Annotated in this window: 47 protein-coding genes, 2 pseudogenes and 1 riboswitch (1 of these 50 running past the window's edge); of the genes and pseudogenes, 32 read left to right on the top strand and 17 right to left on the bottom strand. The window is 38.7% G+C overall.

The genetic code is table 11. The features are described 5' to 3' along the window. The 6 genes from IPU53_RS02075 to IPU53_RS02050 form a co-directional block, all read right to left on the bottom strand. On the bottom strand, positions 1-219 hold the 5' portion of the coding sequence (locus IPU53_RS02075) for a DUF6985 domain-containing protein (RefSeq protein WP_207447071.1). It extends 150 nt beyond the left edge of the window; only the first 219 of its 369 coding nucleotides appear in the window; its start codon is at positions 217-219; its stop codon lies off the left edge, out of view. Then, positions 177-338 carry a hypothetical protein gene (locus IPU53_RS02070; RefSeq protein WP_207447070.1) on the bottom strand — a complete coding sequence of 54 codons (162 nt, stop codon included), beginning with the start codon at positions 336-338 and terminating at the stop codon, positions 177-179. The genes IPU53_RS02075 and IPU53_RS02070 overlap by 43 nt, the downstream gene beginning before the upstream one ends. 138 nt (positions 339-476) lie before the next feature. After that, positions 477-1,454 carry a phosphotransferase gene (locus tag IPU53_RS02065; RefSeq protein ID WP_207447068.1) on the bottom strand — a complete coding sequence of 326 codons (978 nt, stop codon included), beginning with the start codon at positions 1,452-1,454 and terminating at the stop codon, positions 477-479. A gap of 146 nt (positions 1,455-1,600) precedes the next feature. Continuing rightward, positions 1,601-2,248 carry a TetR/AcrR family transcriptional regulator gene (locus tag IPU53_RS02060; protein ID WP_207447067.1) on the bottom strand — a complete coding sequence of 216 codons (648 nt, stop codon included), beginning with the start codon at positions 2,246-2,248 and terminating at the stop codon, positions 1,601-1,603. 16 nt (positions 2,249-2,264) lie between these two features. Beyond that, complete coding sequence (locus tag IPU53_RS02055; protein WP_207447066.1) at positions 2,265-3,371, bottom strand: ABC transporter permease; 1,107 nt, start codon at positions 3,369-3,371, stop codon at positions 2,265-2,267. After that, positions 3,368-4,090 (bottom strand): ABC transporter ATP-binding protein, encoded by a 723-nt coding sequence (locus IPU53_RS02050; protein WP_207447064.1) that lies wholly within the window; start codon positions 4,088-4,090, stop codon positions 3,368-3,370. The genes IPU53_RS02055 and IPU53_RS02050 overlap by 4 nt, the downstream gene beginning before the upstream one ends. Before the next feature lie 152 nt (positions 4,091-4,242). Here IPU53_RS02050 and IPU53_RS02045 point away from each other — a divergent pair, with 152 nt between their 5' ends. From IPU53_RS02045 to IPU53_RS01985, 13 genes are all read left to right on the top strand, one after another. Continuing rightward, a complete protein-coding gene (locus tag IPU53_RS02045) occupies positions 4,243-5,007 on the top strand; it encodes a Cof-type HAD-IIB family hydrolase (RefSeq protein ID WP_207447063.1) in 765 nt (254 codons plus the stop codon). A 1,379-nt stretch (positions 5,008-6,386) separates the two neighbouring features. Continuing rightward, positions 6,387-7,784 (top strand): glycoside hydrolase family 76 protein, encoded by a 1,398-nt coding sequence (locus IPU53_RS02040; protein ID WP_207447061.1) that lies wholly within the window; start codon positions 6,387-6,389, stop codon positions 7,782-7,784. A 534-nt stretch (positions 7,785-8,318) separates the two neighbouring features. Next, the gene (locus IPU53_RS02035) at positions 8,319-9,323 is read left to right on the top strand and encodes a LacI family DNA-binding transcriptional regulator (protein WP_207447059.1); all 1,005 of its coding nucleotides are present in this window, start codon (positions 8,319-8,321) and stop codon (positions 9,321-9,323) included. Between the two features lie 168 nt (positions 9,324-9,491). Further along, positions 9,492-10,199, top strand: coding sequence for a DUF1868 domain-containing protein (locus IPU53_RS02030; RefSeq protein ID WP_207447057.1), 708 nt, complete (start codon positions 9,492-9,494; stop codon positions 10,197-10,199). A 300-nt stretch (positions 10,200-10,499) separates the two neighbouring features. After that, positions 10,500-11,759, top strand: coding sequence for a Gfo/Idh/MocA family protein (locus IPU53_RS02025; RefSeq protein ID WP_207447055.1), 1,260 nt, complete (start codon positions 10,500-10,502; stop codon positions 11,757-11,759). Positions 11,760-12,076: 317 nt separating this feature from the next. Further along, positions 12,077-13,063, top strand: coding sequence for a DUF6528 family protein (locus tag IPU53_RS02020; RefSeq protein WP_207447053.1), 987 nt, complete (start codon positions 12,077-12,079; stop codon positions 13,061-13,063). Positions 13,064-13,086: 23 nt separating this feature from the next. Next, positions 13,087-13,908, top strand: a complete 822-nt coding sequence (locus IPU53_RS02015; RefSeq protein ID WP_207447051.1) for a sugar phosphate isomerase/epimerase family protein — start codon at positions 13,087-13,089, stop codon at positions 13,906-13,908. Between the two features lie 125 nt (positions 13,909-14,033). Next, positions 14,034-15,662, top strand: a complete 1,629-nt coding sequence (locus IPU53_RS02010; RefSeq protein WP_207447049.1) for an extracellular solute-binding protein — start codon at positions 14,034-14,036, stop codon at positions 15,660-15,662. Between the two features lie 234 nt (positions 15,663-15,896). Beyond that, positions 15,897-17,513: an extracellular solute-binding protein gene (locus IPU53_RS02005; protein ID WP_207447047.1), complete on the top strand. Its 1,617-nt coding sequence runs from the start codon at positions 15,897-15,899 to the stop codon at positions 17,511-17,513. Between the two features lie 223 nt (positions 17,514-17,736). Beyond that, positions 17,737-20,028 carry a helix-turn-helix domain-containing protein gene (locus IPU53_RS02000; protein ID WP_207447045.1) on the top strand — a complete coding sequence of 764 codons (2,292 nt, stop codon included), beginning with the start codon at positions 17,737-17,739 and terminating at the stop codon, positions 20,026-20,028. Positions 20,029-20,615: 587 nt separating this feature from the next. Beyond that, positions 20,616-22,241: an extracellular solute-binding protein gene (locus IPU53_RS01995; RefSeq protein WP_207447043.1), complete on the top strand. Its 1,626-nt coding sequence runs from the start codon at positions 20,616-20,618 to the stop codon at positions 22,239-22,241. Between the two features lie 195 nt (positions 22,242-22,436). After that, on the top strand, positions 22,437-23,387 hold the full coding sequence (locus tag IPU53_RS01990) for an ABC transporter permease (protein WP_207447471.1): 951 nt from the start codon (positions 22,437-22,439) through the stop codon (positions 23,385-23,387). Positions 23,388-23,402: 15 nt separating this feature from the next. Further along, the gene (locus tag IPU53_RS01985) at positions 23,403-24,296 is read left to right on the top strand and encodes a carbohydrate ABC transporter permease (protein ID WP_207447034.1); all 894 of its coding nucleotides are present in this window, start codon (positions 23,403-23,405) and stop codon (positions 24,294-24,296) included. Between the two features lie 103 nt (positions 24,297-24,399). On the opposite strand, the gene guaC is transcribed toward IPU53_RS01985, so the two are convergent. Then, positions 24,400-25,374, bottom strand: coding sequence for a GMP reductase (gene guaC, locus IPU53_RS01980; protein ID WP_207447032.1), 975 nt, complete (start codon positions 25,372-25,374; stop codon positions 24,400-24,402). 745 nt (positions 25,375-26,119) lie between these two features. Between guaC and IPU53_RS01975 the strand changes: the two genes are divergently transcribed. Both IPU53_RS01975 and IPU53_RS01970 read left to right on the top strand, forming a co-directional pair. Beyond that, positions 26,120-26,473 (top strand): hypothetical protein, encoded by a 354-nt coding sequence (locus IPU53_RS01975; RefSeq protein WP_207447030.1) that lies wholly within the window; start codon positions 26,120-26,122, stop codon positions 26,471-26,473. Between the two features lie 143 nt (positions 26,474-26,616). Beyond that, complete coding sequence (locus IPU53_RS01970; RefSeq protein WP_207447028.1) at positions 26,617-27,183, top strand: hypothetical protein; 567 nt, start codon at positions 26,617-26,619, stop codon at positions 27,181-27,183. Positions 27,184-27,199: 16 nt separating this feature from the next. Here IPU53_RS01970 and IPU53_RS01965 read toward each other — a convergent pair whose 3' ends face one another. Together IPU53_RS01965 and IPU53_RS01960 are read right to left on the bottom strand one after the other, a co-directional pair. After that, positions 27,200-27,328, bottom strand: a complete 129-nt coding sequence (locus IPU53_RS01965) for an anti-repressor SinI family protein (RefSeq protein ID WP_242698008.1) — start codon at positions 27,326-27,328, stop codon at positions 27,200-27,202. Between the two features lie 297 nt (positions 27,329-27,625). Beyond that, positions 27,626-28,318 (bottom strand): response regulator transcription factor, encoded by a 693-nt coding sequence (locus IPU53_RS01960; protein ID WP_207447024.1) that lies wholly within the window; start codon positions 28,316-28,318, stop codon positions 27,626-27,628. Between the two features lie 219 nt (positions 28,319-28,537). Between IPU53_RS01960 and IPU53_RS01955 the strand changes: the two genes are divergently transcribed. Next, positions 28,538-30,718: a sensor histidine kinase gene (locus IPU53_RS01955; protein ID WP_207447022.1), complete on the top strand. Its 2,181-nt coding sequence runs from the start codon at positions 28,538-28,540 to the stop codon at positions 30,716-30,718. 46 nt (positions 30,719-30,764) lie between these two features. Here IPU53_RS01955 and IPU53_RS01950 read toward each other — a convergent pair whose 3' ends face one another. The 3 genes from IPU53_RS01950 to IPU53_RS01945 all read right to left on the bottom strand — a co-directional run bounded on the left by IPU53_RS01950 (position 30,765) and on the right by IPU53_RS01945 (position 35,009). Beyond that, on the bottom strand, positions 30,765-32,246 hold the full coding sequence (locus tag IPU53_RS01950) for a class I SAM-dependent methyltransferase (protein ID WP_242698007.1): 1,482 nt from the start codon (positions 32,244-32,246) through the stop codon (positions 30,765-30,767). Then, complete coding sequence (locus IPU53_RS24775) at positions 32,215-32,853, bottom strand: hypothetical protein (protein ID WP_242698006.1); 639 nt, start codon at positions 32,851-32,853, stop codon at positions 32,215-32,217. The genes IPU53_RS01950 and IPU53_RS24775 overlap by 32 nt, the downstream gene beginning before the upstream one ends. A gap of 170 nt (positions 32,854-33,023) precedes the next feature. After that, positions 33,024-35,009 carry a methyl-accepting chemotaxis protein gene (locus tag IPU53_RS01945; protein WP_207447020.1) on the bottom strand — a complete coding sequence of 662 codons (1,986 nt, stop codon included), beginning with the start codon at positions 35,007-35,009 and terminating at the stop codon, positions 33,024-33,026. Between the two features lie 419 nt (positions 35,010-35,428). Between IPU53_RS01945 and IPU53_RS01940 the strand changes: the two genes are divergently transcribed. The 3 genes from IPU53_RS01940 to IPU53_RS01930 all read left to right on the top strand — a co-directional run bounded on the left by IPU53_RS01940 (position 35,429) and on the right by IPU53_RS01930 (position 38,490). Then, a complete protein-coding gene (locus IPU53_RS01940; RefSeq protein ID WP_242698026.1) occupies positions 35,429-36,628 on the top strand; it encodes an MFS transporter in 1,200 nt (399 codons plus the stop codon). A 345-nt stretch (positions 36,629-36,973) separates the two neighbouring features. Further along, positions 36,974-37,612, top strand: a complete 639-nt coding sequence (gene folE, locus IPU53_RS01935; RefSeq protein WP_207447016.1) for a GTP cyclohydrolase I FolE — start codon at positions 36,974-36,976, stop codon at positions 37,610-37,612. Between the two features lie 116 nt (positions 37,613-37,728). Next, complete coding sequence (locus IPU53_RS01930) at positions 37,729-38,490, top strand: SDR family oxidoreductase (RefSeq protein WP_207447014.1); 762 nt, start codon at positions 37,729-37,731, stop codon at positions 38,488-38,490. 524 nt (positions 38,491-39,014) lie between these two features. Here the strand turns inward: IPU53_RS01930 and IPU53_RS25535 are convergent. The 3 genes and pseudogenes from IPU53_RS25535 to IPU53_RS01915 form a co-directional block, all read right to left on the bottom strand. Beyond that, positions 39,015-39,122: pseudogene (locus tag IPU53_RS25535) on the bottom strand (DNA-binding response regulator); the annotation flags it as partial. Positions 39,123-39,228: 106 nt separating this feature from the next. Next, entirely contained in the window at positions 39,229-39,657 is a 429-nt protein-coding gene (locus IPU53_RS01920; RefSeq protein ID WP_207447010.1) for a GNAT family N-acetyltransferase, read from the bottom strand. A gap of 116 nt (positions 39,658-39,773) precedes the next feature. Then, positions 39,774-41,309, bottom strand: a complete 1,536-nt coding sequence (locus IPU53_RS01915) for a glycoside hydrolase family 10 protein (protein WP_207447008.1) — start codon at positions 41,307-41,309, stop codon at positions 39,774-39,776. Between the two features lie 540 nt (positions 41,310-41,849). On the opposite strand from IPU53_RS01915, the gene IPU53_RS01910 reads away from it, so the two are divergent. From IPU53_RS01910 to hprK, 9 genes and pseudogenes are all read left to right on the top strand, one after another. Further along, entirely contained in the window at positions 41,850-42,821 is a 972-nt protein-coding gene (locus IPU53_RS01910) for a D-alanyl-D-alanine carboxypeptidase family protein (protein WP_207447006.1), read from the top strand. 339 nt (positions 42,822-43,160) lie between these two features. After that, positions 43,161-44,573 (top strand): Na+/H+ antiporter NhaC, encoded by a 1,413-nt coding sequence (gene nhaC / locus IPU53_RS01905; RefSeq protein WP_207447004.1) that lies wholly within the window; start codon positions 43,161-43,163, stop codon positions 44,571-44,573. A 139-nt stretch (positions 44,574-44,712) separates the two neighbouring features. Beyond that, a riboswitch (M-box (ykoK) riboswitch) is annotated at positions 44,713-44,878 on the top strand. A gap of 283 nt (positions 44,879-45,161) precedes the next feature. Then, positions 45,162-46,121, top strand: a pseudogene (gene mgtE, locus IPU53_RS01900) (magnesium transporter); the annotation flags it as partial. Between the two features lie 305 nt (positions 46,122-46,426). Beyond that, on the top strand, positions 46,427-47,269 hold the full coding sequence (locus IPU53_RS01895) for a DUF6688 domain-containing protein (RefSeq protein ID WP_207447001.1): 843 nt from the start codon (positions 46,427-46,429) through the stop codon (positions 47,267-47,269). 131 nt (positions 47,270-47,400) lie between these two features. After that, complete coding sequence (locus tag IPU53_RS25530; protein WP_396019881.1) at positions 47,401-47,502, top strand: DUF6688 family protein; 102 nt, start codon at positions 47,401-47,403, stop codon at positions 47,500-47,502. 15 nt (positions 47,503-47,517) lie between these two features. Next, the gene (locus IPU53_RS01890; protein ID WP_207446999.1) at positions 47,518-48,120 is read left to right on the top strand and encodes a class I SAM-dependent methyltransferase; all 603 of its coding nucleotides are present in this window, start codon (positions 47,518-47,520) and stop codon (positions 48,118-48,120) included. 163 nt (positions 48,121-48,283) lie between these two features. Continuing rightward, positions 48,284-49,015: a sulfite exporter TauE/SafE family protein gene (locus IPU53_RS01885; RefSeq protein WP_278253227.1), complete on the top strand. Its 732-nt coding sequence runs from the start codon at positions 48,284-48,286 to the stop codon at positions 49,013-49,015. A 30-nt stretch (positions 49,016-49,045) separates the two neighbouring features. Then, positions 49,046-50,194, top strand: a complete 1,149-nt coding sequence (locus tag IPU53_RS01880) for a GNAT family N-acetyltransferase (RefSeq protein WP_207446997.1) — start codon at positions 49,046-49,048, stop codon at positions 50,192-50,194. Between the two features lie 185 nt (positions 50,195-50,379). After that, complete coding sequence (hprK, locus tag IPU53_RS01875; protein WP_207447467.1) at positions 50,380-51,309, top strand: HPr(Ser) kinase/phosphatase; 930 nt, start codon at positions 50,380-50,382, stop codon at positions 51,307-51,309. A 304-nt stretch (positions 51,310-51,613) separates the two neighbouring features. Here hprK and IPU53_RS01870 read toward each other — a convergent pair whose 3' ends face one another. Continuing rightward, entirely contained in the window at positions 51,614-52,066 is a 453-nt protein-coding gene (locus IPU53_RS01870; protein ID WP_207446995.1) for a YndM family protein, read from the bottom strand. Between the two features lie 198 nt (positions 52,067-52,264). Between IPU53_RS01870 and IPU53_RS01865 the strand changes: the two genes are divergently transcribed. The 4 genes from IPU53_RS01865 (at position 52,265) to IPU53_RS01850 (ending at position 56,767) form a co-directional block, all read left to right on the top strand. Beyond that, positions 52,265-54,094: a metallophosphoesterase family protein gene (locus tag IPU53_RS01865; protein WP_207446993.1), complete on the top strand. Its 1,830-nt coding sequence runs from the start codon at positions 52,265-52,267 to the stop codon at positions 54,092-54,094. A gap of 130 nt (positions 54,095-54,224) precedes the next feature. Then, complete coding sequence (locus IPU53_RS01860; protein ID WP_207446991.1) at positions 54,225-55,478, top strand: M20/M25/M40 family metallo-hydrolase; 1,254 nt, start codon at positions 54,225-54,227, stop codon at positions 55,476-55,478. A 15-nt stretch (positions 55,479-55,493) separates the two neighbouring features. Beyond that, the gene (locus IPU53_RS01855) at positions 55,494-56,282 is read left to right on the top strand and encodes a DUF3100 domain-containing protein (protein WP_207446989.1); all 789 of its coding nucleotides are present in this window, start codon (positions 55,494-55,496) and stop codon (positions 56,280-56,282) included. Continuing rightward, positions 56,282-56,767 (top strand): hypothetical protein, encoded by a 486-nt coding sequence (locus tag IPU53_RS01850; protein WP_207446987.1) that lies wholly within the window; start codon positions 56,282-56,284, stop codon positions 56,765-56,767. The genes IPU53_RS01855 and IPU53_RS01850 overlap by 1 nt, the downstream gene beginning before the upstream one ends. Before the next feature lie 47 nt (positions 56,768-56,814). Here the strand turns inward: IPU53_RS01850 and IPU53_RS01845 are convergent, their stop codons facing one another. After that, the gene (locus IPU53_RS01845) at positions 56,815-57,597 is read right to left on the bottom strand and encodes a carbon-nitrogen family hydrolase (protein ID WP_207447465.1); all 783 of its coding nucleotides are present in this window, start codon (positions 57,595-57,597) and stop codon (positions 56,815-56,817) included. Positions 57,598-57,671 lie beyond the last annotated feature (74 nt).

The raw sequence follows: 57,671 nt of genomic DNA, 5'->3' as shown, positions 1-57,671 counted from the left end.
ATCTCCTTCTAAATGGATAATGGATATATGGGGGTCTTTTGGTTTATCAATGATGAATCCAGTGGGCTCGATATAATTCAGGATGTCGGTTGTCTTATCAATTTTCGGTGGTTCTAGCCCCACATCATCACAGAAGTCTTCACAATAAGCGATAGCTGCTTGGTAAATCTGATCAATCAATTCATTATGTAATGTAAGTGATTTAAAGCTTCGACGCAAAAATGCCCATATTCGAGATCGACTCCATCTGCTATCCAAACTCGAATCTGTTTATTAAACAAACTGCAATATGTCGTTCCTTCTATTCCATATTCTGTTTCCGTCATATTTCCAATCATTTTTCTCTCCTCTTATTTCCTAAATCTTTGCTTGTAACAGTTATAATCGTGAGTAAATGAGGTATAGATTCTATGGCCGCCAAGATATGATCGGAACAGGGTACTTGGCGCCTTTAACCGTTCCTCCCTTAGACGGGCTTAAAGACCTCCCAAAATTAATTCTAAATCCACATAATGATTGGCCAACCAAACCATTTCTTCAGCAAAACGAACAGGTGGCCCCGTATGCTTGTTCATATTAGCGTTTATCCACCATGTACACTCCATATACCACAGTAACTTTAGAGAGTCTGTTAGAAAGCTTTTTTCAACAGGACAATACTCACCATAGCCTTCAAGAAAAGCTGAAGCAAGGGCAGTATCAAGCACTTCATCGGCTAACGCGGCAGAAATGACAGCTCTTGCAACATCTAGTTGGGGATAATCGAATTTTAGCCGATCAAAATCTAGGATGGCACTTACTTGTCCTTCCTTAAATAATATGTTGTCGACCCAAAGATCACGATGAGCCCATCCAGTATTTTGATTAAATTCCTCGAAATTGACCATTTCAGTCACTTTTATTTGTGTCTCAATAATAGTGGAGAGTGAAGTGTTATGAGTTTGCTTCCAAACATCTCGCCAATGACGTGATCGTTCTTTCGGAGTAGGAATAATGAAGGCAGGGTAATGCCTTTTTGCTAGTGTGCGCTCATTTAATATTTGATGCATATAGCCTGTCATCTTTCCCAAATGGAATATTTGCGAGCTGGTAACTTTACCGGGAGGCATGGTAACACCATCGCAGTATTCCATGATCGTAAAAAGCTCATCTTGATCAGAGTGAAAAAGGTATTCTCCCCCATATGACAGAAGCATGGGACAAGGAAGTCCGCGTTTATGCAATCGATTTTGTTGATGAAAGGCATTGTCCAGTTCCTCACGATTATATAGTTTTAGTCTTTCTTTGTTGTATTGTTTAATCAAATAGATACCAGTATCTGTTGTTATTTTCCATTTTAAATTTAACCATCCCTGCCGAATAGGTTCACTTTCTAATACATGAAAGCCAAATTGCCGGTGACAGGTCTTTAGTAAATCATGTAAGATTGGGTGCTCTAAACATTGATTCTCCATCATACTCTCCTTCGCATATTAGATTTTTTTCTCCAAAATATATTGAACTCCTCTATTAATTTCCAAACAATGGTTAGGGTCCGCCAACTTCATTGAAAGGACTTATACTACAAGTGTATAATGTTTTGATTTGATGGGAGAAACAGTTATTTCGTTGTACCCAACCCATGCAAAATAAATTGAATCGTGCGCTCCGTTTCGACCTCATCATCCCATTCCATTTCTGGGAACAGTACATAGCGAGAGATTAAAAAACCAAGCGCGGAAGTAATGGCCAATCTCGCTACACTGGCAGGTGGCATGTCAATGATTTGCCCCTTTTCCTGGTAGCCTTTAATTAATTCTTCAACACGGTCAAAAGTATCCTTGGCAATATGATTTAGAAACTGTTCCCGCAACTCGGGATGGAAGGGGATTTCCTGAAGTAAAATTTTTATGACTGGGAGCAAACGTTTAACTGCGTTTCTTCGATTTTCCATTGTCGCTCGTAGAAAGTCTTCGACATGATCATATTGTTGATCCAGCACTTTATGAAAATCCTTTACAAGATGAGGAGCAATTAATTTTGTCATAAACGGGCCTATAATCGACATTAATAATTCCTTTTTCGTTTTATAATGCCGAAAGATGGTTCCCTCCGCTACCCCGGCCTTTTTTGCAATCTCACTGGTCGAGGTGGCGGAGTAACCTTTTTCGGAAAAAGATTCGATCGCAGCTAAGATGATCTTCTTTTGTTTATCTGTTAATTTTTCATCTGCGAATATTTGTTCAATAAGTTTTTCTTCTTCAGACATTGTATCTCCCCTATTGTTAAATTTTCCGATATTTTTTTAAAGCGATTATGTTGAGAATAATGAAGAGCAGCGCAAACCCTAAAAGGATCAGTAAATCAGTGCGAATATCGCTTAAGCCCAGACCTTTATACATGACATCAACCAAGGCATTCCCTCCGTAATACATGGGCATAAATTTGGCAATCACCTGGAGCCAATCCGCCATTTGGTCAACTGGAAGAATCCCTGCAAAAAAGACTTGTGGAATAATGGCAATCGGAATAAATTGCATCATTTGAAATTCCGAATTGGCAAAGGAGGATAAGAGAATACCTAATGATAATGCTACTAATGCTAAGCATAAATTGATGAGAATTACATTTCCTAAAGAACCAACAAGCATAATATCTAAAACTTTAACAGCATAAAAAACAACAATTAAGGTTTGAATGATCGCGAAAATGCCATAACCTAAAAGGTAACCAAAGACGAGATCTCTTCTTTGAATCGGGGTAGCCATTAATCGGTCTAGTGTTCCAGTCGTACGTTCTCGTAGCAAGGCAATCCCGGAAATAAGAAAGACAAAGAAGAAAACGAAGAAGCCAACAAGAATCGGGCTTAATTGATCAAAAAAGGTCGTATCTTGATCACCGTAGATATACGAAAAATTCATGTCTGGTTCTTCCATCTGCCCAATATTTTCAGGAGCATTTGGCAACTGAGTTTGGACATTCTTGATGAACTCAGTTAAATTTTCTGCTTGTTTCTCCGCGTTTTCTGCGGCAACAGCTTGAATAACTTTCATTTGGAGTGCTTTTGTTGAGGATGGCTCCGCATTTGTTAAAATTAGATTGATTTTGTCCCCATCAAATTGCAGAATTCCATCCAAGTCATCTTCCAGTATAACCTTTTCCTTGTTTATTGGCTGCTCATATTCTTTGACAATAATATCGTTATCTTCTAGCTGGTTGAAAACAGACGCATCGGCATTTAGAACACCAAGCTTCGGAATCGTGGTGTCGCTAGAAAATAAATAATGCAGGAGAGTAAGAATGAGCAATGGGGCAATCATCATCAGGGCGAGCGCCCGCCTATCACGTAGCATTTGCTGGATAATTCGCTTCACAACAGCAGTTATCCTCATTTTACTTCCCCTCCAGCTTGTAAGAATACGTCCTCTAAATTCACAATCCCATATTGCTGCTTTAACTGTTGTGGAGCTCCGCTTGTAAGGATTTTTCCATCCCTGATCATCGCGAGTTGATCACATTTCTCTGCTTCATCCATCACATGAGTTGTCACTAATATGGTTTTTCCCGTCCTTTTTAGTCGGCTGATCTCTGCCCAAATTGATCGGCGTAATTCCGGATCAATTCCCACAGTGGGTTCATCTAATACAAGCACCTCAGGATCTTGAATCAGAGCTACAGCAAGTGATAAGCGACGTTTCATCCCACCTGAATAATTTTGGACTTTTTTATGCAGATGAGAAGAGAGGTCTACTAAATCAGCCGCATAAGCAATCCGTTTTTTCTTCACATCTTTTTTTAACTTAAAGAGCGAGGCAAAGAAGGAGAGATTTTCTGCTCCCGTTAGGTCTGCATATAAGGCATCTGCTTGCGCCATATAGCCAATTTCTTGTAATACTTTCAAATTAGGGACAGCTGTTCCTAAGACATGGACCTCTCCAGTAGAAGGACGATCCATACCAACAATTAATTTTACCAATGTTGTTTTTCCAGAACCAGAAGGCCCGATCAGACCATAGATTTGCCCGGGCTCCACCGTTAAATCAATTTCGTTTAAAACTACTTTTTTTCCAAACTGTTTGCTAATGCCCTTCATTACAATTGTGCTAGTCATATCTACTCCTCCTTCAAGGGAAAATGAGTGATTACTCACTACCATAAATGAATATTAAATATTAGTCAATAGTTAGACCATTTTGAAAATAATCAATCACCATGGTAAACTCAACTTGTAGAGAATGACGAGGGAGAAGGGGAGTTTCATTAATGGAGACGGCAAAGAAGGACAGGTCATTTAAACTTATTGCACTTGATTTGGATGGAACATTGTTAAATCGGCGTCATGAGATCTCGGATGAAAATCGAAAGGCAATTGCGGAAGCGGTGGAAAAGGGAGTTCAAATCGTGATTAGTACGGGGCGCCACGTAAAATCTTGTAATGATTATGCAGGTTCTTTACAGCTGACTTCCTATTTTGTGGCTGTCAATGGAAGTGAAATCTGGGATCCATCAGGGAATTTGCTTGAACGGACTCCACTTCAGCGAGATTATGTCCAGACAATGTGGGAGCTATGCGATCAACATGGGGCTCATTTTTGGGCAATGACTCCTGAATTAGAATTTCGAGACGGCTTTCCCGATGAAATTGCTGAACGGGAATGGCTCAAATTTGGCTTTCATGTGGATGATCAAGAAGTTAGAGAGAAGATTTTAACAGAGCTAAGAAAGAATAAGCAATTAGAAATTAGCAATTCAAGCCCCTCTAATATTGAGGTGAATGCCCTTGGAATCAACAAAGCAAATGCTTTAAAAAAGGTGTGTGATCGCCTTGGAATTTCGATGGATCAAATGCTGGCTGTTGGTGATAGCCTGAATGATTTAGCGATGATTAAAGCAGCTGGTTGTGGTGTCGCCATGGGAAATGCTCAAGAATTAGTGAAAGAATCAGCCGATTGGATAACAGACACGAATGAAGCAGATGGGGTTGCAAAGGCCATTCGTCATTGGGTTTTGAATGAAGAAAAAGTGTAAGTGTGATTCGCAAATATCTATTTTTAGGAGATGAGGATTTTCATTCACAATAAGAAACGCCATTTTGGCGTTTTTTATCCCGAATTAACTGGCAGTAATACCCCCACTTCAAAAATTTGAGGTAAAAACGAGAATTGTAAGTGGGGGACAACTGCCAGTAAATACCCGATTGGTTCAACTAACATTCAGTGGGGGATGAAAAAACCCCCCACTGAATGAAGTTTCACTTTATTGTGACCAAATACTTGCGGAGTTTGTAAAATTCAAGCCAGTGGATAAATCTATTATGGAAACTCCCCCGATAATTGGAAGAACACAATCTTAAAGTAGAGAACCCCCTAACATGATAAAGGGACCCATATCTAAATAGGGGAACTCATACTTGAAGTGAGAAACCCATAAATTAGTAGAGGACACCATATCTAAGAAGAGAAACCCATATCTAAATAGAGCCCCCCATAATTCCGAGGAGAAACCCATTTTTGAAGTAAGAACCCCATAATTCCGATAAGAACCCCATACTTGATTAAGAGTCCCCATTTTTAAAGTAAGAAGCCCATTCCTTGACTCGAGAACCCCATACCGAAGGTGAAAATCCCAATTATCGAAACTGAAAACCCGTTTTCAGTAATGAAGTTTTTTCTATTTCATGTCCCTTGCGTCTTTCGAACCCATAAATTTTAGGGGGAATTATTGGTATGCATAAGTGATATACCAATTGGATTATTTAAGCTGAAAATGCAAATTATGTCGTACTTTAGAGGATTTTAGTATAAAGTCATATCAAATTCAAATGATATATTGATATTTTAATTTGTGTATTGACTTTGATGTATATATCCTGTTATGGTGAATGTATGCGCTTACCCGCAGCATTCTAAAAAGTACTTTTGGGGACATAACGAGCAGCAATAAGGACATTCGAAGATGTTTGTGTAGGCGTAATCAATAGGACTGAGAGAATACGAGAAACAATAACCTACTTCGCTCAGAAGTTGAAAGGGGGAAAATGAAGTATAGAAAACTGGCAAACTACAACAGTGTAAAACGGAAAAATTCTGAATAACATATCCAACGTGGTAAAGAAAGGCGTACATTAGGAAACGATAACGAATGATGGATCCCGAGAGTATGAAAATAATGGTTGATTCTTGACGTCTAGCTCCAGGCGCTATAGACTCGCAGGAGCGCGTTGTAACCTACAGGATGTCCTAGTGCAGGCGAAGCGCTAGGACGGCACAAACTTAACCGATGTTCTGCATAATAACCTGGAACAATGAAAGGCAAAGAACGCCTCAGAACATTTGCTTGTCGAAGGTAGCGGGAGCCTTGTGTTTTTGTTGATTCTACTCTCAAAAAAATAATGGGAGGATTCCATAGTGAGAAAAAAAGTTTCTTTTAGCGTATTTTTACTATTAATATGTTTGTCTTTGTTATTTCAAGAAACAAGTTTTCGTGTTGTGAAAGCGGAGCAGAATGCTGAGGGGATTTGGGGAGAGAGAGCAGAGAGGTCACAGGATTCTTTGCAGGCTAATTTTTGGAATAAGGACATTAGCATGTTTAATAACAAATATCCGAATGAAAATGATGACGGTTTTAATTATTGGTGGCAGGCACATGCCATTGATGTGCTGGTAGATGCTTATGAGCGAGCAGGGGAGAAAAAATATATTGACCGAGCAGATTCATTGTATTCTGGTGTTGTCGAGCGAAATGGTGGAATAACAAATCATTTTTATGATGATATGTTATGGATGGCATTGGCGATGTTTCGTCTGTATGAACATACGAATGATGAAACGCATAAGAATGCTGTTTTTACATTGTGGGAAGATATTAAAACGGGATGGCGAGATGACTTGGGTGGAGGCATTGCTTGGAATAAAGATTCAGATTTTTTAAATACACCATCTAATGCCCCAGCGATTATACTGGCTGCCCGACTGTATCAAGAGTACGGGGATGAAGGCGATTTAGAATGGGCCCAAAAAATATATGAATGGCAGACGTCCACACTTGTCGATCCTGAAACAGGTATTGTCTATGATGGCATCGAGGGAGATGACTTCCATAGTGAGGAATATACTTACAATCAAGGAACATACGTCGGTGCAAATGTAGAACTCTTTAGGGTCACTAAGGATCAGGAATATTTGCAATCAGCGATCCGGACAGCTGAAACGACAATAGAACGGTTTACCAATGAAAATCAAATTATACATGAACGTGGTGGCGGGGATGGAGGTCTGTTTAATGGGATATTGATCCGCTATCTGTCCGATTTAGCTTTAGAAGACCTGACACAGGAACCGATTGCACAGTTAATTTTGCATAATGCTGAAAGTGCATGGCAATTAGCGGAGTCTGAAGATGAAATTCTTTTCGGTGCTTCATGGCAAAATCCGCCGAATTATCCGGTTGACCTTAGTCAGAATCTAAGTGGTGTCATGTTGATGGAGCAAGCTTTCATACTAGATAGGACTTTTCCGGGACCATCACTAGAAGATCTATTTGATCGTGTGGAACGACTGGCTAATGGAGATGAAATGACAGATCCACAAGCAGTGCGCACATTAAAATTTCATTTGCGATCAATCGAACATTTCGAAAAGAAAAAAGCGTTTGGTAAAATGAAAAAGCATTTAGATGGCTTTAACCTTTTACTAGACCAGCAAAAAGAACTAAAGGTTATTTCAGCAAAAGCGTATAGGGAGCTGCGAACTGCGACAAATAGATTAATTGAACACTTGACAGAGAACGAGGGTACTAAATTTTAGTAAAATTGTAACAAATAATAACCGATGAAAATCTTGTGTTTCGTAGGTTTACTACTTGTTGCCTTATCCTCGTGGTGAATAAAAGACTGCGAATAACGATTGTTAATAAAGTAATATGTATTCGATATACGATAACGATGTTTTTAATGTATTTAGCCCCCTATTAAACGGGTGATATACCATTAACCTTTCCAAAAATTAACTGGAGATAGAAATGGTGTCAATATCCTGATTAGACTTTAGGGGGCTGCTCTTGTTTAGATGCAATTTTCGATGAATGACATCATGTTAGATCAGCTGGATTCAAAGAATACGTCGATTTGCTTGCTCATCCATCGCGCTTATCCTCCCTATTTTCACCTAATCACTCGAAAGGCTAATAACTCCGCAGTATTATAGCTCCCCTAGCAGTATTTCTAGATGGCTGTCCGGTAGAAAATTGTCTCTATTCATACGATCATGTACAATAAAACACAAGTACTCCTATTTGATATACAAGTACTTGTAAAAATATCGTTTCACAGTGAGGTAAAAATGAACAAGAAAAAGAAAGTAACGATTTATGATATCGCTAGAATTTCCGGATTTTCACCTAAAACAGTATCCAGAGTAGTAAATGGTGAGAAAAATGTAAAAAAGTCAACTTATGAAAAAATCAATCAAATTTTACAAGAGTATAATTATGTACCGAATACTTATGCGCGAGGATTGATTAATAAAACCAATCGCAATATTTTAATTTCTGTTCCGAAAACAGAATTTTACCCTTTGGAATGGTTTCATATTTTATTAGAAAAGATTATCCTCGAATGTAGAAAGCATGATATGAATACAATTGTGGAGTACACGGAACCGAATGACAGCATGGAAAATTCTGTCCTGTACTCATCCAGTAGTTTTATTGGGGCAGCGGTGATTTTTTATGAATCTCCGATGGACCAGCGGATTATTTATCTTCAAAAGCTAGGAATTCCTTTTATTGTTTTTGGAAAGAGTGATACAGAAGGCGTTACCTATGTGACGAACAATGACTATGATGCATTAAAGTCATTGATGTACTATTTAGTCAGCAAAGGTTTAGAGAAAGTGTCTCTATTGATTGGAGATCAATCCCTGGTCAATATGGACCGGGTACAAGGAGTAAAGGATGCCTATGGTGAACTAGGATTAGACGCAAGCTTAATTGAAGTGGTTTATCAGATGAAGACAGTCGAAGATGTCTACCTATATACGAAGGCAGGCTTTACAAAGGAGAATATACCTGATGCCATTTTTGTCTCTGGTGATGAAAAAGTGATTGGCTTAATCCGAGCTTTGAATGAATTAAATATAAAAATACCAGCGGATGTCTCTATTGTTGGATTTGACAATATTCCATGGGCTCAATATTTTGATCCTTCCTTAACCACGATTGCCCAAGATTTTACAACTTTATCAAAGGAAATTGTCAATCGTTTAGAAAGCCTAATTAATGGAATGACAGACCTTACTTCAATAGAGGTTCCAACCAAATTAATTATCCGCGAAACAACCAAATAAAAAGTTGAGGTTTAGCTTGAAATGGAATACGTATTCATGTATAGTGTTAATAACCTAAATTTGACATCGGTGTCAAAGAGGCGATGCCGATGTCGAAACTTGAAATAGGTAAAATACTAATCTTGTAAAATTGACATCGATGTCAATAGTAAGAGAGAGGGAGATACAATGAGTACTTTAAAATTTCATCAAAACGGAAAAATCAAATGGTTTCCTGGCAATACGATTGTCAGTAATTTATATCCTGATCCGAATGTGGTAAATACAATTCAAAAAATCCAAAAGGAATATCAAGCATTACCTTTTGCGCAAAAATATTCATTTTTACCAATTGAATCCGTTCACATGACCGTCTTTGAATTATTATGTCATTTTAATCGTTCGCCAGAAAAATGGAGTGAATTTCTAAATTTGGATGAGTCTTTAGAGAAAATAGATGAATTTTTTCATAACAAGTTAGAGTCATTACCCTTTATTCAAAACCTAAAAATGAAACCGCTACAAATACGTTCGACTGTTTTAGAGGTAGATCCTGGTGATGAAGAGACAAACCGGAGAATGAAGGCGTTTCGTGATCAACTGACAGAGGCCACAGGCGTAAGATTTGCCAACCATGATAAGTACCAGTTTCATATATCTTTTGCTTATCTGATTGCTGAGTTAACATCGGAAGAAAAGCAAGTCATCGCACAATTAAATGAACGATTGCGCAGGGAAGTCATCACCAACATGGAGCCAGTGAAGATTGAAAAAATAGATTACACGGTTTTTGAAGATATGTCGGAATTTGTGCCATATAGTAGCGAGGCAAGAGAGAAATTGCGGGTGAAAAAAGGTTACACAACAGAGAGCGAGATGGAGATAGGCAGACCTTGATGAGGAATTGGAGGAGGGAAGCTAAATATGAAGAAACTTTTATCATATCGAAAAATATATAAACGAAATGGAAGACAAATTCATTGCAGGAAGTAAATCTTTTTCAGATTAGGATAAGTATGTAAAAACGATTGAAAAAATGAATGTAGAAGAATAATGGAGATAGAGAATGCGGCATATGAGTGATACAAGAATGTCAATAAATAGAGTGTTCAAAAAGGACGAAGAGAATTGAAGTGTCCTTTTTACCGAACTTTTGAATACCCTCTAATAAGGGAATGTTAATGGGAGGAAGAAAAGATGAAGCAAGTTACAGCCGTACTGATCGGGGCAGGGAGCAGAGGGAACGCCTATGGAAATTATGCAATCGATTTTCCGCACGAGCTAAATTTTGTTGCCATTGCTGATCCAGATATAGAAAGAAGTCAGCTTTTTGCAAAACAGCATGAAATACCGGAAGATTGCGTGTATTCGACATGGACAGACGTGCTTACTCAACCTCAATTAGCAGATGTTATGGTCATCACTACACAGGATCGAATGCATTATGAGCCTACGATGCGCGCTCTGGAAAAAGGGTACCATGTGCTATTGGAAAAACCAATGTCCCCTGACCCTGAGGAATGTATAAAAATGGAAAAGGCTGAAAATCTGTATGATCGGTTGCTAACCATTTGTCATGTTCTTCGTTATACACCGTTCTGGTCTGCTATAAAGCGAACAATTGATGACGGGGAGATTGGAAAAATTGTTTCCATACAGCTGAATGAAAATGTCGGTAATCTCCACATGGCTCATAGCTTTGTGAGAGGAAATTGGAGAAATTCAGATGTTTCAAGTCCAATGATTCTTGCAAAATCATGTCACGATATGGATCTCTTATCTTGGTTGGTTTCTAAACCGTGCACACATGTAAGTTCATTTGGTTCTCTTATGCATTTTCGCAAGGAAAATGCGCCAGAGGGTGCGCCTCTCTATTGCCTTGATGGTTGTCCGGCAGCTGAGCAATGCCAGTACTATGCGCCTAGAGCCTATCTAGAAAAAAACGAGAGATCATTAAGAAAAATTACAAATGATCCTTCTCGTGAAGGGGTTATCAAGGCGCTGGAAAACGGCCCATATGGTAAATGTGTATATCATACAGATAATAATGTAGTCGATCACCAAGTTGTCAATCTTCAATTTCAGGAAGGTGCAACGGCAACCTTCAGTATGTCTGGCTTTACACACGATATTTCTAGAGGAATTCAAATCATGGGAACGAAGGGTGAAATTCGCGGATATATGAAAGAAGATAAGTTTACAGTATATGACTTTTTGACAAAACAAAAAAAGGAGAACTTTATTCATAGACCAAAATCTGGTCATGGTGGAGGGGATACTGGTGTTATGAGTAATTTTTTACATGAGGTACGAAACCACAATGGGAGTAAGGGGCTAACATCCGCTGGTACTTCAGTTGAAAGTCATATGATTGCATTTGCGGCAGAAGAATCAAGGAAAGAACAAGGAAAGTCGATAGATTTAGCCGAATTTAAGGAGAGAGTCAGATTAAGCTAGTTGACTAAGTAAGAAGTTTTATTCCATTTCATTGCAGGTTTTTTCTGCAATAAATCAAGAAACTAGTGGAGAGGAGTAGGAGCTGTAAATAATAAAGCATAGCGTTAAAATCGTTTGCAAATTACCTCATTTGGTTAATGTTATTAAAGAATAGAATTAGGGGAATCCTAGTTTAGGGAGGTGATCTAAGGGGAGCTTCTGTTACCTGAAGTCGAAGATTTTTCATTAATGCTCTACCCTGACTTATGAAGAGATGAGAACAGTCATTAAATCATTATAATGACATCGATGTCAATTTTTTGAAAAGGTGGTTGCGTATGAAAAAGTTTGTTATCTTAACCCTTTTTATAGGTTTACTGACGCTCATGGTATCTTGTCAACGTAAGACTGTTGCAGAGTCCTCAAAAGAGACGGATGATCAGTGGATTGCCGTGACTGATCAAAAGTCTCAGCAGATCCTTGTCTTTGATCCAGCCAAAGAAGGAATGGAAGAAAAGGAGGTATGGGATAAACAGGATGCTGAATGGACTTGGTCACCGACTGATGAAAATGGTTTTGCAGGGTTGCTGGATGGATGGGGACACCCGTCTGATGTCACATTACGTGAAATTGATGGTGAGCAGTATATGGCTGTAACTGACTCTTATGGATTTGTAGGAATTGTCCCTTATCCTGCTGGAGATCAACGAACCTGGGGATTAAATATTGGACTAAGTCCGCATGCGGCGGAAATTTTACCTGATGGGAATATTGCTGTCGCACTTAGTTCATCACCAGGTTCCATACGTATTTACACATCATCAGAAGGGGCTGATTCTGAAGAATTCGCGGAATATCTCCTACCTGGAGCCCATGGGGTCGTATGGGATCCTGAGAAAGAGCTTCTTTGGGCCTTGGGGACAAATTTTCTTGTTGCATTAGAAATAAAGGGAACCAGCAGTGATCCAAGGATTGAAGAAGTTCATAGGGAACAGACCCCAACAAGTGGTGGTCATAATCTATCTGTCGTATACGGTGATACAGATAAACTATGGGTGACGACCGTTACGAATGTCTATCAATATAGTAAATCGAAAAAAGCATGGATAACTGACTATCCAGGAGTAGACGACATAAATAAAGAAAATGTGAAAAGTATTGGCAATCAATTGTCGGGCCAAGTGGTATTAACACAACAAAAAGAGAGTGTTGGCGAAAATAAATTTACAACCGATACGATTGATTTCTATTTACCAACAAATCCGAAGGAAATAAAAGATGCTGAGATGTATAAAGCGAGGATTTGGAGTACTAGCTATCAATAATCAAACAAAAGAGGTGGAGGAGCATGAAAAGAAGTAATCCAGTAGAGTGGAAGGTTGGTACGTCCTATTCGCCAAGTGGCACGCTTACTTTAAGTGAGATTAAAGAAGCAGGCTTAGATAGCATTGAACTTGTTATATCAAGAAATGAGGCTGATTTAAGTTATAAGGGATTAAAGGGGAGGTTCAATTCATACATCCAAAAAGCACATGAATTGGGTCTTGAAGTCTGGTCTGTCCATTTACCTTTTGGGAAAGACTGGGATATTTCTAGCATTAATTTGGAAAAAAGGGATCAGATTCTTAAGTACCATTATGAGTGGCTGAGGTGGGTCAGCGAATGGAATATTAATCAAGTGATCATCCATCCGAGCTATGAACCCATCCCTGACAATGAAAGGCTGGAGCGGATCGAAGCGTGTAAGTCCTCTCTTCATCTATTGGCAGAAAAAGCAAAGCCTTTAGATATTCATATTTGTGTAGAAGATTTACCACGTACGTGTTTGGGGAACACTAGTGACGAAATGAAAACGTTAATTGATGTAAATAAAGATCTACGGGTATGTAGTGATGTTAACCACTTACTACTAGAGACACCTGAACATTTTATTAAAGAGATCGGTGATAAAATAGCAACCGTCCATATTTCTGATTATGATGGAGTGGATGAGAGGCACTGGCTACCAGGGGAGGGCATTATTCAATGGGATCGCGTCATTTCTGCACTTGCTCAGTCTGGTTATGAAGGCACATTTATGTTTGAGGTTAAAATGGATAAACGTTCCCCGAGTCAATTGGTCGATTGTTGGAAAGATTTACTCATTCAGTATAAGAGGGCAGATAAGTAATATATGAAGGAAATCCCTATGCAGTATTTACATGAGAGATTCATAGAATGAACTCGTTTGAGGTTGTGTAGTGCCCACTAAACGTGGATACTTATTATATTTTAACAAACTAGAGGGGGATTAACTTGAAAATCAAAAAGGGTGCTTTGTTACTTATGTTGTCATTCTTTCTAATATTAGCGGCCTGTAGCGGAAAGAAATCCTCTCCACAAACTCCAGAAATCAATGAAGAAGATTTAGAAAACTTGAATGAGTCAGGAATGCCGATTGTCAATAATCCCATTACAATCAAGTTTATGGCTGGGAAACCTTCGACTAATGCTGATGATTATAATGACGTTTTACTCTGGCAAACATATGAAGAAATGACGAATATTCATATCGATTGGGATTTAGTAGACTCTGAGGCTAGAGATGAAAAGCGTAATTTAACGTTGTCCGGTGATACATTGCCAGATGTGTTTTATACAATGTATATGCCTAATCATGATTTACTTAAATATGGACAACAAGGTATTTTTGTAAAGCTCAATGATCTGATCGAGGAGTATATGCCAAATCTCTCGGAGTTATTAGAACAGTATCCTGCCATTCGTAAAGGAATTACTTTTCCAGATGGTAATATTTATGGATTACCAACAATTTATGATCCAGAGTTTACCTCACTTATTTTAGGTTCAAAAGCTTGGATACGTCAGGACTGGCTTGATCAATTGGATATGGAGATGCCTGAAACAATTGATGATTTTTATGATTACTTAAAAGCGGTGAAGGAAACGGACCTTAATGGTAATGGAGAACAGGATGAAATCCCATATGGAGCCACTAGTATTGAGGGATTGAGGGATATTTTAAGAGGGGCATTTGGAATCGGGAATCGAGGGGTAAAGCATGCTTATCTTGATGAAGACCCCGATACCCAAGAGTTGCGCTTCTATCCTACCTCTGATGGGTACAAAGCGGAATTAGAATATTTACACAAACTTTATTCAGAAAAATTAATTGGCCAAAATATTTATACGATTGAAACAAGTCAAAGTAATGCTGAAGGTGCTGAGGGGCTTTATGGAAGTACGGTTTTAACAAGTCCAGAGGCTGCTTATGGTGAAGAAATGGGAAAAGAGTTTGTTGGGCTTTCTGCACTTGAAGGGCCGGCCGGAAAATCCTATCATCGCGCAACACCTCCATTAGCCCACATGGGTGGATTTGTTGTAACGAATGAGAACGAACATATTCCAGCTACCTTAAGATGGATGGATTATTTCTATAGTGAAGAAGGGGCAAAGTTATTCTTCATGGGAGTTGAAGGGGAGACTTATGAAGAAGATGAAGATGGAGAATTACAATATGTAGATAAAATTGCAAACAGTGCTGACGGTCTGTCGCTAAATCAAGAGCTATCTAAATATATGACTTGGCTTGGCGGTGGCTATCCAGGTATTGTCCGCTCAGAAACATTTAAAGGATCGGAAAACATGCCATCCTCTAATGAAGCTGCTGACAGATTAGAACCCTATATGCTGGACACAGAGGATATTTGGCCGAGTTTTACCTATTCAATAGAAGAAAATAATCAACTGTCTGGCTTAGAAGTCGATATTCATAAATACGTTGATGAAATGCAAGATAAATTTATTACAGGTTCAGAACCATTCTCAAAATGGGATGAATATATTGAAAGACTGGAAAAGATGGGCCTAGAAGAATATATGGATATTCAAGAAAAAGCGTATGAGCGCTATAAAAATAATTAATGTTTCTCGTAGTCTAGGAGGTTGCGATCGGTGGGGGGATCTCATCCCCCACTATTAAAGGCTAAATTCACAACATTCTAACGCAACCCCGCTCATCATTTAAGATAAGTACTTTCATATTTGTTCAACTATCAATGACTCTAACAACTTGAAGACTAAATTTATTCAACTGTTGATATAAACAAGTCTCTAGTTAGATTTCATATAATCTGACTACTGAAAACGAGGAGGATCATGATGAGAAAATCATTCATGTTCATTGTTGGAGTTTTAATCCTGTTTCTTGTCGCCGCGTGTAGCAGTAGTAAAGAAACCGAATCGGCTGATACAAAGGCTGAACGAACGGAAAATTTGAATAAAACTGGGATGCCGATCGTAGAAGATAAAATCAGTTTAGACTTTTTTGCTGGGCAGGCTCCTCAAAGTGCGCCCAATTGGAATGATGTCATGCTATTTAATGAATATGAAAAAATGACCAATATCGATATCGAATGGGAGATGGTTCCAAGCACTGGACTTGCAGAAAAAAGAAATTTAAGACTTGCAAGTGATAATTTACCAGATGCTTTTCATAGTGCTTCAGTACCCGAAAATGATATTTTAAAGTATGGACAACAGGGTGTTTTTATTCCTTTAAATGATTTGATTGATGAGTATGCGCCAAATTTAAAAAAGATATTTGAAGAGTATCCAGAAATTGAAAAAGGGATTACCTTTCCGGATGGAAATATATATTCTTTTCCATTGTTAACTGAGCCTGACTTTCTTTCAAGTCGACTTGGCTCTGTACCGTGGATTAATCAAGAGTGGCTTGAGGAGCTAGATATGGATATGCCGAAAACAACGGAAGAATTCTACCAATATTTGAAGGCGGTTCAGGAAAAAGACCCGGGCGGCAATAATGGGATCCCCTATGGATCTGGTAATATTGGAGAGATGGTGAATTGGCTCAAGGGAGCATTTGGGATAGAAAATATGGGATCCGCTAATCCGAATATTGATGTAGACCCGGAAGATGGGGAAGCGTTACGCTTTTATCCTATTTCCGAAGGGTACAAGGAATTATTGCAATATATCAATAAACTATACGAGGAGAAATTAATTGAACAAAATATCTTTTCGATTGATACAAATCAATTTCTCGCAAATGGAAGTGATGGGCTATATGGAAGTACAAATTGGTATGGTCCGATTGAAACATTTGGTGAAGAAGGGGGCAAACCTTTCGTGGGGATTCCGGCTTTGGAAGGACCGCATGGAAACAAAATGATTACGAAGATGAATCCGTCTGTCAATACAGTTGGTGCTTTTCTTATTACACGAGAGAATCAATACCCGGAAGCTACGGTGAGATGGATTGACCATTTTTACGGGAAAGAGGGAATAGAATTATTTTATTTAGGTATAGAGGGAGTAACGTTTGAGGAAAAAGCAGATGGCACAATCGACTTTATTGATGAAATTAATAACCATCCAGACGGATTATCTTTCGAAGAAGCCGTTACAGAGTATTTAACTTTTCCTGGTGGCGGTTCTCCAACTATGACGATTCAAGAATTTTATAGAGGTGGAGGGAGTTCTGAAAAACGATTGACTACTGCGGAATTACTTAAGCCTGATGTTGTAAAAGATCCATGGTCAAGTTTTATTTATACAGAAGAAGAAACAAAGATCTTAGATTCAACTGGAAATGATATTGAAAAATATGTGGACGAAATGCGTGATAAATTCCTTTCAGGGCAGGTTTCTTTTGATGAATGGGATCAATATGTTCAGACAATCGAAGGGCTTGGCTTAGAGGAATACATGCAGGTCAAAGAAGAAGCATATAAAAGGCAAAAAAGTCAATGATCTTGAAGGGGTTGCGAAGGTCCACACAGGAATGAAGCACCCCTCGTAAATGGTCAAACCATTCACTTGTAGGGAGGTATCGTAGAATCTATCAGATTGGCAGTAAATGGATATGTATTGAAATATTAGTGTAAATTATATATATTTAGTGGAAAGAGCTTAGTTAGAAAATACAAGGTTGGTAATTGATTTATTTAAAATAGAACGGTAGGGGAGGAGAAAAATGTTTAATTGGTCTAATAAAAAATCAAGGTTATTATATAAATATCTCTTTTCCTACTTGTTTGTGTTTATGTTGCCTTTTGTTACGATTAGTATCATTTTATATCATATATCAGTAGGAAATTTAGAGAGAGAAATTATTCAATCAAATACGGATAAAATAAACCAAATCCGGGATATCACGGATTCAAGATTGCTTGAGCTCAATCATTTAGCCACTAGAATCTCCTATGATGATCGCTTAACGCCATATATGTTCACGCAAGCTTATCATGATAAACAAGCGATGGAGGAAATTGTAAGATATACAATGAATAACACTTTTATTGATGAATTATTTTTAAATTTCCATGAGTCTGAAGAACTCGTGTATTCCTCTAAAGGGGCAAGTACTTTTCAAAATTTTGCTCGCAGTACCTATCAGGTACAACCCAACAGCATAGAGGATCTAGCCAATGGATTGCATGCTCAATCTGAACCTATGTTGCAAATGATTGATATCGCTTCCAACAGCGGTGAGAATAAACGAGTGATGGCATATTCTTACCCTCTACCCATTCATAGTTCTAGTCCAATCGGTACTGTTACGTTTTTAATTAAGGAAACAGCTTTTTCCAACTTGATTAAAAATACGCTAGATGAATTTGATGGTACGACCTTTATCTTCGATGATTCATTTAATTTGCTTGCTACTAATAAAAACGGGATGCCAATAGATCTGGATTTTGTGAAAAATATTGTTTCAACAGAAACGGGAATTGTCAATAAAAAGTTTGAAAACGAACAATACTCATTTTCTATTGTTCGTTCGGAAACAAGTAATTGGACCTTTGCTACCGTAATACCTACAAAACAATTTTATGGAAAAATGACTTCACTGAAACAGTCTATTTTTGTAATATTATTTATTCTTGCAGCTGTTGGGATGATCGTTGTTTGTTATCTATCTATGAAACACTATAAGCCAATTAAAAATTTGGCTCATTTCCTTAGAAATAAAGAACAGCTTGAAAACAATCGAGTAGAAAATAATGAAATTGAGTTAATTAGAACAAAAATCGAATCTATATATGAAGATAGTCAACATTTAAAGAGAAAAATAATTACACATACCCCCCTTGTAAAGGCTCAATTTCTATCAAAGTTACTAAAAGGTGAGATGAGGGATGAGCAAGAAATAGGCGCTCTAGCAAATGATCTGAATATAACTTTACAAGGAGATAGTTTTTTCGTCATAGCAGTTTCGTATAAAGGGAAAATACAAAAACAAGAAGCCTTTCGTTATTGGGAAAAAATTGTAGAAATCATTGATCAGATCTCCTATCAGGATTGCTATGGATATGGAGTCGAATTAGTCCATGATTATACTGCTGCTCTTATTGTGAATACTAGAGAAGGCTTCGGTAACCTGAATGATAATCGTCAAGTATTTGCCCACCATTTAATTGAGATTTTGAAAGAGCAATGCTTGATTATGCCCGTGGTTGGGGTTGGAAGAATATACAAAGGGGCACATAAGATCAATCGTTCTTTTATTGAAGCGACTGCTTCTATAGAAAACGGCCTCTTAAATCATCAAGATAAAGGGATCTTTTTTGAGAATCTTTATATTGAAAGCAAAGAAACAATTTGGTTTCCGGAAGAGAGCCGATTAAAACTGATTCAAAGCTTAAAACAAGGAGACCATGTTGTAGCCAAAGAAACCTTAGACGAAATCCTATCTAGTCTTGTTCAAAAGGATATCTCTAATCATATGCTGAAATGCACTTGTTTTGATATTATCAACACTATTTTGAAAACCATTTCTGAATTAGATATTCGTCATCAGACAGAAGATGTCAAGGAGCTGACTGAATTCCAATCATTGGATCATTTGAAGGTGAGTGCCAATCTACTGATTGATCAGATTTGTTTAGAGGTTGAAAAAAGAAAGGAAAGTCATAATCATACCTTGCGTGATAACATCATGGAGTATATTCAAAAGCAGTACAAATGCCATGATTTCAGCCTCGATAGCATTGCTGATCATTGTCAAATATCAAGCTCTTATGTGAGCAGATTTATCAGGGAACAAACGGGGGTGACGTTTACTCAGTTTGTTTGGGAATTGCGGATGCAGGAATGTAAAGATCAGTTAATCAATACGCAGCGCACGATTAAAGAGATTGTGATGAATATTGGCTATATGGATGTATCCAATTTTACGCGGAAGTTTAGAAAGGAGGAAGGAATCACCCCTAGTCAATACCGAAAACACCATCAACATCTTACGGAAGAACAAAAGGCGTTATAAGAAACTTAACAATAAAAACTTTGTCCGTTTGGTTGGATTACCAAACAGACAAAGTTTTTTGTTGTATGTAAAAAGATCTGGTATTCCGCTTGCCTGATGGAAAAGGCAGTTATAGCAGATATATGTGGATTTTTTGCTGAATATGTCGATTTGTACATCAACTGCCTATTTGTATAGAACCAATCAATCTATCTAAGGAAAATAGTCCTTGCAAAACTTACATAGTCGGTTCGAAAATCACCTATTTTATTCATTTTTCCTTGATGATACACTATGCGTTAGAAAGCAAAAGATGATGGCGAATCTTAGTAGCAGCATCATGATTATGAAAGAAGGGGGGAATCTTTATCCTTCGTTATCCTTGTTGAGCAGATCTGAATGACTATCATCAATTACTTCTTTTTCGTAATCTCACAATCTAGATATTTGGTTAGGGTTTTATCATCTAATCTATTAAAAACACACCTGAGGTGAGGATGTTTTGGGGATGTATGTAAACGTTTTATTGTGAGTGAAGTTTTATGTGGGAGATGAATCATCAAAGCATTAGCTGGTACGCCTTAACTGATTAATTTGGAGGGTCAACGATGAAAAACAGAAAAGTTATATTCTTTTTAATGCTGTCATTAATGTTAGTTCTAGCCGCTTGTAGTGGCAAGAAGTCTTCTGGTCCTGAAACACCTGAAATAAGTGAGGAGGAGCTGGAAAATGTAAATGATTCAGGCATGCCGATTGTGAATGAGCCGATTACATTGAAATTTATGGCAGGAAAGCCGCCAACCACGGCTGATGATTATAATGAGGTGCTGATTTGGAAGGAATATGAGGAAATGACGAATGTTCATATTGATTGGGAACTCGTCCCATTTGAAGCTAGAGAAGAAAAGCGAAACCTAGCTCTTGCTGGTGGAAAACTGCCTGATGTTTTCTATACGATGGCACTCCCTAACTCTGACCTTTTGAAATACGGAGAACAAGGAACTTTTGTGAAATTAAATGATTTAATTGAGGAATACATGCCCAACCTGACTGCGATATTGGAGGAGTATCCGGAAATAAGGAAGGGGGCAACTTTTCCCGACGGAAATATCTATGGGATTCCAACTATATATGATCCAGAATTTACTTCTGTTATTTTAGGGGCTAAGCCTTGGATTCGCAAAGATTGGCTTGAGCAGTTAAACATGGATATGCCAGAAACCATCGATGATTTCTATGACTATTTAAAAGCAGTGAAGGAAACGGATTTAAACGGAAATGGAAAGCAGGATGAAATTCCATATGGTGGTACGAATATATCGGATTTAAGACAGGCGTTAAATGGTGCCTTTGGAGTTGGGAATAAAGGCAATAAACATGCTTATTTGGATGAGGATCCGAAAACAGGCGACTTACGCTTTTTCCCAATTTCCGATAGCTACAAAGAGCTTTTGGAATATTTAAACAAGCTGTATTCAGAAGGGCTTATTGCTAAAAACATTTATACAATTGATAATAACCAAAGCTATAGTGAAGGAACAGAAGGACTATACGGAAGTACAACTATCACAAGCACCGAAACAATTTATGGGAAGGAAATGGGGAGCAACTTTGTCGGGATGCCAGCGCTAGAAGGGCCCGGTGGGAAAACATATAATAAAGCCACCTCTTCATTAAACCATATGGGGGCATTTGTAGTGACAAGCGAAAATGAGAATATTCCTGCAACCCTGAGATGGCTGGATCATTTCTATAGTGAAGAAGGCGCGGAATTATTCTTTATGGGAATTGAAGGCGAGACCTTTGAACGCGATGAAGACGGAAATGCTCAATACCTAGATAAAATTACGGATAGCCCTGATGGTTTATCAATGGAGCAAGAGTTGTCTAATTATGTCACTTGGCTTGGAGGCGGCTATCCGGGAATTGTAAAGCAAGAAACATTCCAAGGTGCAGAAAGTTTGACATCTTCTATTGAAGCCGCGGAAAAATTAGAGCCGAATATGTTGGATGAAATCTGGCCAAGTTTCACCTATACAGTAGAAGAAAATAATAAATTATCTGGCTTGGAAGCGGATATCCATAAATATGTTAACGAAATGCAAGATAAATTCATTACAGGAACCGAGCCTTTTTCAAAATGGGACGACTATATTAAAGAGATTGAGAAAATGGGCTTAGATCAATATATGGAGATCCAAGAGGAAGCATATAAGCGATATAAAAGCAATTAATGATTTGAATTTAGCGGGGGAGGGCTGTCTTCAGCAGTTTGCACAACCTTATCCCTTTTATCTCGAATCAACTGGCAGTACTCCCCCCACTTCAAGAACTCGAGGAGAAATGAGAACGGTAAGTGGGGGATGGTTGCTAGTAGAAACTAACAATCCGTTTTACTTTAATGATACAAAGGAGGTTCCTTTATGCATATGAAGAACGCAGAGGTTGAGCATAAAATCGTCATGCCTGGAAGCCGCTTTTCGCGAATCCGCAAAAACTTTCTTAAAAGCTGGCAATTGTATACCTTTCTATTACCCGCCCTGACTTTTTTTATCATATTCCACTATATCCCGATGTATGGGGTACAAATTGCCTTTAAGGACTTTTTTGCGACGATGGGGATTAACGGAAGTCCATGGGTAGGCTTTGAGCATTTTGAACGTTTTTTCAATTCCTATTACTTTTGGCGGTTATTGAAAAATACCTTAATTATCAGCCTCTATCAATTATGTCTATTTCCACTGCCCGTCATTTTCGCTTTAATGCTAAATGAGCTCCGGAATGGGGCCTTTAAGAAATGGACGCAAACGTTAACCTATGCCCCCCACTTTATTTCTGTCGTCGTAGTGGTTGGGATGATTATTGCCTTTTTAGATCCGACGACCGGGATTGTCAATCATTTGATTGAGACGCTAGGTGGTAGCTCTGTTCAATTCCTGACAAGTCCAGATTGGTTTAGGCATATCTATGTGTGGTCTGGTGAGTGGCAAGGACTTGGCTGGGGATCGATTATTTATTTGGCGGCGCTTGCAGGGGTGAATCCGGAACTGTTAGAAGCAGCGAAGGTGGATGGAGCAACAAGACTCCAACGGATTATCCACATCAATATTCCAGCGATTTTACCGACCATTGTGATTCTCTTTATTTTGAATATCGGGAAATTTATGTCGGTTGGATTTGAGAAAGTGTTGCTTTTGCAAAACTCCTTGAACTCGGAAACATCCGATATTATTCAAACATTTGTCTATGAAACAGGTTTATTGGAAGGGCAATATAGTTTCGCTGCGGCTGTTGGTTTATTCGACTCGGTCATTAATATCATTCTACTTGTGACAGTCAATCAAATTGCGAAAAAAGTCAGCGATAACAGCTTATGGTAAAGGAGGGGAGCAACAATGAAGAATATGAGTGTATCGGATAAAACCTTTGATTTGATTAATAAAATTCTAGTCGGATTTCTGACGTTAGTCATTGTGTATCCGCTTATTTTTGTGATCAGTGCCTCAATTAGTGATCCGGCAGCGGTAAGTACAGGGAAAATGTGGCTGTGGCCGGTCGATATCACCTTTGCGGGCTATCAACGGGTCTTTCAAAATGACGCAATTTGGCTGGGATATCGGAACACGATTTTTTATACGATTATCGGGACAATTATTCACTTAATTGTGTTATTGCCTTGTGCATATGCTTTATCGAGAAAAGAAGTGATGGGGAAGAAATACATTCTCTGGATCATCCTGTTTACGATGATGTTTAATGGGGGATTAATCCCAACTTACCTCGTCATTAAAACATTGGGGATGGTCGATACGATTTGGGCGATTGTCATTCCGGGTGTAGTTGGAGCGTGGTCGATTCTTGTAGCACGAACATTCTTTCAACAAACCATTCCCGATCAGTTAGTAGAAGCCGCTAAAATTGATGGGGCTTCGGACTACTATATCTTCGGAAAAGTAGTGATTCCCCTCTCAATGCCAATTATTGCGGTTATGGCTTTATTCCATGCGGTCAGCTTGTGGAATCAATATTTTACCGCTTTGATCTATCTTTCAGATGAAAAGTTGTATCCATTGCAGCTGATTCTACGGCAGATATTGGTGGTCGCGCAAATTAGCCAAGAAGGTGGCGGTGGGCCGGGAGAAATCGAATCCTTGGTCGAACAGGTGAAAACAGCCAGCTTAGTGAAATATGCGGTCATTATGGTCTCTTCCTTACCGCTGTTAATCGTCTACCCATTCCTTCAACGCTTCTTTGTGCAGGGGGTATTGATTGGATCAGTGAAAGAGTAAGGAAGCATTTATTCTATAACACATTAGAAGAGCCATTGGTAGCTGGCAGGATGTCAGCTATCGATGGCTCTTCTTTAATTCTAAAAACGAATATATTTTGCCTTCAATCCCCATTAAAAATTGAATTTTTCACGATCACATGCTCGACTTCACGAATGGATTCTAAATTAGTTCCACCCGCATAGGAAATGGCAGACTGGAGATCTTGCTCCATTTCTGTTAGTGTATCTTGCAATTGTCCTTTATGTTCCACTAACATCTTTTTCCCTTCCACATTTTTCTTTTCCCCTTTTTGGAATTCAGAAGCAGAACCGAAATATTCTTTATAAAGCTTGCCATTTTGCATAATCGTTCTACCAGGAGATTCTTCATGTCCGGCAAAAAGTGAACCAACCATAATCATAGAAGCACCGAAATGAATTGATTTAGCAATATCTCCATGTGTGCGAATTCCACCATCTGCAATAATCGGCTTACTTGCAGCTTCCGCACACCATTTCAGCGCTGCTAATTGCCAGCCAGCTGTCCCAAATCCAGTCTTAATTTTTGTAATGCAAACCTTCCCTGGCCCAACGCCCATTTTTGTGGCGTCTGCCCCTGCAGTTTCTAAATCACGGACCGCTTCAGGTGTCGCGACATTTCCAGCAATCACAAAGGTTTGAGGCAGTAGCTGTTTAATATGCTGAATCATTTGAATGACCGCGTTTGAATGGCCATGAGCGATATCAATTGTAATAAATTCAGGAATGATCTGTATATCTGCTAATTGTTGAATAAAAGGATATTCTTCTTCTTTCACTCCCACACTGATCGAGGCAATCAATCCTCGCTCATGCATCCCTTTAATAAAGTCAATACGTTTTTCCGGCTGAAAACGATGCATGATATAAAAGTAACCGTTTTCTGCAAGGTAATACGCAATCTCCTCATCAATAATTGTCTGCATATTTGCAGGCACAACAGGTAATTTAAATTTATGGTTACCTAACATGACAGTTGTATCACATTCTGAACGACTCTGAACAACACATTTTCTTGGAATTAATTGAATATCTTCATAGTCAAAAATAGTTTCCAACAAGTAACACTCCTAAACACGAATGATATTTTAGTATTATTTAATAATGTTCGTACATATCATAATGTACCTTATTTTCCCTTGATTGTCAAAGGGAGCATGTTCTAGTTGAGGAGTGATAGTCACAAATACCAAATTGAATAAATATTTCTAAACCAATCGCATGGTAGCAATCAAAATATACTAGCTCTAGACTTCGAGTCAGGTGTCTGGAACGATGTTTAAGTTTATCCCGCATTAACGGGCAGTAATACCCCCACCTAAAGGCTTTAGAGAATACGGAGAAGCAGAGGTGGGGGATGCACTGCCCTAATCTAGCTTCAGCGACTAGCGACTAGCAAATTTACGATTTCTGTTTGCGTAAGTCAACATCGATTCGCCCTTTGAGCTCATCGTGTTTCCTTTATCTCGTCAGAACCCTTTAAATTTGTACGTCGCTGGACAGGCACTTCCGCCTTTTTGAGTAAAATCCCGATTGGTTCAGGCCAACAAGATGTTGGTCACAAAGGCGTAGCGACGTACAGGACGTACTAGTGCAGGTGAAACGACAGGATGTCGTGCTTTGAACCTGCCGACAGGATGTCGCGATTTAGCCTTTGATCCTCTTCAATCAGTGGGGGATGAAAGAAAACCCCCACTGATTGAAGGTTCACTTTATTTCTCATTAAACTCTCATTTTCACCACAGCAGTTTTTCAGTTGATATATGTAAGATTAATAGTAGACAGAAAAGGAGAGGAAAGACGATGAAAACATTCATTTTATCTTTAGTAGGAGTACTAATGCTAGCAGGTGGTACTATAGGGGCAAAAGCTTTTCACACCCAACATAATAAGGAGCAAAAAGAGGAGAGTATGGCGACAGATGAATCGAGTGAAAATTCGACAATAAACTTCCCGGAAATTACTAGTCTAGAAGACAAAATTGATTTGGAGAAGTATCAAATAAAAATTGTTGAAGATCATGCAAATAAGCGGGTTTTATTGCTAGAGAATGAAGAGGGTCTTCCTATGTATAAAAGTATTTTAATAAAAAAGACAAAAAGGCATAAGGTTATTGATCTAAATGGAAGGGAACAAAACCGCATATCAATCTCCTAACAAGAAAACTCTGACACCTTTATCGGAAATAACGAAAGGTGTCAGAGTTTTTTTAATGAAGTATGGACAAGATTTATTTTTTTGTTTTCGGGTAATGGATGATAGAACCAAAATTGATTATATAGAGAAAGGGTCTTTCCGCCATGTTTGGATTTAAAGATTTAATTGGTGTAGTAATTTCTGCATTTATCATCTTACCTGTCGTTATTTTTCTTAGAGAAGCCGGGTATTTAATCGTAAGTGTAATATTTGGCGTGAGAAAGCCAAGATTAACGGTTGGTTCTGGACCCCGTATTTTTAAGGTAGGTATTTTTGATGTACGAAAATACTATCATCTATATAGCTGGTTTTCCTTTGATTCTGTAAAAAAGGAGAATAAATTTGTCTATGTTTGTATATATGCGGGTCCTATATTAATGAATCTCCTTATCGCAATGGTTATTAATGCTTTATTAGTGAACGGCATCTTATCCTCTCATCAAGATTTTTGGCAGAGATTTATTTTTTATGCTGTTTACTATATACTTTTCGACTCTGTCCCTATGATTACAATAAATGAGCGGCCTAATAACGGAATGATTATTTATGAAATGATTCGTTATGGCAAGCGTATCGATCATCATAAAGAACCATTTCTCCCGATGACTTCTAAAATAGAAGAACAATATCAACAACAACTGGAGCAGGCCAACAAGAAACGGGAAACATAAGGTTTTGGACAGGTGCTTACGCTTTCAAAGTTGTTTCTACTTCTGTTGATTCTGCTTTCTTGTAAATATAATCTTTTACTTCTTCCAAGGTTAGACCGATTTCTTTCGCTTGAACCATCAGACTGACCCACTCAGGATCCAACATTACCCTCACTCCCCACATGCACTTCTAGATAATGTAAAATCTTTTTTCTCTAAATTGTTCGCTGTTAAGGGACCAGAATGGGCGTGAAATGAGTTGGAAGATGCGACTCATTGATCACGGCTTTATCCGCATCGCCTTCAATAAGACATTTCGGCAGGCTAAATCATCTTCTGTCTTTTCTTATTCATAATTATAAACAAGGTAGGTTAAAGGGAAGTTAAAAGTCAGAAAAAAAAAGGGGATTTTAAAAAGAAAAAGACGCAAACAGGAATTGAGACCATGTTCACAGCCTTTTGTTCATTTCGGAGAGGAGAGTGAAAGTTTATAGCCAAACCCTCTGACAGTTTGAATATGTATTGGCTTTCTAGGATCACTTTCAATTTTTTTCCTTAGAGTGCTTAAATACACGAGTACAATTTTTAATTCTGCTTCTGATTCTATTCCCCAAATGGCATTAAATATTTGTTCAGCACTTATGACTTGGTTAGGGTGCTTGGCTAGGTAGAAAAGTAGCATTCTTTCCTTCGCAAATAACTCGATTTCACGTCCATTTTTGTAGACCGCTTTATTCTCTAAATTTAACGTCAGATCTCCGGTTTTAATCGTCGATTGGTAATAATGGAGGGAGCTTCTCCTAATATTCGCTTTTATTCTGGCAATAAGTTCGGATGGATCAAATGGCTTTATTATATAATCATCACACCCCAATTCAAATCCTTTCATAATCGTATCTCTTGTTTTTTCACCTGTGATAAAAATAAGGACTCCATCTGAAATTTCGCGATACCGGCGAGCGAGCTCGAATCCATTGTGGTCATGGAGGTGAATATCCAATAAAAGAACATCGGGGATATGTTTTTCCATCAAATATTGGCCATCTATTGCATTTAATGCGGAAAACACTGTGAATCCTTCCTTTTCCAAATATAAGCGCAAAATTTGGATGAGTGCTTCATCATCCTCAATCGTTAAGATTTTGACAGGATCCATACCTTGTTCTCCCCTTTTATATCATTCTATTCTCTTTAGTAGGTGTATATGTTCAAAGGATAAGTAAATTGCCCTATATTTCAACTATATCACATAAGCAACCGCTTTCTACACGATACTTATTAATGATTTCGTACTCCTTTTATAAAAAAACTTTGTCACATTAATAAATAAAAGTGTTATGATAGGACAAAAGGCGGATCATGTTGAGGGGAGAGAATGATGAGAAAGCAAGGTGTTTTATGTAAGCGCCTTTGTTGCGCCGATAAGAAATTAGCATGGTCTCCACTAGTTCGGAAGACTTACTCTCAGAGAGAGAAGATTCAACCATCGACTTACTCAACCCTTGTGTATTTTGCTATATGGGTACTATCATTCCTTTTTATCGTATCGATTTTTCCTTTAGCAACTGTAAAAGCCGATACAAAGGATGAAGTGAAGCAGGGTGTTCTGTTTATTCCTCAATCATTGGATGAGGAGATCCTAGATTTAAACGGAGAATGGGAATTTTATTGGGATAAGCTTTATACTCCTGAGGATTTACAAGACTTTTCCGTTCAACAAGAGGCTCAATTCGAGAAGGTGCCACTTACATGGAGTCATTACAGGCAAGGGAACGGGACATTACCGATTAAAGGATATGCTACCTATCGTTTACAACTTCAATTTACAGATAACGAGATTGGCAAGACAAAGGCATTGTATATTCCGAGTATTTCGTCAGCTTATACATTATGGATTGATGGTGAAGAAAGAGTATCCAAGGGACAGGTCGGAAAAAACAGATCAGATATGAAACCGAGTAGTGATACGGAAATTGTCTCATTTAAGGTTTCTTCTAATTCTGTAGAATTGGTTATGCAAATCTCTAACTACCATCAGCGAAAGTCTGGTATCACGGAGCCTATTCTAATCGGAGAACCGGAGCAGATTTACTCTTCCCAAGAAAAAAGACTGGTTTTTCGAACGCTTACGGTCGTTAGCTTGGTTATTATTGGCTTGTATCATGTTTCTTTATTTGCATTCCGAAGAAAGGAACCTTCGCTTATTTACTTCGGAATCGTCTGTATTGTGATAGCCATTCGGGCGATCCTACTTGAGCAAGGACTTGCTGCCTATATGTTGCCATTTTTGAACTGGGAAATAGCTCTTAAATTGGAGTATCTTGGTGCATCACTTGGGCCATTATTTATTTCCCTATTTACCTATACTCAGTTTTCAGAAGATATGAATCGGAACGTTCGTAATATCATTTTTACTGTCATGTCCTTATGGAGTGTTTTTATTATTGTTTCACCAGGCATTTGGTTTACAAAAATGATGTTACCATTGCAAATAATAATTATGCTCAATCTTATTTATTTGGCTTTTGTGTATATAAAAGCTGCCTGGAGAAGGCGCGAAGGATCATTCCTAAATACTTTTGCTATATCCATGCTTTCCCTTACCACCATCCATGATATTTTACTATTTAATAATCTTATTCAAACGATTGAGTTAGCTTCCGTCGGTCTACTTTGTTTTTTGTTTACCCAGTCTATTATTCTTTCCAAAAGATATTCCACCTCTGTGATGCGGACGGAAAAACTCACACAAGATTTGGTGATGCTGAACTCTTCATTGGAACAGCAAGTATATAAAAGAACACTTGAACTAGAGCAAACCAACAAAGAATTACAAAACGTTAATCAAAAATTAAATGAGATCCATCAATCAAGAAGTAAATGGATTCGAAATATTTCCCACGAAATATCGACACCTTTAACAAACATTCGAGCTTATACAAAAGGAATGTTAGATGGTGTGATTTCTAATGATCCAGAATATATTCAACATATCTATGATCAAAGTATATATTTATCGAAAATGTTACATGATCTTCACGATATGACGGATGTGGAGAATGGACAAATTCATTTTGATCTCAAAAAGGTGGATATCTTAGAGTATATGCGCAAGATTTTTCACAAGTATAAGCTGGATATTGAAAAGCAAGGGATCCAATTTCACTTTAAGCATTCTCTTCTTAATCAAAAGCCTTTATTTGTTCAAATGGACTCATTGAGAATGGAACAAGTGATGGTCAATTTAGTAAACAATGCTCGGCGTTTTGTAGGAGAAGATGGGGAAATTATCATTGAAATGGAACAAGAGGAAGAGGATTTAGTTAAGATTAAGGTGATCGATAATGGAGTAGGGTTAAAAGAGGGGATGTCTCACCTTGTATTTAATCGCTTTTATAAAGGAGGCCATCATGGGAAACCCCATAATGGCTCAGGGTTAGGGTTAGCCATCTCAAAAGAAATTGTAGAATACCACGGAGGTCAAATGGGGGTTCATAGTATAGAAGGAAAAGGGAGTTGTTTTTATTTTACACTACCATTATATAAAAATAGCTAAAAATGAACGAAAACAAAGTTATAGAAATCCCCTAAGTAAATGAAACTCAGGGGGATTTCCTTTGAACGGTTCCCTTTTCAATGACAATAAAGCATGTGCTATCAGGTAAGCGTACTGGCTGTTGTGAATCATCCGTTAAAAAGACTTTATCCAATAAATGTTCTTCATATCCTGCCTGCAAATAATGTTCAAAAAGAGTGATCTGTGCCCCCGCTCCAAGTGACTGTTGAATACATTCTTTGAATTCACTGGGGGTAAAATAACCGAATTGTTCTTGTACCTCATGTGGGTAGGATTCCTCTCCCCAGGTAAAAGTATATAAAAATTCCATACTATCATTCACAGGTAAAGAAACTGTTTGCTCATCCACCCATTTGTATTCGATCTTTCTCCCTTTGAAATCATGCACATAGCGATTGAAAAAGGCGATATCTATCTTATTTTTAAAATGGATGCAACGAAGTAGATTTTTTGGCTCCGTCATGATCCCATCCCGGATAATTATTCTGCCGTTCGGTCGTAACGCAAGAAATGCGCTTTGTAATGCTTGGCTAATGACGGCGGGATTAAACTTCTTTCCCTCATGAGGAATATAGGAAAACATTTCATGAAGTATAGACGAAAAGATAATGGTATCTACCTTGGCTTCACCGACATATTGTTGTAAATCGAGAGCATCACCTTGGAGAATTTCCCATCTTTTATGTTCACGTTGTTTTTTTCTTTCTAATTCGGCTACCACATTAGAGGAAATATCAATCCCTATCACTTTAGCTTCTGAAAAACGTGTTGAAAGCAAATCTAAAAGAAAACCTCCACCAGGTCCAATATCAAGCATCGTCTCTCCAACAGCATAATCCACCAGCTTTTTCTTGAAATCCTGGGCATGATTCATATCTGCAAGATAGCTTTCTTCATTTTGCAGACGGTCAAAAGCGTCTCTGCGAAATCCGAAGAAATCATAGAGCAAAATAATCGCCCGTTCATATAAAGGGTCTTTTTCTGCCTCTTGACAAAATTCAATGAGCTTTTCACCGGCTTTCGAGAAAGAAAAAGATACACCGATGAACTGGATATGGTCATCCGGGTCTATTTTTAGTGAAACATGCTGATTGATTGGGATGTCATGATCTAACAGCTCCTCAACCGATAATTCACTTAAATAGGCCTCAATAATTCGCTTTTTATAAAGGTTAACAGTTTTCTTCCCCTTATAATCATAATGGAGATCGCGCATTAAAGGTTCAAATGTAATATGACTGACAGTAAAGGAAGGAGAAGTGCGCATGAGTAAAAGGAAAATTTTTACAAATTCCTCAAGGGTAAAGGCAGATAAAGCCGATTCTACATACCATAGATCAACTTTATGAAAAAATAAGGATAGCCGTTCTTCTACTTTTTCATAATTAGAGATTCGCTGGATGTCCTTGTCAAAAGCTTCCCCGTTTAATATGGTATGCTGGCGCAGTTGTTTGAGCCGCTCTATAAATGACATCTCATGATCTTCTTCTCCAGCGATTAACCTCATTAACTTTTTTTCTTACGTTTTCCCATAAAGTTGGAGAAACAGCCTCGATTATACAGTGGTTTAAAGCAGTTAATAAAGCCTTCATTGTCGAAGGAGGAATGATTTGTAGGCGGATGAGTTGAACAAGCGGCTGCATCCGCTGAAAGCGGACTTCCCCGCGAATATATTGCCCAACCAATCCATGTGTTTGAATCAATGTATAGATCCATTCTTCTTCTATAAAATTTCTCTCCGAAATCGGTTTTTCCATTTGCTGAGCAGCATAAATTTTAGCAGAAGCTAAATTATGGATTGCTAATGGGTATCCCGCTTCTATCCAATTTTTTCGCGTCGACTTGGAGCCGCATTTTGCTACTTCACACCATTTTAGAACTTCCTCAAGAATTTGGTTGTTCTCCTGGGGCAAGCTTAGTTGATTCAAAATTTGCAAGGTACGCTCCGTGTAGTGTAAGACAGGGTGGTCCCCAATTTCTGCTAGAGAAGCCACTTGTTCTAAGTTGACACTTTTTTGCTCGGTTTGATAAAGAAACGCTAGCCAATTTTGATGGCGAAGCACGCTTTTATCTCCATATTTCAGCTGTTGAATGGCTTGCAATGACTCCAGCATGTTTTTATGTCCTTTCTCAAAACAGTTTTTTTAACTGTATCAAACCTTCCAGCGATTAAAAAATAGGGAGGAGGTCCTAATTGTGTGATAGGCCATATATAGAGGAATATCATGAAAAAAAAAGTGCCTGGCTCCCGTTCGACAAAGTTCGGGGAGTGCCAGGCACTATACTATAATTTAAATTGCTGGACTAGCTCGTGCAGCTCTTCTGCCATTTGTGCTAAAGCGGTTGATGAGCCTCGAATTTCTTCCATGGATGCTAGTTGTTCTTCTGTAGAGGCCGACATGTTTTGGGCTTCAGCAGAAGTAGTGTCTGCTACGCTTGCTACTTCCTTAAATGTATGTGTGAATTGTTCTGTGCCCGTAGCTACTTGTTGTATATTTGTTGTGATTTGTGCCATTTGAGCTGTCATTTTTTGCACATACTGAGTGATCGTATTAAAAGATGAGTGAGCATTTTCCACTACATGAATCCCTTTATCTACTTCATTTGTTCCTGATTCCATCATGCTGACAGTTTGCTGAACTTCCTGTTGGATCGTGCTTATGAGTTTTCGAATTTCCTCAGTTGAGCTTGCAGATTGTTCCGCTAGCTTTTTAACCTCGGAAGCGACAACCGCAAAGCCTTTTCCGTGTTCCCCAGCTCTAGCCGCTTCGATGGCTGCATTCAATGCTAATAAATTCGTTTGCTCTGCAATATCTGTAATTACATTAACAATCTGGCTAATTTGTTGGGAACGGTTATTAAGTAGTTTCACACTCGTTGATAATTCACTCACTGTATTTTGAATATAGCTCATTTGTCCAATGGATGTCTCAATATCTTGTTTCCCCGCTTCAATAATTGGTTGTGTTTGGGTGACAGAATGGGCGACTTCATCTGAAGCCTTCGCGATATGGGAAATAGACTGGGATACACTTCCTGCCATTTGTGAGCTTTGATCAATTCGACTGGTTTGACTTTCAATTTCGGCCGCCACTTCTTGGATAGAGGCAGAAATCTGCTCGGTTGCCAATGTGTTTTGCTCTGTACTGGCATTTAATTGTTCAGAGGCGGCAGCAAGATTACTAGATTGCTCACGAACTTGGGAAATAACTTGATGGAGATGGGTACGCATTTTATTGAATGCCTCCGCTAATTGTCCTAATTCATCGCCGCTTTTTAAAACAACATTTTCACTAAGATTTCCGCGGCTAATCTCTGTAGCTGCTGTCACAAGCGTGTTGATCGGTTTGTTGATCGAACGAATGATAAAGACAATTGCAATGGCAGAGAGAATGATTGAAATAAGAATCACAAAGACCGTTGTTCTAAAAATTGACTGAACAGCTTGATCTACTTCATTTTGGTACATTGTACCATTAATTTTCCATCCTGTTACTTCACTTGTTGTAAAGGCTAGCTGTTTCTTATCCCCTTCCAGTGCATAAGAAAAATGACCAGATTGGCTCTTATAAATCTTTTTAAAAAAGTCCTCTGTCGCTTCCGAACCAGCCTCGCTTGTTGGATGACTAATAAAATGGCTTGCTGTATCTAACAGGAAAACATAACCTTCACTTCCGATACTAACTTGGTTAATCATTTCTGTCAGACTTTCAAGCTTTAAATTGACGGCTGCAACTCCCTTGCCATCAGCGGTTGACTTAGCTAATGTTACAACCATTTGATTAGATGACTGGGAAACATATGGTTCTGTAATGATCACTTCTGTTGGGTGATCTATGGCTTGTTGATACCAAGGCCGTTCCCGTGGATCATAGTCTGGAGGATTTTCGAAAGTCGTTGGAGCATTCATAAATTCTCCAGTTTCTGTTCCTACATAGGTTTGTTCAACATCCTCTGTTGAGGCTTGAAACTTATCCAGTACTTGCCTAGTTTGGGCGTGATCGCCAGAAATTATTTCTCCTGCAACAAACGTGTTGGCTAAATAATTGACGTTTTCCATTTGTTTCTCTATAAACTGATCAACAGAATGGCTAACAGTATCCACATTGTCTTGAGCCGTGCCAAGGATCTGCTTTTCAATATTACTTTTAGAACTTTCATAGGCTGTAATGGCAATAGTGAGACTGGGGATGATTAAAACCAGTGCAAAGGCTATTGCTAATTTGTCCCGTATTTTAAACGTCATGCGTGTATTTTTCTTCTTGCTCATAAAACTCCTCCTTTTTTGCTATTAGGATTTTACTAGTAATCAATCCGGACAATGTAGTATATCGACACGTTTTTAACTTTTTAAAATGGATTTATCAATGGAATGGTTTACAAATACTAAAGATTATTAATTAAAAATAATTTCCATTTTCCTTATCCGGATGATTGGATTATAATAGAGATATTGAGGCCAACAGGATGTTGGTCAGAACGGTGTTGCGCCAGGATGGCGCGAATTTAGCCGTTCATCCTTATATAAAAATTTGTACGTCGCTAAACGGGCGTTTGCGCTTTTCTAAAAGAGTCATGGGAACAAAACTTCTTTCATCTGGGCAGAAGTTTTTTTCGTGGTTTAGGAAAAGTAAACACCAGATAAAGCTGGTGATTTTTCTTTTAGAAAGAAGGATTTATTTGGAGACAATGAAGGAAAAGTTATGGACCAAGCAATATATATTAGTGATCAGCATGACAATCCTCTTTTTTCTTAGTATGCAATCGCTATTAGGTGGATTCCCCATTTATGTAGCAAACATGACGCAAGATCCAGCGAGCGGAGGATTAATGACAACAGCCTTTATGCTTGCAGCGGTTTTATCCCGCCCCTTTATTGGCGTGATCATACCTAAAATTAATATGAAGCAATGGTTAATCAGATCGATTCTGTTTACGGTTGCGATGGTTGTGTTAAGTTATTTTACGACGTCGCTTGGATTACTAATTCTATTACGTGTGATGCAAGGGATCGGATTTGGTTTTATTACAACACTGTTTGCTACTTTGGCTACAAATTTAATTCCCTCGCCACGACTGGGAGAGGGGATTGGTTACTTTGGTATGTCGACAAGTATTGGCTCTACATTAGGACCGATGATGGCCATTTTGATGATCCACTCATTCTCATTTAAGACTGTTTTAGTATTCTCATTTCTTATGCTTGTACTCGTTTGGCTTGCAAGCTATTGGGTTAAAAGTCCACCGATTCTTGTGAAAGCGAATGATGAGCCAAAAGCCTCTATTATGCAAGCGGCTTTTGATCGAAAAGCCTTTTTACCGTGCTTTCTCGTTATGTTGTTTTATATTACGTTTGCCGGTGTCGTCAATTTTCTTGATGGTCTTGGAGAAGTATCAGGTTTAGGTGGGCAAACTTCGATTTTCTTCTTGTTCATTGCCATTATGCTTGTAGCAACCCGGCCATTCTCAGGCATTATCTTTGATCGCTTTGGGCATAAGTATCTTATATATCCTGCTAGCTTTGCAGCGATAATTGGGTTGGTTCTCCTTGCAAAAACGGGAAGTATGTATACTCTAGTCTTCGCAGGAATCTTTTATGGATTTGCTTATGGTGTAATGCAACCAACCTTCCAGGCTTGGGCTGTGAGTCAAGTTTCTCCAGAAAAGAAAGCGACAGCTAACGCCATGTCTTTAAGCTTTATGGATTTAGGGCAAGCGATTGGAGCCTTTGCTTTAGGGCGTACTGCAGGGATTATTGGTTATCATTCGATGTATGGCGTAGCCGCTATCACAATTGCGGTATTATTAGTGATTTATCTCTCCATTCACCTAGTGATCAATAAGAAGCGTAGGCAGATATTAAACCAAGAACAGGCCGATGTTGTCTAGTTTATTTTGTAAATGAGAATTTAGTTTCAAGCTGTGAAAAAAAACAGCCTTACTAGGGCAGGGATGATTGTGTACGATTGCTGTTTTTATTCTGAAAAATGTTTTCCCTACCTATATTAATATGAGATATTATTGCTTTTTGGGAAATGATACAGTATTAAGGAAGAGAAAGAAAATTGACTTTTCGATTATAGATTAATATGCTAAGATATGTACGTAAAATCAATATTAAATAATATTTATTATAAAACAAGACTGCCACCAGCAGGGGTCATACGAACGATTACACCGGGTTAAAATATCCATAACATTTCGTTATGTGTCATAGAAACGAGGTATAACACGATGTCTACAACGGATAAAAAAAGAGTCATTGTTCAAGAATTAATCGATCGCTTTGGTGATGAACTAGGGATTGAGAAACAAGTACAGAAATCTGAGAATTATATGGAAGCGATGCGCGACCTCATTGAGCTTTGCGGAGATGATCCAGATCGGGAAGGCTTAGAAGAGACACCATTTCGAGTGTTGAAGGCCTTTCTTGAGTATACAGAGGGGAATCGAGAAGATCCGAAACACCATTTGGAAAAAGTCTTTGATGTGGAGCATGATGGATTAATCATGGTCAAGGATATTGAATTCCATTCTATGTGTGAACATCATTTTGCTCCTTTTTTTGGAGTTGCTCATATTGCCTATATTCCAAGTGAAAAAATTACGGGATTATCTAAGATTGCTCGTATGGTAGATGGTTATGCCAAACGTTTCCAAGTGCAGGAGCGATTATCCAACCAAATTGTGGATGCGATGCAGGAAGTCCTTCAACCACAAGGAGCGATGGTTGTGATTGAAGCGAAACATATGTGTATGTGTGGACGTGGTGTTAAGAAGTCAGATGCCATGACGGTGACCACAGCCACAAGGGGAGTCTTTGCTGAGAATCCTGATTTGCGGAAGGAATTCATGTCTCTACTTGATAAGTAATTTATCCCGCATGAAGGACAGTAATACCCTATGAAGTTTCACTTTAAAGATTTTGGAATAAAGCCTTACTGGGGGAGCATAAGAATTCAGTAAAATGTGAGTTTGGGGTGGATTCGTTGAAGCATGCAATGATTACAGCAGGCTCTAAAGGGATTGGAAGAAAGGTCACAGAACACTTTCTAAAAAAAGGTTGCTCTGTGACAATAAATTACCGGAGTGATATAGCAAGAGTCGAACAATTGCAGGAAGAATGGAAAGAGTATAAAGACCGAATTCAATTTCTTCAAGGGGATGTCACAAAAAAATCCGATATTACCCGAATGGTGGAAGAAACAATGAATCAGTTTGGGCGCATCGACTATCTTATTCACAATGCGGGGCCCTATATCTTTGAACGGAAAAAATTAATTGATTATGAAGACCATGAATGGTATGAAATGATTGAGGGGAATTTAAGTTCAGTGTTCCATTTTTCCAAACTTGTGCTCCCAATTATGAGGCAGCAGCAATTTGGCAGAATGGTGACGTATGGCTTCCAAGATGCTGAGCAAAGTCCTGGCTGGATTTACCGATCTGCCTATAGTGCGGCGAAAGTCGGGCTTGTTTCATTAACCAAGTCGATTGCCATTGAAGAAGCAGGAACCGGAATTACAGCGAATATGATTTGTCCTGGAGACATTACCGGGGAAATGAAGGAAGCGACTATTGAAAGTGCAAGACAAATAAAAGATCAAGAGACACCTGTGGGTCGTTCAGGCACAGGCGAGGACATCGCCAGATTAATTGGATTTATTTGTGAAGACGACTCCGATATGATTACGGGAAGTGTCTTTTCTGCTACTGGTGGAATAGAAGTGATACATCGTCATCGAAATTAGACCAATTTTCGACTTGGTTTACAGGAGAAATATAAAGCAGTTTGGAAGAAAAGGCTGCCCAATAAGTCTTCAACAACGAAAAAAGAAAAAGGGCGGGACAAAAGTGTTCTCATTCAAGAATTCCCGCTCCGGAAACATACTTTGCTAAGATAATGCGTTGTTCGCCTTGGGAGCGTAACGTTTTAATTATGTCCCAGACTGTTTTTTTATTTGTAAATAAACGCTAAGAAAATCGCCAAAACGGCGACATGCCTGCAGGAATAGCATCAGCTGAAGATCCCAGACCTGCGGCAAGGGAGCCTTTTTTGGCGATTTTGATCTTTAAGACAGCCCCATTTCTTTATCAAGATGTCCTTATCTATCCGTTGTTGCTATTTTTCTTCCTAAAGAGTGGGTTAGTCTGGATAAGTCATTACAATGACACCATCCATGTTATTCCTTGAAATTTATCAAAATCAGAGGTTTTAGCACTTAAAAGGATAATCGGCATTGTTACTCTGCGCAGATTTGATCAGCTGCTCAAGTCCATCTGATGCCTTTTTGGTCAGATAACCTTCTTTTTGTAAATGGCTCTCAATTAAATTGGGAATTTCTCGTTCATCATCTGCGATTAAAATAGCAGGCTTCATCATGATACCAATCTCCTGTATTTCACTCACCTTCATATTGACCATTTCTATAGAGATAGACAACAGAAAAACACTTGACCCGGAATGAATCAAGTGTGAAAGAGAAAAATTAATCGATCGCTTTTAAAAAAACAACTTCATCTTGTGTGATATAGTTGGATTTGGTATATGTTCGGATAGCTCCAACATTCTTCGCACCTGTTAAAATTTTTATTTCCTTCACTCCATGGGCACACAACCTCTTCTCTAAAAATTCTAGCAGAGAAGTGGCAATCCCTTTGTGTCTAGCTATTTCCTTTACATACATTTCGGTTATTTCTCCAAATAGATCTTCATAACAAAAGGAGGTGGATATTTGCGCACAGGCAAATCCTACTAACCTGTTATTCCTGACTGCTACAGCCACTAACTCACTATTTTTCATAAGGCTTTCTGAAATTTTTAAAATGGGCCTTCTAGCGCCACCATTAAATTCCTGATTGAGAATGGAAAGTTCTTCAGCATCATTTGCAGTGGCTAATCTTATCTCTACTGTCATTGGCTACACCTTCCATTTTAGAATCTATCATATCCGAGGATATAGCTCCGCTTATAAAGCGTTACCTTGAAAAAAATTGGAATTGTCTATGATATGTTGGTTGTGTAGCGGTCCAATTATTTCTTCGTCTTTTTTTCTTTGGCATCTTTACTTTCTACACCTGTATGGGAAATCGATGTAACGCCATAGGTATATCGTTTGTCAGGATTAATATCCTGATCAATGAAAGTTGCTGTACCTTCTTGATCATAGATAATTCCCACGATATTTTTGGGATTATGATAATCTCCCGTCTTATTGCCTTCAAATCGATAGATAACATATTTTTTAGCATCTGTCCGCTTTTTATTATTGATCATTATTTTAACAGAGTTTCCTTGCTTGTCCACATCAACATTTATCGGCTTTTTCGGTTGATTGCTTCCATTCCAAGGGGTAGCAGGTGTCAAAGCTTTTGCTGTATAGATCTTTTCCTCCACAATATCAAAATAGCCAAGTGGATTTTTTAAAATGTCTCTTAATGTAAAATGCATTTGTCCCTTTGCTCTCCCATTCGCACGATTATCAAGAATTTGCTCTGGAAGTTCGCGTGGATTATCCCAAGCAGTATCAAAATTATTATTGACTTTATAATCAGCCATTCCAATATAGAGATGCACAGGATGGACTTTGGCTTGTGTTTCTACCTGTTTACTCCACCAATCTAATAGAACTGAATAACTGGCAACAGCTAACTGTCGGGACCAGTAGATTTGCGGAGTGATATAATCAATCGAACCATCTTGGATCCATTGTCGGGAATCAGCAAATAATTGATCGTAATGGGCATTGCCGTTGGTCGCGCTACCTGTCGGGTCATCGGCTTGATTCCGCCAAATCCCAGTTGGAGAAATACCAAACTGAACCCAAGGCTTGATCGCTTTAATATTTTGATTGATGTCCTCTACAAGCCGACTCACATTATGTCTACGCCAATCTCCAATATCGGCAAAATCACTCCCGTATTCCTCATACGTTTCTTGATCGGGAAAATCTACTCCTGGATAAAAGTAATCATCCATATGCACAGCATCCACATCATAGCTTGTCACTAATTCCTTTACCGTATCGATTAAATAAGCTTGAACATCAGGGAGGCCAGGATCTAAATAATATTGCCCGCCATGTTTCACAACCCAGTCAGGATTCTGGCTCGCGATATTATCAGTGGCCAAATCTTCCAAACCTTGACTTGCCATTGTTACACGATAAGGATTGATCCATGCGTGTAACTCCATCCCATGTTCATGAGCAATATCTAGCATAATCTGTAAGGGGTCATACCCTGGGTCTGTTCCCTGCTTATTTCCAGTAATATAGCTAGACCAGGGTGCTAGTTTTGAAGGATATAAAGCATCTGAGGTCGGCTTTACTTGAAAAATAACAGTATTAAAATTTTTCTGTTCTAGCGTTTGGATCGTTGATTTTGCCCATGCCGTATACTCTGCCTTTGACATTCCTGGCTTCATATCAATATTGGTTACGGTTGAAATCCAGGAGGCCCGCATTTCTTGCTTTGGAGTCTGATTGGCGGCCTGAACAACAGGATTAAAACTAGTGAACAATAAAACACCTAAAGGAATTCCTACTAACATAAATCTTAAGTACGTCATTTTCTCCCTACCCTTCTGAAATGTTTGCTCATCATAATAGAATGCTTGTCCTATCGAGCCTCTTCTATATCTATGACTCTTGTAAAACAAATAGTAGTATGAATATGATTTTTATTTGGCGTTTCACAAAAGTAGAGAGTCGCTTTGTTTAAGAATGGCTTATTGTGGAGAAAAGAATTCCTGAAAAGATTCTATGCACCCAAAATTAAATTAAAAGGTAGAAAAAGTGTGCGTAGAGGGTTCTATGCACCTAGAATTAAGTCAAAAATCGGAAAAATGGTTCATAGGAGGTTCTATGCACCTAAAATCAAGCCAAAAAGCAGAAAATCGGTTCATAGGGGGTTCTACGCACCAAAATTAAGTCGAAAAACAGAAAAGGTGTGCATAGGAAGGTGTGTAATGAACTGTTCATCCTATACTATCCGCTAAACAGGCGCTAGTGCTTTTTTTCTGCGAACAGAGATGGTAATATAAAGGGATGTTCGAATAAGGCTTCTTTTCTATTAAAATAGGATTCACCCTACAGCAAGGAGAATATAGATGAAACGATTTATGATAATGATAGGTGTATTGATTATTGGGGGAACTGGGTTTTTCTTCTTTCAGCAGAATAGCTCAGCAGAAGGCAGAATCTCAACCCCATTTTCAATCGTAGAAAGAAGTGATTTAAGTAAAACACTACCGGAAGGAATCACACTACCAGAGTTAGCGATCCAAGCAAAGGCCGCGATGTTGCTTGATGTGGATACAGGGCATGTATTATATGAAAAAAATAAGGATCTTGCCTTACCTCCAGCAAGCATGTCGAAAATCATGACAGAACTCCTTGTACTCGAAGCAATTGAGCGTCAGGAAATAAGCTGGGATCAATTTGTTACCCCAAGTGAGTATGTATGGATGATTTCGACGTCACCAGGACTGGCTTCGGTTTCTTTACAACAAGGGCAAACCTATTCAGTTCGTGAATTATTTGATGCCATGGCCATTCATTCCGCCAATGATGCAGCAATTGCTTTGGCTGAAACGGTAGCGGGAAGTGAAGGGGCATTTGTGAAACTTATGAACGAAAGGGCTGAGCAACTAGGATTGGAACAAAGCCATTTTGTAAATAGTTCAGGCTTAAACAACCGTGACTTAGGGAAATACCGGTCAACAGGAGAAGCGAATGAGGACAATCAGATGTCTGCTCAAGATCTTGCCCGTTTGGCTCAGCGCTTGCTTATTAACTATCCTGAAATCCTACAAACAGCAGAGAAGCCTACATTGACCTTTGGTTCAGATTCTTATGGAAATACCAATCTGATGCTCCCTGGAGGAGGATCTAGTCTTGAGTATGCTGGAGTGGATGGATTAAAAACAGGCTTTACTGATGAAGCGGGTTATTGTTTTATTGGCACAGTGGAACGAGATGGAACAAGACTTATTTCTGTTGTGATGGGAACGGACTCATTAAATGCACGTTTTATTGAAACCACGAAACTGTATGATGCAGCATTTTCAAAGATGCAATAATTCTTTTATTTAAAGCAAAAGAAAATCATTTTCAAAAGACTACACTCCATTGTTGGTTGTTAACAATGGGGGGAGTCTTTATTTTTTAAAGATTCTTTATTATTTAGCAGGAGCAATTGCAGCCCATTTCTTAGCATTATGGAGGATAACAGAGCATTTACAGCTCAATTGTATGTATCTGTATGGTTGTTTCTTCTGAGCTTGTAAAATCAACTCTAATCTATATTTGTGGTAATTTACCGAATTTTACGGTTAATTTATTTGTCGATATACTTTTAAGTAAGCAAGAGATTGATTGGAGTTTCATCGAGAAAGGCAAATTCTTAAGGAGTTGTTTCGATGAATCAAAAAATAAAAGAACCGTCTTTAGGCTATTCTCTGATGATCTTAATCATGGTCATAGGGATTATTGCAGTGGGAATGCTCGCTTTTGGTGCAGCCATTCAGTTTATGGTCTTTTCTACTATGCTAATTCTTATCCCTTTTATCATGAAATTAGGGTATTCTTATAAAGAGGTAGAACAGCAAATATTTACATCCATGTTAAAAGCGCTACAGCCCTGTATGATCTTACTTGCGGTTGGTGTTTTAATTGGATCATGGATTGCTTCAGGTACTGTCCCTGCTTTAATCTATTATGGTATCCATGCTGTATCCCCACAGTTCTTCTTAGTAACCACCCTTTTACTTTGTTCTATAGTTTCGATTGCAACAGGTTCCTCTTGGACTACATTAGGAACAGCAGGTGTTGCGATGATGGGAGTCGGTCATAGTTTAGGAATTCCAGTTGGAATAACGGCCGGAGCGATAATCAGTGGTGCTTATTTTGGTGATAAAATGTCGCCTTTATCTGATAGCACAAACCTATCTCCTGCTGTGGTAGGTGCAGAGTTAATCACACATATCAAGCATATGATGTGGACGACTGTTCCTGCTTATATCATCACGGCGGTTATTTTCACAATCGTGGGATTGAAATACGATGCTCAGACGATTAACTCAGCGGATGTAAATAGCCTCACAATCTATTTGTCAGAACATTTCCAACTTGGTATTTGGCCATTTGTCCCTGTAGCGATTGTATTTACTTTATTGGTGACAAAACAACCGGCTATTTCCTCTATTTTTATTGGAGCAATTGCTGGTGGAGTGGTTGCGGTCTTCGTCCAGGGAGTGAGCATAAGGGAGATTCTAGATATATTTTACAGTGGTTTTTATGTGGAGTCAGGTATTGAAACGGTCGATTCCTTACTACAAAGAGGCGGTCTTGAAAGTATGCTTAGTTTAATTGCTTTATTCCTATTCGCTCTCGGTTTGGGAGGACTCTTACAATCATCCGGCATACTAAAAACGATTCTCCAATCCTTTGTAAGTAAAATTAAGAGTCGTGGCATGTTAGTATTTGTCACTATTATAGTAGCCTACTTTACATTAGGTTTAGGTGGGGCCTTCTCTTTCTCCGCTGTTATAACGGGAACCTTGATGAAGCCGCTTTATGATAAGTTTAATTTACGGCCAGAAAATTTATCCAGAATTATTGAGGATACGGCAACTCAAAGCTGTGCTTTGCCACCGTGGACAGCAAGTGGTTTATTTACAGCTACAGCCCTGGGGGTGTCGCCGCTCGTGTACATCCCTTTCTGTTTCTTAGCGATGATTACTCCAATCGTGTCACTGTTTTATGGGATTACTGGTTATACAATGACGGAGAAGGAGCAACCGGCAGCATCCTCAAGAGCTGCTGAAGTGTAATCAGTATATTTTAGAGAATGACATTTAATAGCAAGAGAGATGGGGTTGCCTCTCTCTTGCCTTTTTTATGTAATGATGTTTATTAAGAGATTTGACAATCTGACCTATGGCTATTAGACTAGATAAAGATAATCATATACGAATTCCTCGCTAGGTGAGGCTCCTATGTGGAGAAACGCTGCTGCCCAGAAATGTCGAAAGACTCCAATGGGTCAACAGGAACCATCGACTTAAGGTGGTTCTTAATGTAGCTGGATTATAATCCTATGCCACATAGTGCTAAAGCTCTGCGAAGGAGGTTTATTCACTATAAGTGAACTCAAGCGAAATTCGCTTTTTTGCGGTGCTTGAGTAACCTGCATTGTGCAGGTCTGAATGTTGAACATCCTTCTTTGTAGAGGGGTGTTTTTTCGTTTTTTAGGGTAAAAAGCGCTTGTGAGGATTTCGTTTCTAAGATGAATGGAGGTGGTGGGAATGGCTGAACCCCCCGGGAGTATATGCGTAATAAATAAAAACAACATCCCCTCACCTTGGGGAGATCATCTTTAGAAGGAGGTTCTCAACATGAATCACAGCATTTATGAACACGAAACAACGGGAATATTAATGAAACAAGGATACGTTGCTTTACAAGAATCCTGTACAGTAGAGCAAGCTATTCTTCATTTAAGAGAACAAGTACAAGGAAAAAGAAATATTCATTATGTCTATATGATTGATGCCGATCAACAGTTAACAGGGGTATTATCGGTACGTGAATTATTAGCCGCAAACAATACAGAGGGACTTGCGGATATTATGAAAAAGAATCTTGTTTATTTTCCAGCAGATTTGGACCAAGAAGAAGCAGCCAAAGTTTTCCGAGATAAAGATCTTGTTTCGATTCCCGTTGTTAATAAATGGAAACAATTGATGGGGATTATTCATGTAGAAGATATCATTGATGTTATTCATCAGGAGGCAGATGAAGATATTGGGAAGCTTACAGCATCTGGCAAGGAAATTGATTTTCAAACCCGTCCGATCGTAGCAGCTGGTAAAAGGTTACCGTGGCTCATCTTATTATTATTCATTGGACTAATTTCTGGGGGAATCATTGAAAGTTTTGAAGAAACATTAGAAAAAGTGGTCGCCCTTGCCTTTTTCATGCCAATGATTGCGGGAATGACCGGAAATACTGGCACACAATCACTTGCTGTTGTCGTTCGTGGACTTGTATCAGAAAAACTCGATTTGAAAAAGGCTACTAAGCTTTTATGGAGAGAATTACTGGTCGGAATTATTATTGGACTTACTTGCGCGATTATCATTGCGATTGTCGCCTATGTATGGAGAGGAAGCTTGATGCTTGGATTTGTTGTTGGTATCTCGCTCTTGGCTACGCTGATTATCGGGACACTTGCTGGAACGATTATCCCGCTTATTCTTTATAAGTGTAAAGCAGATCCAGCTGTTGCCTCTGGGCCGCTAATTACGACGATTAATGACATTCTATCCTTGCTTATTTACTTTGGCATTGCCACGATGTTTATCACAAGGATTATGTGAAATGTCTATTCATTTTAGAAGTTTTTCTGCAATTTAAATCTAAAAAAGACATTGGGGTTGGTATTTATTCTTATCTGGATTTTCATTTTAGGTGTTATCGCCATACCGGTCTATGCATGTACCAAAATGGTTTATAGTTTTTTCCCGAGATCATTCGCTAAGATGAGTGAAAACAAGAAGGTTAGAGCCAGAAGATTAGAAGGATTAAGTTTTCTGGGCATCTTTTGCATTTTGGCCTTAGGTCTTTTCTTCGATAGTCACGGTATGCAGGTGGAGAACCCTTAAAGGTATATGAATAAAATGGCATGTCCTTGAACGGATATGCCTCCCTTTCTGGGCATCATGTCTTTACCTTATTTATCTTCCTATGTTTGAGCATGATCGCTTATTGGTTGTTAAATACTAAGAAGGTTAATCTTTCTCCTATTTTATATACGATTCAATGTGTCTTGTTACTTATATTGATCTTATTTACGATTGTATATTTGCTGCATACTGGATTTTTATATACAAATCTAATTGAATCACTAGGGATTATTTTGCTGCAAATTGGCTTGGGATCATTAAGTTTCCTCTACATTGCAAAACTGAATGAGTCAATGCAATCTTTCATAATAGTTCAAGAAGAACAAGGGATTGAACATCCCAATGCTTTTATAGCTTTTCTTTTTCGTATTACTAATCATTACCAAAAGATCCCTCGATTATGGGCTCTTTTTCTCTTTCCGGTATTTTTGGTGATTCAACTTGTTTTAGTGCTATTGGGACAACGTCCAGATAGTTCTATCCAAGCCTTTTTGGAGACAAGCAGTTTTCGACTTTCTCAGATTCCTGCTCCCCCTCCGGAAATGGTACCGGGAGATGGCCATTATTTATGTACGGTTTCCGTGACGGGGCATGCAAGCTTGGTGAAGCCCATTCGCGTGGGGATTCGTCATGGATCGAGAATAGTAGTGAACCGCCAATTGTTAATTGCGAATGCATTTGAACATTTGCTAGAGGAATATATGCCGAAAGTTCATAAGCCTATTCGCCGTATGTATGATCATTATGGCTATCCTATTAGTAAGCATATTCGGACAAAATGGTCGGCTGATCTCGTTTATCCCGCATTAACGGGCAGTAATACCCCCACCTCAAGGCTTTAAAGAATACGGAGGAGCATAGGTGGAGGATACACTGCCCGTAAAAGCCCGATTGGTTCAACTAACAATTAGTGGGGATGAAAGAACCCCCCACTGATTGAAGGTTCACTTTATTTGCTGATGAAGCCGCTTGAATGGTTTTTTTAATCATTCTCTATATAGTGGATATTAAGCCTGAAAATCGCATTCATGTCCAATATAGTGGAGTGCGGGAGCGTATATTTCCTAAAAAATAATGAGGAGTTTTTTGTGTGAATGAACATGAATATGATCATCTGCTTGGTATTGAGACGACTGGTACACAGGATTGGCCGCTTCATTTGGCGCAATATCATCCCTATGAAGCTACCCCTTATCAGGCGCTAGATACGCTTTTTCGTGAATATGAATCAAGCAGGATGATTTATCTTGTTGATTATGGTTGTGGGAAGGGTCGCCTTTTATTTTATCTCCATCATCGTTTTGGGCTGTCGGGGACGGGGATAGAGGTGAGTAAGAAGCGTTGTGATGAAGCAGAGGCTAATCTAGGCCGTTATCGGGAGAGAACTAAAGGGGCACTTGATCATATTCAATTTACATGTTGCCCTGCGGAAAAGTATCAGGTGCACTCCCGGGATCATTGCTTTTACTTTTTTAATCCATTTGCTGTTCATATTTTTAAAAAAGTTGTTGGTCAGATCCTAACGTCGGTGAAACAACATCCGCGTTCTGTTGATCTCATTCTATATTATCCGTCCTTAGATTATCTTGAATTTTTGGAGACTCATACTCCCTTTGAAATGTTGAAAGAAATACAAGTGGTAGATTGGTATGAACAGAATAAGAACGAGCGATTTCTAATTTATCGGGTCTAGTATTAGCAGAAGAGAAGGGTCTTATCCAGTAAGATTAGGACCTTTTTCTTTTGCTTTTTTAAGAGGAAACTTGGTTGCTTCTACGTATCTGATTTTCCTTTTAAAAATTCTGGACCTTTACATTTAACCCCCTTTCCCACTATGCTAAAATAGGAAGGATCAGATGAAGAAAATAGGTGTTTTTTTGGATATATTTCTCTTTGTAATCATTATTTTATTTGCTTCTATTTTGCAAACAAGTACGGGTTTTGGATTTTCCGTTTTGGCTACACCATTCTTACTCTTGCTCTATTCTCCTATGGAAGCTATCCAAATTAATTTAATTTTATCGCTTATCATTTCTTGTGCATTAATTAGAAAGATTCGAAAGGATATCGATTTTCAAATTGTAAAAAGATTTGTAATCGGCAGTATTGTAGGGCTCCCTGTAGGATTACTTATCTTTTTATTTGTGGATATTCCCCGGTTAAAGTTGGGAGTAAGTGTCATTATTTTACTTTTAACTTTGCTTTTGGTTATGAATCTTCGCATTGCACGGACAAAACCGAGAGATTTTATAGCAGGCGGTTTATCGGGGGTGTTAACAACGAGTATTGGCATGCCTGGTCCGCCTCTTTTACTCTATTTCTCGGGAACGGATACAGAGAAAGAAAAATTAAGGGGGACAACCTTAGCTTTTTATCTCTTTATCTATCTCATTAGTTTACTAATTCAGGTGATATTTGTTGGCACAAATCAAACAGTCTGGATTTCAAGTGTTGGAGCTTTACCGCTTGTATTTATAGGCCTGTTTTTTGGGCAAATTTTATACCGTTGGATCAACCAACGCTATTTTCGGATTTTTACCTATATTATTTTGTTATTTACAGGGGTTTATTTGCTTATTGCTCGTTAAGGCTTATTACAAAGTTAGGGGAGATTATAAATGAATATTGTAAATTTAACATCTGAGCATTATGATGAAGTCGCCCATTTATCCATGTATGCTTTTCAATATGAACTTTCGGCTGAAGAAATGGAGAAGAAAAATGAAAAAATGGCGAATCAGCATATTCTCGGTATTTTTGATGAAGGGAAATTAGCGTCTAAATTGCAAATTCTTCCGTTTGAGGTGTATCAGCAAGGCAAGCAGATTCCGATGGGAGGGATTGCAGGTGTAGCTTCCTATCCTGAATATCGCAGAAAAGGGCATATTCGAGGATTGATGACAGCCGCTTTGGAAGTGATGAAGGAAAAGGGGCAGTTATTATCCTATCTCCATCCTTTTTCGATTGATTTTTACCGGAAATTTGGTTGGGAGATTTTCTCGGATGTGCGTAATCTGACCATAGAAACAGCAGATTTATCTATCCCTGAAAGTCAAGGGAAGATCGTTCGTCTCCAAAAAAAGGCCTATCATCCTGATCTGCAGAATGTTTATGAAGCGTATAGCGAACGTTATTCTGGGATGCTTGTTCGTGAGCAAACTTGGTGGTTCGATCACTTACAATCTTGGACTCCTGCTATCCATTATTCATCAAATGGAAAACCGGAAGGATATCTTCTTTATTCTGTCAAGGAAAGTAAAATGAAGGTGGCTGAATTTATTGCTCTTAGCCATGAAGCTAGAAAGGGGTTATGGGCGTTTATTGGCCAACATGATTCTATGATAGAAAAGGTGGAAATCTCGACCTCCCTTTCTGAGCCATTACCTTATATTATGAAAAATCCGCGTGTGAAGATGGAGGTATCTCCTTATTTTATGGCGAGGATTGTTGATGTCGAGCAGTATTTACAGCAGTTCACTTGGTCATCTAAAAATCATACATCACTAACATTGAGGGTAAAGGACCCTGTTGCCCCGTGGAATGACGGTGTCTTTGCGCTGTCTGAATCTGGAGTAAGGAAGATAGGTGGAAGGGATAAGGAAAAGGCGATCGAATTGACAATTAATCAATTATCCGCCCTTATGCTGGGGTATAAAACAGTCACAGAGCTGGTTGAAGTGGAGGCTATACAAGGTAGTCAGACTCAACTTGCACAGCTAGAAACCATGATTCCAAACCAAAGCACTTATTTCCCAGACTTTTTCTAATGGGGCTGTCAACAGGTAAATAGAGCGGCGCTTCGCCGCCGTACCTGTAGTCCTACAATGTACAGTAGGAGTTCATTCTAATTGACACAGCATAGTCACATTATATAGAACGGTTTCATGTTAATATGGATAATAATATTCACCTCATATAGGTGAAAGTAAAAGGACGGAGAGTGTCATTTAAGGTGGAATCAATCACAGTTGAACATTTGGTACAAAAGTTTTCGTTAGCTGTTTTAGCGGGAGCGAGTCAACTGCAGCGGCCAGTTACAAAGCCTAAAACGCATTGTCCCGGCCTAGAGTTTATCGGTTTTTTTGACTTTTTCCCAATGGAACAAGTACAAATATTAAGTGAAAAAGAAGTAACCTATCTACATAGTCTGACCCAAGAGGAAAGAAAGCTGCGGATTGGCAATGTGGTGAAATATCATCCACCTTGTTTTATCGTGACAGATCAATTGGATGGTTTAAAATATTTAAAGCGCTTTTGTGATCAGGAAGGTATTCCTTTGTTGCGAACCTCTGAGAGCGCACCAGAGTTTGTCGCCAAAATAGATAGTTTCTTAACCAAAACGCTTGCGGAGGAAATTGCAATCCATGGTGTTTGCCTTAATGTTTCGGGTATGGGGATTTTATTGCGCGGGAAATCTGGAGTTGGAAAAAGCGAAACGGCTCATACGTTGATTGGCAGAGGTCATCGCTTGATTGCAGATGATATAGTTGTGTTGAAAAAGCTAAGCCCGCAGACTTTATTAGGTACTCATAATGAAACGAACCGGGAATTTCTGGCGCTACGCAGTATTGGTTTATTAAATGTTGTGCGCTTATATGGGAGAAGAGCTTTTCAAGATGAAACAAGAATTTCCTTGGACATTGAATTAACGAAGTGGGAAGGTAGTGCCTTAAACAATGAACTAGAGGTCGATCAGAAGTTTAAGGAATATATGGGTGTTCGTGTACCACATGTAGAAATCCAACTTCAGCCTGGTCGAGATGTAGCAGGGTTAATTGAAGCGGCTGCGAATAATTGGTATTTAATGCAACAAGGGTATAGTGCAGCAGAAGAATTCATTCAAAGAATTGATCCAGAAACACAAGACACGAGAAAACAATAATTATGTAATGAAGGCTGTCCAAAAGGAGAGCTTGAAAAAGTGTCTACCATCGTCAACAAGGAGTAAATACTTAAATCCAATGAGACTGAGAGATAACTAAAGGCTCCCATTACCTTAGTAGAGGAAATATACATAGACCCTGCGGAAATTGAGAGCTCGGCAAGAACCTGGAAGGCGAAGCCTGAGGAGACTTGCCACCCGCCTGTGGAAAGCGAAGTATATTTCCATAGCGGGTATATGTACCCTAGTAGTTCGCTTTTTCTTTGATGAAAACACTTTTTGTCCCAGCCTTATTGGATCTCCATTACTCTTTTTTACTATTTTGTTCATCATCCTCTACATCGTTGAGCTCTTCAGAGGCCTCTGTTTGGTATTGCATATTTCTCGAAGGGGTGTTTAGACGGTTTTCATCTTCCCCTATTACTTCAGAGTCCATAAGTCTATGAAAAAAATATTCAAAGATGGTTATGCCTACAGCAGCTACAAGGGACATCATAAATAAATTTGCTCCAGTAGTTAAGGCTATACTCATCATCCAGATGACAAACAAGGAAAGACCGAAATCTGCCGCTGTCGCGATACTGTTATTGGTTCTGGGTAAAATGAGCAAATCACCAATTAAATAAGAAACAACCCCTAGTGTTAAGGTAATGAGAAATACATTGGCAAATGACATTCCATAAAACATCCCTAAAATCATATATAAAAGGGCGAGGCTTGCTAAAAATTTAATGGTAATCGCCTTTAAATGGTCCATACAGTGTCAACTCCTTCAGCTTTATTTTTACAAGGGAGTTCCTTTTTTATTCACCCAAATGAAAAAGCTAACACTCATATAGTTGCAGGTATAATCTCTCTTTTTAAAAAACAAGTGGAAAATAGATTAGATTAAGGCTTAAAATAGTCTGGAGGTTTCGTTTTTCGATATCTTGAGCAAGGTAAAGGGGGTGAATTGTTGTTGGATGAAAAGTCAAAAATACTGGATGATTTTGATCATGGGGATAGAACCCGTTATTTAACAAACCACCAATTTGTTTCAAGTTATAACCTATCCTTAAGTAGGGAGCAGGTTAAATTTGGACAATATAGTTTAAAGCTTGCTTACCATTTTGGCGGCTGGCAATCTGGAAATGGTGCAATGTATATTCGCTTTAAAGAAACCCTTATAACGGAAAGAAAACCTGAAAAACTTAGTGTATGGGTTTATGGAGATGGTCATTCACCATGGATACGAGCGACACTGCTAGATGGGAATGGTGAGCGAAAATGGCTGAATTTAACGAATGGGAATATCGATTGGATGGGATGGAAATATGTTGATGCGGGGATTGACCCTCAATGGGCTTTCCCTTTGCGGCTTGAACAAATTTATGCTGTAGAGCTGAATAAGGAACTTCAAGGCCAAAAAGAATATACAGGTTATCTTTATTTGGATCATATTCGTTTTGTTTATGACGATTTAGAAGATCTAGTAGGTCCCGAATTCTATGATATTCATCCAAGTTCACCAGTGATTTACAAAGACCATTTTACCTTTTCAACTAAAGTAGTGGATTTGCAAACGGGGGTAGATCCGAATTCGATCCGAATGAACGTGAATGGCGAACGAGTAGATGCTATTTATGATCGGAATAACCAATACATTGAATGCTCGTTTCAAGAAGTCGAGAAGGGCGATTACCATATTCATGTAGAAGCAATGGACTATGCAGGAAATCGTTCTTTACCATGTGTGGACCAAACTTATAAAATCGATTTAAGTCCTGATTTAGATCCCCCGATTCTTTCACAAGTTACACCCGTGAGTACAGTGGTGGAAAGAACTGAAACACCACGTATCACTTTTCATTTAAGCGATCAAAAGTCAGGAGTGGATCCAGACTCCATTGAAGTATTGGTCGATGAGGAAAGACTAGAGGTTTATTTTGATATGGAGACAGGTTGGGGGTACGGCTTGCCTGTAAATAGATTGGTGAATGGTAAGCATATGCTGAAGATAACGGCAAAAGACTGTGCAGGAAATCAAGCTGAATCACTGTTGCGGAAGTTTCACATTCAAACATTACCAGAGCCAAAAGGGAAGCAAGAAGTAGTGGTTATTCCTGATACTCATTCATTTGATTGTGGGATGAAGGCTTTTCAGTTGGCTGCAAGTAGAGAGCCTGCCTTTATTATTCACATGGGCGATATCGTGGACCAGGCATCAGAAGCTGAATATCAAAACCTGCAACTCATTTTCGCAAACATGGAGAAGAAGATCCCAGTTTCCATGACACCTGGTAATCATGAAGCATTTCAGGGAAATTTAGATTTATATAGGGAAAAGTTTGGTTCACCTACTTATCATATGGAATATGGAAAAACTCTATTTGTGTTTTTACATTCTGCCTTTGATCAAAGTATCACGGTATCGGATTCTACTCAATTTCATTATTTACAAAAATTATTAAATAATAATCAGAAGCCGAATCTGATTATTGTGACTCATGTTCCAACAAGAGATGATTTTGGCACAGCCCATCAAATGGATTCACAAGACGCTAGGAAGCTAGAGCGAATGTTAAGTCAATATAAGGAAAAACAGCCATCAGTTTCTATTCTAGTTTTATTCGGACATCTTCATGTGCTTCGGCAATGGACACTTAATGGTGTGGAGTATATGATTACTGGAAACGGCGCTTCAAAGGGATATGTTGGACCTGAACAAGGCAATATTTTAGGGCAGGGGCTTTTAACACTTCATAAGGATACAATGAATTATCGGTTTATTCCCTATGAAGATTAATCGAACGTTAGAGAAGAGAAAGCCTTATTTTCGTGATATACAACTATATATGCGAATAATATTTTATATTTTAATTTGTTCATTCGTGTTTTTGGTGTATAATGAAAAAGTCATCAAGGAGGTCATCTAGATGTTTAATACACAGTATGAGGAAATTAAGCAAATAGCTGAGAAAATTTTCGATAATCCTGAATTGGGTTATAAAGAATTCAAAACAAAAGAAACAATCGTAAGCTTTTTAAAAAAGATTAATCCTGAGCTAACTTTAGACGAATTTAGTACAACAGGATTCCGCACTAGTCTAGGGGAAGGCAAGGATCTAAAAATTGCTTTTATAGCGGAATTAGATGCCGTCTATGCGCCGACTCACCGAAACGCAGATCCTGATACAGGTGCTGCTCATAATTGTGGTCATTATACGCAAGTAGCAATAGCATTAGCCCTTTATAAGTATTTATATCAGTCAAAGGTCTTTGAGGACTTTGATTATCAGCTTGTGTTTGTTTTTGTGCCGGCAGAGGAATATTTGGATCTTCGTTATCGGGACGAGCTTTTGAAAAATGGAACTATCTCTTATTATGGCGGGAAACCGGAAGCGATGCGACTTGGTGTGTTTGATGATATTGATTGTGCGGTTTGTGTTCATGCTATCGGGGGAGAGTTTGATAAAAGAACGATTGATATTAATACGGCTTTAGCAGGTTTCCTTTATAAATATTATGAATTTAAAGGAAAGGCAACCCATGCAGGCTTTGATCCATTCTCTTCGAAAAATGCTTATAGCATGTCAACCCTGTTTAATGTGGCGGTTGGCTTAGCGAGACAGCAAATGAATGAACGAGAAATGGTGCGGATTAATCCGATCGTGATGGAATCGGATATGTCGACAAATGTGATTCCTAATCAAATCGTCGTCGGGACCGATTTGCGAGCGCAATCTGTTAATTATATCAAAGAAGCGGCTATAAAATTAGACGATGCAGCAAAGGGAAGTGCGATCGCCCTTCAGGGGGAAGTTGATATCCAAACGCAAATGGGTTATCTCCCTTTCAAACAGCATCGCTATCTCTCAGAGTTTGTAAGAGAAACGTTTGAACAAAATGAGAAAATTGATGTTCTCCTTGACAATAATGCGATTAGTGCAGGGGGAGATATTGGCGATTTATCCTTTATGATTCCTTGTATTCAAATCGGTCATAGCGGTTTTACGGGTACGATTCATGGGGATGACTTTATCGATATTGATCAAGAGTTTCTATTTGAAATTTTTCCTGAATTTTTATCCGAAGTTTTTAAGTATATGAATGGGAAAGTAGACAAAAATCAGTTATATAAGCGTTCATTTACTGAATATGAAGCACTAATTCAGACAATTGTAGACTAACAGGGGAGTGGCATCATGAAAAAGAATTTTCTGTTCTTACTGATTTTTGTAATGGTCGTAATTGCGATTGCGGAAGGGATTGGCTTTCAATCTATTCCAATTGGTAAGTTTACTATCGGCTTTTTGCCACTTGTTTTTGCTATTATTATCACCATGATTTTGGGGATTCAAATTTTCAGAAAAGGCATTCTAAAGAAAATATATAGTAAAGAAAATGTGAACTTTGCGAGTAAGTATTTAATTTTTATTATGTTGCCTTTGATGGCAAGGTATGGCGCAGATGTTGCACCAAAATTAAAAGAAATTTTGAGTATCGGCTGGGTATTCCTGATTCAGGAAGTAGGAAATCTGGGTACTGTTGTTTTAGGTCTTCCGATTGCCCTTTTAATTGGTTTGAGAAGAGAGGCGATTGGTGCAACACTTGGAATCGGACGAGAAGGCGAGCTTGCTTATATCTCTGAAAAATATACATTGGAATCACCTGAAGGAAGAGGGGTGCTTTCTCTCTATATTATTGGTACATTATTTGGAGCGATCTTCTTTAGTATATTTGCGCCTGTGCTTTTAGATATCGGCTTCCGGGTCGAAGCGCTCGCTATGGCGTCAGGGGTTGGCTCGGGAAGTATGATGACGGCCGCTTCCTCAACATTAGTAGCGCGCATGCCGGAACTAGGGGAGACCATTCGAGCCTATGCCTCCGCTAGTCAACTATTAACAAGTTTCTTAGGAACCTTCACAATGGTGTTTCTAGCTGCCCCACTGCAAAAGTTCATGTATGGACTCTTTATCAGGGGGGATAAATAATGGAGAAATTATCAAATAAATATATAAAGCTTAGTCTTGTACTTCTGCTTAGTGTCGCTTTGATTCTGTTTACTCAAGAAATTAAGCTCCTGAAAGATCCAGAATCGACCCCAATCACGATGATGACCATTACCGGTTTGGTTGTGCTTTGGGCCTTTTCGATGATTGGTATTCTGATCTCAGACATTATGCAAAAAGTACCAGTAAAAGTCATTCGTGACTTCCCAATTCTTGGTTGGGTATCAATCGTTTCCTTAGTTCTATGTATGGTTTCAGACTTCTTTGTACAAGCAATCGCTGCTGTCGACTTTCTATCCATCACCACACCGATCTTAACCTTTGCAGGGATTTCGGTTGCCGATCGCCTAGTCGACTTGCGAAAAACCTCCTGGAAAGTTGCGATTGTCGCCGTATTTGTTTTCACCGGAACCTACATAGGAAGCGCCCTGCTTGCTCAGTTCGGCTTATTTATATCGGGAAAATAAACCCGGGGCCTGTCCCTCACCGCGTTAATGCTTTATCACAGCGGGGGTCAGGCCCTATATAGTTCTGGTCGTCTATCTTCGTACACAGGGATTCGTTCTCTGATTTCATCTACAATTGAAAAATCGACATCAATTACCGCTAGCTCCTCATCTTCTGCTCCTGTCCAAAGTACATTACCCCATGGTTCAATAATCATTGAATGGCCGCTAAATTCATTATTGGGGTCATTTCCACGGCGGTTGACGGCAATCACAAAACATTGATTTTCGATCGCCCGTGCTTGTAGTAACACTTTCCAATGATCGACACGTTGTTTTGGCCATTGAGCGGGGACAAATAAGACCCTGGCGCCAGCAAGAGCGTGGGCTCGTAGCCATTCGGGGAAACGAATGTCATAGCAAATCACGCCGCCTGCTTCGATTTCATCTAAGGAAAATCGATTCATGCTATCTCCAGCCTGCAAATATAAATGTTCATCCATTAATTGGAAAAGGTGAGCTTTATCATATTCACTGACTAATTTACCCTGATTGGAGTAGACATACATCGTATTATAAAAATGCTCATTTTTCTTCGTAGCGACCGATCCGCCAATAATGTGAACGTTTAATTCCTTAGAAAGTTTGGATAGGAGGCTCTTTGTTTGTGTTCCATCTTGGTCCGCTAATTCCTCAAGATGAGGCAAATCAAAGCCTGTATTCCAGAATTCAGGCAGGACGATAAGTTCAGCTTCTTGTGCAACGGCTGCTCCAACTAACTTTTCCACTTCAGTAAAATTCCTTTTCGGATCTGAAAAAGCGACATCCAATTGAATGCATCCAATTTTCATCATACATCACACCCCTAGACAAGTTGACTTAAAGACTATAAGATTTGGCTTAGAATTGCAACTATTTGAGAATA

It is taken from the genome of Bacillus sp. SD088 (genome assembly GCF_017355205.1).
Classification (GTDB): domain Bacteria; phylum Bacillota; class Bacilli; order Bacillales; family Bacillaceae_C; genus Lederbergia.
Note: the sequence above shows the minus strand (reverse complement) of the source record. Positions and strands in the feature narration are given on the sequence as shown.

What these genes read in the sequence shown, in the direction of transcription:
- IPU53_RS01915 (WP_207447008.1), bottom strand. Translation starts at nt 41,309, where the DNA reads ATGACGTACTTAAGATTTATGTTAGTAGGAATTCCTTTAGGTGTTTTA.
- IPU53_RS01920 (WP_207447010.1), bottom strand. Translation starts at nt 39,657, where the DNA reads ATGACAGTAGAGATAAGATTAGCCACTGCAAATGATGCTGAAGAACTT.
- IPU53_RS01910 (WP_207447006.1), top strand. Translation starts at nt 41,850, where the DNA reads ATGAAACGATTTATGATAATGATAGGTGTATTGATTATTGGGGGAACT.
- IPU53_RS02030 (WP_207447057.1), top strand. Translation starts at nt 9,492, where the DNA reads ATGAGTACTTTAAAATTTCATCAAAACGGAAAAATCAAATGGTTTCCT.
- IPU53_RS01940 (WP_242698026.1), top strand. Translation starts at nt 35,429, where the DNA reads ATGAAGGAAAAGTTATGGACCAAGCAATATATATTAGTGATCAGCATG.
- IPU53_RS01885 (WP_278253227.1), top strand. Translation starts at nt 48,284, where the DNA reads ATGAAGAAAATAGGTGTTTTTTTGGATATATTTCTCTTTGTAATCATT.
- IPU53_RS01860 (WP_207446991.1), top strand. Translation starts at nt 54,225, where the DNA reads ATGTTTAATACACAGTATGAGGAAATTAAGCAAATAGCTGAGAAAATT.
- IPU53_RS01870 (WP_207446995.1), bottom strand. Translation starts at nt 52,066, where the DNA reads ATGGACCATTTAAAGGCGATTACCATTAAATTTTTAGCAAGCCTCGCC.
- IPU53_RS02005 (WP_207447047.1), top strand. Translation starts at nt 15,897, where the DNA reads ATGATGAGAAAATCATTCATGTTCATTGTTGGAGTTTTAATCCTGTTT.
- IPU53_RS01895 (WP_207447001.1), top strand. Translation starts at nt 46,427, where the DNA reads ATGTCCTTGAACGGATATGCCTCCCTTTCTGGGCATCATGTCTTTACC.
- IPU53_RS02060 (WP_207447067.1), bottom strand. Translation starts at nt 2,248, where the DNA reads ATGTCTGAAGAAGAAAAACTTATTGAACAAATATTCGCAGATGAAAAA.
- IPU53_RS01970 (WP_207447028.1), top strand. Translation starts at nt 26,617, where the DNA reads ATGTTTGGATTTAAAGATTTAATTGGTGTAGTAATTTCTGCATTTATC.
- IPU53_RS01960 (WP_207447024.1), bottom strand. Translation starts at nt 28,318, where the DNA reads ATGGATCCTGTCAAAATCTTAACGATTGAGGATGATGAAGCACTCATC.
- IPU53_RS01955 (WP_207447022.1), top strand. Translation starts at nt 28,538, where the DNA reads ATGATGAGAAAGCAAGGTGTTTTATGTAAGCGCCTTTGTTGCGCCGAT.
- IPU53_RS01965 (WP_242698008.1), bottom strand. Translation starts at nt 27,328, where the DNA reads ATGTTGGATCCTGAGTGGGTCAGTCTGATGGTTCAAGCGAAAGAAATC.
- IPU53_RS02045 (WP_207447063.1), top strand. Translation starts at nt 4,243, where the DNA reads ATGGAGACGGCAAAGAAGGACAGGTCATTTAAACTTATTGCACTTGAT.
- IPU53_RS02070 (WP_207447070.1), bottom strand. Translation starts at nt 338, where the DNA reads ATGATTGGAAATATGACGGAAACAGAATATGGAATAGAAGGAACGACA.
- IPU53_RS02035 (WP_207447059.1), top strand. Translation starts at nt 8,319, where the DNA reads ATGAACAAGAAAAAGAAAGTAACGATTTATGATATCGCTAGAATTTCC.
- IPU53_RS02065 (WP_207447068.1), bottom strand. Translation starts at nt 1,454, where the DNA reads ATGGAGAATCAATGTTTAGAGCACCCAATCTTACATGATTTACTAAAG.
- IPU53_RS01845 (WP_207447465.1), bottom strand. Translation starts at nt 57,597, where the DNA reads ATGAAAATTGGATGCATTCAATTGGATGTCGCTTTTTCAGATCCGAAA.
- IPU53_RS24775 (WP_242698006.1), bottom strand. Translation starts at nt 32,853, where the DNA reads ATGCTGGAGTCATTGCAAGCCATTCAACAGCTGAAATATGGAGATAAA.
- IPU53_RS02055 (WP_207447066.1), bottom strand. Translation starts at nt 3,371, where the DNA reads ATGAGGATAACTGCTGTTGTGAAGCGAATTATCCAGCAAATGCTACGT.
- nhaC (WP_207447004.1), top strand. Translation starts at nt 43,161, where the DNA reads ATGAATCAAAAAATAAAAGAACCGTCTTTAGGCTATTCTCTGATGATC.
- IPU53_RS02000 (WP_207447045.1), top strand. Translation starts at nt 17,737, where the DNA reads ATGTTTAATTGGTCTAATAAAAAATCAAGGTTATTATATAAATATCTC.
- IPU53_RS01995 (WP_207447043.1), top strand. Translation starts at nt 20,616, where the DNA reads ATGAAAAACAGAAAAGTTATATTCTTTTTAATGCTGTCATTAATGTTA.
- IPU53_RS02015 (WP_207447051.1), top strand. Translation starts at nt 13,087, where the DNA reads ATGAAAAGAAGTAATCCAGTAGAGTGGAAGGTTGGTACGTCCTATTCG.
- IPU53_RS02025 (WP_207447055.1), top strand. Translation starts at nt 10,500, where the DNA reads ATGAAGCAAGTTACAGCCGTACTGATCGGGGCAGGGAGCAGAGGGAAC.
- IPU53_RS01990 (WP_207447471.1), top strand. Translation starts at nt 22,437, where the DNA reads ATGAAGAACGCAGAGGTTGAGCATAAAATCGTCATGCCTGGAAGCCGC.
- folE (WP_207447016.1), top strand. Translation starts at nt 36,974, where the DNA reads ATGTCTACAACGGATAAAAAAAGAGTCATTGTTCAAGAATTAATCGAT.
- IPU53_RS01855 (WP_207446989.1), top strand. Translation starts at nt 55,494, where the DNA reads ATGAAAAAGAATTTTCTGTTCTTACTGATTTTTGTAATGGTCGTAATT.
- IPU53_RS02050 (WP_207447064.1), bottom strand. Translation starts at nt 4,090, where the DNA reads ATGACTAGCACAATTGTAATGAAGGGCATTAGCAAACAGTTTGGAAAA.
- IPU53_RS01945 (WP_207447020.1), bottom strand. Translation starts at nt 35,009, where the DNA reads ATGAGCAAGAAGAAAAATACACGCATGACGTTTAAAATACGGGACAAA.
- IPU53_RS01850 (WP_207446987.1), top strand. Translation starts at nt 56,282, where the DNA reads ATGGAGAAATTATCAAATAAATATATAAAGCTTAGTCTTGTACTTCTG.
- IPU53_RS01880 (WP_207446997.1), top strand. Translation starts at nt 49,046, where the DNA reads ATGAATATTGTAAATTTAACATCTGAGCATTATGATGAAGTCGCCCAT.
- IPU53_RS01985 (WP_207447034.1), top strand. Translation starts at nt 23,403, where the DNA reads ATGAAGAATATGAGTGTATCGGATAAAACCTTTGATTTGATTAATAAA.
- IPU53_RS25530 (WP_396019881.1), top strand. Translation starts at nt 47,401, where the DNA reads ATGGTTTTTTTAATCATTCTCTATATAGTGGATATTAAGCCTGAAAAT.
- IPU53_RS01950 (WP_242698007.1), bottom strand. Translation starts at nt 32,246, where the DNA reads ATGAGGTTAATCGCTGGAGAAGAAGATCATGAGATGTCATTTATAGAG.
- IPU53_RS01975 (WP_207447030.1), top strand. Translation starts at nt 26,120, where the DNA reads ATGAAAACATTCATTTTATCTTTAGTAGGAGTACTAATGCTAGCAGGT.
- IPU53_RS02020 (WP_207447053.1), top strand. Translation starts at nt 12,077, where the DNA reads ATGAAAAAGTTTGTTATCTTAACCCTTTTTATAGGTTTACTGACGCTC.